General features: G+C 53.1%; 60 protein-coding genes (1 of these 60 running past the window's edge). 43 read left to right on the top strand and 17 right to left on the bottom strand.

What is annotated here, in order from left to right; genetic code table 11:
• Together CLV58_RS08200 and CLV58_RS08195 are read right to left on the bottom strand one after the other, a co-directional pair.
• On the bottom strand, positions 1-437 hold the beginning of the coding sequence (locus tag CLV58_RS08200) for a hypothetical protein (protein WP_106137316.1). It extends 463 nt beyond the left edge of the window; 437 of the gene's 900 nt are visible here — the first part of the coding sequence; its start codon is at positions 435-437; the stop codon falls past the left edge of the window.
• A 132-nt stretch (positions 438-569) separates the two neighbouring features.
• The gene (locus CLV58_RS08195; RefSeq protein ID WP_106137315.1) at positions 570-1,100 is read right to left on the bottom strand and encodes a hypothetical protein; all 531 of its coding nucleotides are present in this window, start codon (positions 1,098-1,100) and stop codon (positions 570-572) included.
• A 240-nt stretch (positions 1,101-1,340) separates the two neighbouring features.
• Between CLV58_RS08195 and moaA the strand changes: the two genes are divergently transcribed.
• Positions 1,341-2,321 carry a GTP 3',8-cyclase MoaA gene (gene moaA, locus CLV58_RS08190; RefSeq protein WP_106137314.1) on the top strand — a complete coding sequence of 327 codons (981 nt, stop codon included), beginning with the start codon at positions 1,341-1,343 and terminating at the stop codon, positions 2,319-2,321.
• Positions 2,322-2,408: 87 nt separating this feature from the next.
• Here moaA and CLV58_RS08185 read toward each other — a convergent pair whose 3' ends face one another.
• The 3 genes from CLV58_RS08185 to CLV58_RS08175 form a co-directional block, all read right to left on the bottom strand.
• A complete protein-coding gene (locus tag CLV58_RS08185) occupies positions 2,409-3,341 on the bottom strand; it encodes an ABC transporter substrate-binding protein (protein WP_106137313.1) in 933 nt (310 codons plus the stop codon).
• A gap of 195 nt (positions 3,342-3,536) precedes the next feature.
• Positions 3,537-4,454, bottom strand: coding sequence for a polysaccharide deacetylase family protein (locus CLV58_RS08180; protein ID WP_245882270.1), 918 nt, complete (start codon positions 4,452-4,454; stop codon positions 3,537-3,539).
• 56 nt (positions 4,455-4,510) lie between these two features.
• Positions 4,511-6,490: an acetoacetate--CoA ligase gene (locus tag CLV58_RS08175; protein WP_106137311.1), complete on the bottom strand. Its 1,980-nt coding sequence runs from the start codon at positions 6,488-6,490 to the stop codon at positions 4,511-4,513.
• A gap of 261 nt (positions 6,491-6,751) precedes the next feature.
• Between CLV58_RS08175 and CLV58_RS08170 the strand changes: the two genes are divergently transcribed.
• The 3 genes from CLV58_RS08170 (at position 6,752) to CLV58_RS08160 (ending at position 10,200) form a co-directional block, all read left to right on the top strand.
• Positions 6,752-8,512 carry a pseudouridine synthase gene (locus tag CLV58_RS08170; protein ID WP_106137310.1) on the top strand — a complete coding sequence of 587 codons (1,761 nt, stop codon included), beginning with the start codon at positions 6,752-6,754 and terminating at the stop codon, positions 8,510-8,512.
• Between the two features lie 96 nt (positions 8,513-8,608).
• On the top strand, positions 8,609-9,253 hold the full coding sequence (locus CLV58_RS08165; RefSeq protein ID WP_106137309.1) for a deoxyribose-phosphate aldolase: 645 nt from the start codon (positions 8,609-8,611) through the stop codon (positions 9,251-9,253).
• A 173-nt stretch (positions 9,254-9,426) separates the two neighbouring features.
• On the top strand, positions 9,427-10,200 hold the full coding sequence (locus CLV58_RS08160; protein ID WP_106137536.1) for an NIPSNAP family protein: 774 nt from the start codon (positions 9,427-9,429) through the stop codon (positions 10,198-10,200).
• Positions 10,201-10,355: 155 nt separating this feature from the next.
• Here the strand turns inward: CLV58_RS08160 and CLV58_RS08155 are convergent, their stop codons facing one another.
• Complete coding sequence (locus CLV58_RS08155; RefSeq protein WP_106137308.1) at positions 10,356-12,758, bottom strand: glycoside hydrolase family 3 N-terminal domain-containing protein; 2,403 nt, start codon at positions 12,756-12,758, stop codon at positions 10,356-10,358.
• A gap of 216 nt (positions 12,759-12,974) precedes the next feature.
• Here CLV58_RS08155 and CLV58_RS08150 point away from each other — a divergent pair, with 216 nt between their 5' ends.
• From CLV58_RS08150 to CLV58_RS08135, 4 genes are all read left to right on the top strand, one after another.
• Positions 12,975-14,429 (top strand): energy transducer TonB, encoded by a 1,455-nt coding sequence (locus tag CLV58_RS08150; RefSeq protein ID WP_106137307.1) that lies wholly within the window; start codon positions 12,975-12,977, stop codon positions 14,427-14,429.
• Between the two features lie 81 nt (positions 14,430-14,510).
• Positions 14,511-15,962 carry a TonB family protein gene (locus CLV58_RS08145; RefSeq protein WP_170108669.1) on the top strand — a complete coding sequence of 484 codons (1,452 nt, stop codon included), beginning with the start codon at positions 14,511-14,513 and terminating at the stop codon, positions 15,960-15,962.
• A gap of 236 nt (positions 15,963-16,198) precedes the next feature.
• Positions 16,199-17,287, top strand: coding sequence for a glycine cleavage system aminomethyltransferase GcvT (gene gcvT, locus CLV58_RS08140; protein ID WP_106137305.1), 1,089 nt, complete (start codon positions 16,199-16,201; stop codon positions 17,285-17,287).
• A gap of 215 nt (positions 17,288-17,502) precedes the next feature.
• Positions 17,503-18,213, top strand: coding sequence for a 2-phosphosulfolactate phosphatase (locus CLV58_RS08135; RefSeq protein WP_106137304.1), 711 nt, complete (start codon positions 17,503-17,505; stop codon positions 18,211-18,213).
• A 93-nt stretch (positions 18,214-18,306) separates the two neighbouring features.
• Here CLV58_RS08135 and CLV58_RS08130 read toward each other — a convergent pair whose 3' ends face one another.
• The 3 genes from CLV58_RS08130 to CLV58_RS08120 form a co-directional block, all read right to left on the bottom strand.
• Positions 18,307-19,638, bottom strand: a complete 1,332-nt coding sequence (locus CLV58_RS08130) for a TolC family protein (protein WP_106137303.1) — start codon at positions 19,636-19,638, stop codon at positions 18,307-18,309.
• Positions 19,639-19,731: 93 nt separating this feature from the next.
• Positions 19,732-21,312: a DHA2 family efflux MFS transporter permease subunit gene (locus CLV58_RS08125; RefSeq protein ID WP_106137302.1), complete on the bottom strand. Its 1,581-nt coding sequence runs from the start codon at positions 21,310-21,312 to the stop codon at positions 19,732-19,734.
• Between the two features lie 131 nt (positions 21,313-21,443).
• A complete protein-coding gene (locus tag CLV58_RS08120; protein WP_106137301.1) occupies positions 21,444-22,550 on the bottom strand; it encodes an HlyD family secretion protein in 1,107 nt (368 codons plus the stop codon).
• Positions 22,551-22,729: 179 nt separating this feature from the next.
• On the opposite strand from CLV58_RS08120, the gene CLV58_RS08115 reads away from it, so the two are divergent.
• From CLV58_RS08115 to CLV58_RS28620, 3 genes are all read left to right on the top strand, one after another.
• On the top strand, positions 22,730-23,209 hold the full coding sequence (locus CLV58_RS08115) for a MarR family winged helix-turn-helix transcriptional regulator (RefSeq protein ID WP_245882269.1): 480 nt from the start codon (positions 22,730-22,732) through the stop codon (positions 23,207-23,209).
• A gap of 60 nt (positions 23,210-23,269) precedes the next feature.
• Positions 23,270-24,625, top strand: a complete 1,356-nt coding sequence (locus tag CLV58_RS08110; RefSeq protein ID WP_106137534.1) for an NAD-dependent succinate-semialdehyde dehydrogenase — start codon at positions 23,270-23,272, stop codon at positions 24,623-24,625.
• Between the two features lie 143 nt (positions 24,626-24,768).
• Complete coding sequence (locus CLV58_RS28620) at positions 24,769-25,374, top strand: class I SAM-dependent methyltransferase (RefSeq protein ID WP_211300830.1); 606 nt, start codon at positions 24,769-24,771, stop codon at positions 25,372-25,374.
• Positions 25,375-25,471: 97 nt separating this feature from the next.
• Here CLV58_RS28620 and CLV58_RS08100 read toward each other — a convergent pair whose 3' ends face one another.
• Positions 25,472-26,920, bottom strand: a complete 1,449-nt coding sequence (locus tag CLV58_RS08100) for a Gfo/Idh/MocA family protein (protein ID WP_106137300.1) — start codon at positions 26,918-26,920, stop codon at positions 25,472-25,474.
• Positions 26,921-27,034: 114 nt separating this feature from the next.
• A complete protein-coding gene (locus CLV58_RS08095) occupies positions 27,035-27,331 on the bottom strand; it encodes an SCP2 sterol-binding domain-containing protein (RefSeq protein WP_106137299.1) in 297 nt (98 codons plus the stop codon).
• Between the two features lie 190 nt (positions 27,332-27,521).
• On the opposite strand from CLV58_RS08095, the gene CLV58_RS08090 reads away from it, so the two are divergent.
• Entirely contained in the window at positions 27,522-27,974 is a 453-nt protein-coding gene (locus CLV58_RS08090) for a hypothetical protein (RefSeq protein WP_106137298.1), read from the top strand.
• A gap of 47 nt (positions 27,975-28,021) precedes the next feature.
• Here the strand turns inward: CLV58_RS08090 and CLV58_RS08085 are convergent, their stop codons facing one another.
• Both CLV58_RS08085 and CLV58_RS08080 read right to left on the bottom strand, forming a co-directional pair.
• On the bottom strand, positions 28,022-28,369 hold the full coding sequence (locus CLV58_RS08085) for a HigA family addiction module antitoxin (protein WP_106137297.1): 348 nt from the start codon (positions 28,367-28,369) through the stop codon (positions 28,022-28,024).
• Positions 28,369-28,668: a type II toxin-antitoxin system RelE/ParE family toxin gene (locus CLV58_RS08080; RefSeq protein WP_106137296.1), complete on the bottom strand. Its 300-nt coding sequence runs from the start codon at positions 28,666-28,668 to the stop codon at positions 28,369-28,371. Before CLV58_RS08080 ends, CLV58_RS08085 begins: the two co-directional genes overlap by 1 nt.
• A 223-nt stretch (positions 28,669-28,891) precedes the next feature.
• On the opposite strand from CLV58_RS08080, the gene CLV58_RS08075 reads away from it, so the two are divergent.
• From CLV58_RS08075 to CLV58_RS08055, 5 genes are all read left to right on the top strand, one after another.
• Positions 28,892-31,807 (top strand): M16 family metallopeptidase, encoded by a 2,916-nt coding sequence (locus CLV58_RS08075; protein WP_106137295.1) that lies wholly within the window; start codon positions 28,892-28,894, stop codon positions 31,805-31,807.
• A 121-nt stretch (positions 31,808-31,928) separates the two neighbouring features.
• A complete protein-coding gene (locus CLV58_RS08070; RefSeq protein ID WP_245882268.1) occupies positions 31,929-32,501 on the top strand; it encodes a hypothetical protein in 573 nt (190 codons plus the stop codon).
• A gap of 135 nt (positions 32,502-32,636) precedes the next feature.
• Positions 32,637-34,226 carry a Na+/H+ antiporter gene (locus tag CLV58_RS08065; protein WP_106137294.1) on the top strand — a complete coding sequence of 530 codons (1,590 nt, stop codon included), beginning with the start codon at positions 32,637-32,639 and terminating at the stop codon, positions 34,224-34,226.
• Positions 34,227-34,402: 176 nt separating this feature from the next.
• Positions 34,403-35,449, top strand: a complete 1,047-nt coding sequence (locus tag CLV58_RS08060) for an aminopeptidase (protein WP_106137293.1) — start codon at positions 34,403-34,405, stop codon at positions 35,447-35,449.
• A gap of 25 nt (positions 35,450-35,474) precedes the next feature.
• A complete protein-coding gene (locus tag CLV58_RS08055; RefSeq protein ID WP_106137292.1) occupies positions 35,475-36,263 on the top strand; it encodes a DUF3108 domain-containing protein in 789 nt (262 codons plus the stop codon).
• Positions 36,264-36,622: 359 nt separating this feature from the next.
• Here CLV58_RS08055 and CLV58_RS08050 read toward each other — a convergent pair whose 3' ends face one another.
• Both CLV58_RS08050 and CLV58_RS08045 read right to left on the bottom strand, forming a co-directional pair.
• Positions 36,623-39,433, bottom strand: coding sequence for a M14 family metallopeptidase (locus CLV58_RS08050; RefSeq protein WP_106137291.1), 2,811 nt, complete (start codon positions 39,431-39,433; stop codon positions 36,623-36,625).
• Positions 39,434-41,066: 1,633 nt separating this feature from the next.
• On the bottom strand, positions 41,067-41,303 hold the full coding sequence (locus tag CLV58_RS08045) for a hypothetical protein (RefSeq protein ID WP_146141393.1): 237 nt from the start codon (positions 41,301-41,303) through the stop codon (positions 41,067-41,069).
• A 28-nt stretch (positions 41,304-41,331) separates the two neighbouring features.
• Here CLV58_RS08045 and CLV58_RS08040 point away from each other — a divergent pair, with 28 nt between their 5' ends.
• On the top strand, positions 41,332-41,823 hold the full coding sequence (locus CLV58_RS08040; RefSeq protein ID WP_106137289.1) for a hypothetical protein: 492 nt from the start codon (positions 41,332-41,334) through the stop codon (positions 41,821-41,823).
• Here the strand turns inward: CLV58_RS08040 and CLV58_RS08035 are convergent.
• Positions 41,786-43,111 carry a site-specific integrase gene (locus tag CLV58_RS08035; RefSeq protein WP_146141392.1) on the bottom strand — a complete coding sequence of 442 codons (1,326 nt, stop codon included), beginning with the start codon at positions 43,109-43,111 and terminating at the stop codon, positions 41,786-41,788. The two genes, CLV58_RS08040 and CLV58_RS08035, sit on opposite strands and share 38 nt — an antisense overlap.
• Positions 43,112-43,114: 3 nt before the next feature.
• Complete coding sequence (locus CLV58_RS08030; RefSeq protein ID WP_211300829.1) at positions 43,115-43,810, bottom strand: S24 family peptidase; 696 nt, start codon at positions 43,808-43,810, stop codon at positions 43,115-43,117.
• A 154-nt stretch (positions 43,811-43,964) separates the two neighbouring features.
• Between CLV58_RS08030 and CLV58_RS08025 the strand changes: the two genes are divergently transcribed.
• The 25 genes from CLV58_RS08025 (at position 43,965) to CLV58_RS07915 (ending at position 55,857) form a co-directional block, all read left to right on the top strand.
• Complete coding sequence (locus CLV58_RS08025; protein WP_106137286.1) at positions 43,965-44,228, top strand: hypothetical protein; 264 nt, start codon at positions 43,965-43,967, stop codon at positions 44,226-44,228.
• Positions 44,229-44,248: 20 nt separating this feature from the next.
• On the top strand, positions 44,249-44,554 hold the full coding sequence (locus CLV58_RS08020) for a MerR family transcriptional regulator (RefSeq protein ID WP_106137285.1): 306 nt from the start codon (positions 44,249-44,251) through the stop codon (positions 44,552-44,554).
• Positions 44,555-44,575: 21 nt separating this feature from the next.
• Positions 44,576-44,812: a hypothetical protein gene (locus CLV58_RS08015; RefSeq protein WP_106137284.1), complete on the top strand. Its 237-nt coding sequence runs from the start codon at positions 44,576-44,578 to the stop codon at positions 44,810-44,812.
• Between the two features lie 167 nt (positions 44,813-44,979).
• Positions 44,980-45,261, top strand: a complete 282-nt coding sequence (locus tag CLV58_RS27980; protein WP_146141390.1) for a hypothetical protein — start codon at positions 44,980-44,982, stop codon at positions 45,259-45,261.
• Positions 45,258-45,545, top strand: a complete 288-nt coding sequence (locus CLV58_RS08010; protein WP_106137283.1) for a hypothetical protein — start codon at positions 45,258-45,260, stop codon at positions 45,543-45,545. Before CLV58_RS27980 ends, CLV58_RS08010 begins: the two co-directional genes overlap by 4 nt.
• 27 nt (positions 45,546-45,572) lie before the next feature.
• Positions 45,573-45,953, top strand: coding sequence for a hypothetical protein (locus CLV58_RS08005; RefSeq protein WP_106137282.1), 381 nt, complete (start codon positions 45,573-45,575; stop codon positions 45,951-45,953).
• Positions 45,940-46,278 carry a hypothetical protein gene (locus CLV58_RS08000; RefSeq protein WP_106137281.1) on the top strand — a complete coding sequence of 113 codons (339 nt, stop codon included), beginning with the start codon at positions 45,940-45,942 and terminating at the stop codon, positions 46,276-46,278. The genes CLV58_RS08005 and CLV58_RS08000 overlap by 14 nt, the downstream gene beginning before the upstream one ends.
• 13 nt (positions 46,279-46,291) lie before the next feature.
• Entirely contained in the window at positions 46,292-46,981 is a 690-nt protein-coding gene (locus CLV58_RS28615; RefSeq protein WP_211300828.1) for a pentapeptide repeat-containing protein, read from the top strand.
• Positions 46,974-47,237 carry a hypothetical protein gene (locus CLV58_RS07990; protein ID WP_106137280.1) on the top strand — a complete coding sequence of 88 codons (264 nt, stop codon included), beginning with the start codon at positions 46,974-46,976 and terminating at the stop codon, positions 47,235-47,237. The genes CLV58_RS28615 and CLV58_RS07990 overlap by 8 nt, the downstream gene beginning before the upstream one ends.
• Positions 47,237-47,710 (top strand): hypothetical protein, encoded by a 474-nt coding sequence (locus tag CLV58_RS07985; protein ID WP_106137279.1) that lies wholly within the window; start codon positions 47,237-47,239, stop codon positions 47,708-47,710. Before CLV58_RS07990 ends, CLV58_RS07985 begins: the two co-directional genes overlap by 1 nt.
• A gap of 6 nt (positions 47,711-47,716) precedes the next feature.
• Positions 47,717-48,175 (top strand): hypothetical protein, encoded by a 459-nt coding sequence (locus tag CLV58_RS07980; protein WP_106137278.1) that lies wholly within the window; start codon positions 47,717-47,719, stop codon positions 48,173-48,175.
• 233 nt (positions 48,176-48,408) lie between these two features.
• Positions 48,409-48,639 (top strand): hypothetical protein, encoded by a 231-nt coding sequence (locus CLV58_RS27975; RefSeq protein WP_146141389.1) that lies wholly within the window; start codon positions 48,409-48,411, stop codon positions 48,637-48,639.
• Between the two features lie 17 nt (positions 48,640-48,656).
• Positions 48,657-48,821, top strand: a complete 165-nt coding sequence (locus tag CLV58_RS28305) for a hypothetical protein (RefSeq protein WP_170108668.1) — start codon at positions 48,657-48,659, stop codon at positions 48,819-48,821.
• A 4-nt stretch (positions 48,822-48,825) separates the two neighbouring features.
• Positions 48,826-49,140, top strand: a complete 315-nt coding sequence (locus tag CLV58_RS07975; protein WP_106137277.1) for a hypothetical protein — start codon at positions 48,826-48,828, stop codon at positions 49,138-49,140.
• 1 nt (position 49,141) lies between these two features.
• Positions 49,142-49,744, top strand: coding sequence for a PDDEXK family nuclease (locus tag CLV58_RS07970; RefSeq protein ID WP_106137276.1), 603 nt, complete (start codon positions 49,142-49,144; stop codon positions 49,742-49,744).
• A gap of 47 nt (positions 49,745-49,791) precedes the next feature.
• The gene (locus CLV58_RS07965) at positions 49,792-50,634 is read left to right on the top strand and encodes a helix-turn-helix domain-containing protein (protein ID WP_170108667.1); all 843 of its coding nucleotides are present in this window, start codon (positions 49,792-49,794) and stop codon (positions 50,632-50,634) included.
• Positions 50,519-51,448 carry a P-loop NTPase family protein gene (locus CLV58_RS07960; protein WP_170108666.1) on the top strand — a complete coding sequence of 310 codons (930 nt, stop codon included), beginning with the start codon at positions 50,519-50,521 and terminating at the stop codon, positions 51,446-51,448. Before CLV58_RS07965 ends, CLV58_RS07960 begins: the two co-directional genes overlap by 116 nt.
• Positions 51,449-51,760: 312 nt before the next feature.
• Complete coding sequence (locus tag CLV58_RS07950) at positions 51,761-52,462, top strand: nucleoside triphosphate pyrophosphohydrolase family protein (protein WP_106137272.1); 702 nt, start codon at positions 51,761-51,763, stop codon at positions 52,460-52,462.
• Position 52,463: 1 nt separating this feature from the next.
• A complete protein-coding gene (locus CLV58_RS07945; RefSeq protein WP_106137271.1) occupies positions 52,464-53,666 on the top strand; it encodes a hypothetical protein in 1,203 nt (400 codons plus the stop codon).
• A 40-nt stretch (positions 53,667-53,706) separates the two neighbouring features.
• The gene (locus CLV58_RS07940; RefSeq protein WP_106137270.1) at positions 53,707-53,907 is read left to right on the top strand and encodes a hypothetical protein; all 201 of its coding nucleotides are present in this window, start codon (positions 53,707-53,709) and stop codon (positions 53,905-53,907) included.
• Between the two features lie 11 nt (positions 53,908-53,918).
• A complete protein-coding gene (locus CLV58_RS07935) occupies positions 53,919-54,317 on the top strand; it encodes a hypothetical protein (protein ID WP_106137269.1) in 399 nt (132 codons plus the stop codon).
• 36 nt (positions 54,318-54,353) lie between these two features.
• Positions 54,354-54,704, top strand: a complete 351-nt coding sequence (locus CLV58_RS07930; RefSeq protein ID WP_106137268.1) for a hypothetical protein — start codon at positions 54,354-54,356, stop codon at positions 54,702-54,704.
• 3 nt (positions 54,705-54,707) lie between these two features.
• Complete coding sequence (locus CLV58_RS07925; RefSeq protein WP_146141388.1) at positions 54,708-55,085, top strand: RusA family crossover junction endodeoxyribonuclease; 378 nt, start codon at positions 54,708-54,710, stop codon at positions 55,083-55,085.
• Positions 55,082-55,420: a LytTR family transcriptional regulator DNA-binding domain-containing protein gene (locus tag CLV58_RS07920; protein WP_106137266.1), complete on the top strand. Its 339-nt coding sequence runs from the start codon at positions 55,082-55,084 to the stop codon at positions 55,418-55,420. Before CLV58_RS07925 ends, CLV58_RS07920 begins: the two co-directional genes overlap by 4 nt.
• Positions 55,417-55,857, top strand: coding sequence for a hypothetical protein (locus tag CLV58_RS07915; protein ID WP_106137265.1), 441 nt, complete (start codon positions 55,417-55,419; stop codon positions 55,855-55,857). The genes CLV58_RS07920 and CLV58_RS07915 overlap by 4 nt, the downstream gene beginning before the upstream one ends.
• The last annotated feature ends 89 nt before the right edge of the window (positions 55,858-55,946 follow it).

Genomic DNA, 55,946 nt, shown 5'->3' with positions numbered 1-55,946 from the left:
ATCGACATCGGCTGAAAATCAGGAACGTAATTGCCCATTGGCAGTGAGCCACCGACGATCGCATGGACTGAAAATCCACCCCGCTGAAACGCATTCACTTTGAGCCATGCCGACAAATCCTGTACACCGCGTTGGCCCAATAGGTTACCGGCGCTGGTACTCGTCCAGACGTAGGGCAGGCTCAGAATAACATTAACACGTTTCGAAATACCAATGGCCGGCATCACCATTACGCTCTGCGTGGTGTGCGTTCCGATGTTCAGGTTCTCGCGCTTGAGCGAGTTTTCCCAGTATTGACTCCAGGTCGAGTGGCCGTATAAACCCGCCACGCAGACCGCATTTTTATTCATGTAGATAGCATCGTGCGGCATCTGCGCCTGGCATATAGCAGGCAGCAACAGAGCCGCACACACCATCATTTTTAGATGTGTACGCATGCTTGATATGCTGAATTGAATGAATGATAGCAACACGGTTCAGCTGAGCAAACCGCTGTCGCAGAAGATGCTGCACAACCAGATGCCTATATATTGGCGGCATCAGCTACGGTGCAGAAACCAGAAAATCATTCAGCACTCAGGAGGGGGTGAATGGACCGGCAAGGTCCGGAGTGGAAATACAAATACCGCGTCGGCAATGCGTATTGCTGGTACACGTAGCGCCGGTAGAAACTGGAACAGCTGCCGGGGTGTCGGCGAGTATTCCTTGAGGAGAAACTTGAGAAAATTGTGCGTTTTTTGTTCTGAGTCAGCCGAGTTAGTCAGGTGATCCTTGAGAAATGACAGCAGATCACTTTTCCAGAACGAACGGCTTTCGGTCTCCAGTCCAGTGATGTGTAGCGTATTGCCCTGTACGTTCAGGCTGACAACGCTGTAATAGTGACCACGGTGTGTGAAGCCATCTGAGGCCGCCTGCTTAATGTCGATCTGATCGTCCAGCGGAATATCAAACTCGACCATACTATCGACCGACCGGTACACACGCAGTCGTTCCGATAGATCATGCTCAGCCTGGTACCACGTATTGATGCTCACCAGCACGTAAGCCAGTGCATGGCAGAGCAGCAAAACACAGAGACCAACTGAGACCGTTTTTTTCACGTGTGACTAGCTAATTCTCCAAAAATAATAATAGTATCCCATCAAATACGTCTATTAGCCAACTTATTTTTCAACAACTACGCGTCGTTTCGGCTACCTGTCCCCGTCAGTAGAATTACGCATGTGTTGAGCGCAATGCTTCCGTTCACCCATTAACTTCACGATCTTTGGCTACGGCCGAATGGCAGGCGATCGAAACCTGTAATCAAATTCCGTGTTTTGCTGTTACATCGATAGCCTATGATCTTCGATAACCACAATCGTCCCATTACCTACCTGCGTCTGGCCGTAACCGATCGTTGTAACCTTCGGTGCTTCTACTGCATGCCCGAAGCTGGTATCCGTTACATGCCTAAGCAACAACTGCTGACGTATGAGGAAATGGAACGGCTGGTCACGATACTGGCCCGTCTGGGCGTATCGAAAGTGCGGATCACCGGTGGCGAACCCTTCGTACGGTCCGAACTGATGTCGTTCATGCATCGGCTGGCAGCGGTGGATGGTATTAGCGATTTGTCGATTACGACGAATGGCGTGCTGACGGCTCCGCACGTGGCCGACATGGCCGCATTAGGGGTTAAGTCAGTCAATCTAAGCCTTGATACACTGGATCGGGAGCGGTTTCGGCAGATCACCCGGCGCGACGAATTACCGGCAGTACTCCGCACGCTCGATGCCTTGCTGGCAGCTGGTATCGAGACCAAGATCAACGCGGTGGTCATGGAAGGGCAGAATACGCAGGACATTGTGCCCCTGACTGAACTGACCCGCGACCGTCCCGTCGATGTTCGGTTCATCGAAGAGATGCCGTTCAACGGTGAAGGAAGCCATTATCCGGTACTTCACTGGACGCACCGCCGGATCGTCCAGGAAATTCAATCGTTCTATCCCAACCTGACCAAGATACCCGACCCGCGCTATTCAACCTCGGCGAATTACCGTATTCCGGGGCATCAGGGTACGGTCGGTATCATCGCTGCGTTCAGCCGGACCTTCTGCGGCACCTGCAACCGCATCCGTATGACAGCACAGGGTACGCTGAAGACCTGTTTGTACGACGACGGGGTGCTCGACGTGCGCGAACTGATGCGTTCGGGTGCAACCGATACGGGACTGGAAGCGGCTTTCCTGCGCGCCTTTGCCCATCGCCCCGCCAACGGTTTCGAAGCCGAGAGCCATCGCTCGACCGTTACCGAATCCATGGCAACGATAGGAGGATAAGCCGAGTTTTCGGTCTACGGTATTTAGTTCACGGTTTGTAGCACAGGGCGGTTGACACCGTAAACTGAATGCCGTAAACCGAGAACCTTACAGATAGTCATTCGTGTACAGGCGCGACACATCGTACTGCTGGATTAGATCACCATCGGGGTGATTGAGCAGGTGATTACGAATCAGCCAGTTGACAAACGTATTCCAGATGTCACGGCGCATTACCCCCCATTGCCCTTCAGCATCGAGGTAATAACCTGATGCCACCTGCTGACTTTTTTCCAGAAAATCCAGACTGGTTAATGACGGGTGGGCGGCTGTGTCGAACAGGATTCGGGCCGCTTCGTCGGGGTCACGAACGGCAAACGCGAAGCCCTCGGCGGTAGCGCTCAGGAACCGGCGCAGGGCATCTGCATTTTCGGTGGCCCAGTCGCTGTGCGCAGCTAACACAGGACTGTAACCATACGGAATTTCGTAATCTTCGAGCAGAAACTGGTTCAGCTGAATATCCCGCTGTTCGGCTTCAACACCTTCCCAGGGCAGAAAAATCCAGGTCGCGTCGGCTTCGTTTGTTAACAGCGCATGCCAGATGTCGAGCCGGGCGGGCTTGTGTGACACGAACTGCCCCCGCCCCCCATCGTTGATAATTAACTGCCGGATGATTTCATCTTCGTACCGAGCATTATAGGATGCATAGACTTTCCCGTCCAGCCGACTCGGTCGGTCGAGGCCGCTTTGTTTCAACGTCACAATAGCACTGGCGTCCCGCGCTAACACGGCTGCGACCGCAAGCATCGGTACGTTGTTCGTCTGAAAACTGATGATACTTTCGGAGGGCGCAATCGCCAAGTCAGCTTCGCCCGCAGCAACTCGCCGGGCGGGTGTCAGCTTGTAATCGTCAGCGTCAGGCGAAATAAGCTCGACCTGTAAGTCAGCTTTTTCGTAGTTACCGTTAGCCAGCGCGACGTAAAAACCGGTGTGGTTGGTATTGGGAGTCCAGTCGAGGGCAAGGCGAATCCGGGTGGGCATAGTGGTCCTGTTTATACCACTATGTAACCACTGTCGACCGGCAAGGTTTGCATCAACTGGCACGCAAAGACCTGTCCATGACTACCCATCATTATACGTTGACAGACCTATACTGCACCAAAAAGAAACCGCTCCGGTGCACTGACAGCAGTCAGCCTGAACCGGAGCGGGTAACGATAAGGCGTTTTCGGGAGACTATTTTCCGTCGAAACTCTCTGTCATATTGCGGTACAGCGTTTTCGCACTCCACTGTCCGCCGGCGATAATCCGACGGATCGTCAGCAGCGGATACTGTTCGTCGCGACCACTCGCCAGCGTGAACGCACCCACGTAACCGCGCTTCTGAATTTCGGGCAGCGCCTGCTTGTTCCACAGACCGAACGGAAAGGCAAAATACCGAACCGGCTTACCCGTAATAGCTTCTAGCTTTTCCCGTGGCTCGTCCAGCTGCGTTTTCCACTGCTCGGGTGTCGTCAGTTTCTTTACGTTCTGGTGATCCCAGGTATGCGCGCCGATGGTATGGCCCCGATCAGACAGGTCTTTGATCTGCGCTTTATCCATGTAATGCTGCTTGCCGCGCCGACCGATGGCCACCGTCATGATGTAGAACGATGCCTTGAACTTGTGCTTGTCCAGAATCGGTAGCGCCGTCGTGTACTGATCCAGATCGCCATCGTCGAATGTCAGCAGTACCGGTTTCGACGGCAACGCAGCGCCCGTTGTCATGTACGCATACAACTGATCGGGCAGGATGGGATGATACCCGCTATCGGCCAGCATCTGCATCTGATCGGTGAACGCCTGTGTCGGGATAATGTAATCGCGGGCGCTTTTCGAATCGCTGGCTTTCCAGTCGCGAATCTGGTGGTAGCAGAGAACGGGCACCTGTGGCCGGCTCAGGATCGTAGCGGCATCGGCCACTTTACCCGCCGGAATTTTAGTTGGATCGGGCGCAGAAGCCGTGTTTTCACCTTCCGACGCCGAAACTGCGGTCGTCGTATCGGTGGTTTCTGACGCAGCTGATCCTTTCGAGCCGCAGTTGGACAACCCACTGACCATCAACCCGGAAAGGGCCGCAGTGAGGACAAACGAAGTTAATTGACGCGTAAGCATGATATCGTAGTATGCCCCAAACTTACTGAAATTTGACGAACCGTTCCCGCATTACTTCACGAGCGAACATCCAGGGCGAAATCGACAAACTGATCGAGCGACGCCGGATTGCGCAGCGTGTCTTTACTTGCGGCCAATGAGCTATCCATCCCCGACAGAATTTTCTTTACTGGTGTTTCCAGCTTTTTCCCACTGATTGTGTAGGGCACTTCGCTAATCGCGTAAACCGCATCGGGTACGTGACGCGGACTGAACTGGGTTCGTAGTGTTTTTCGGATGGTATCGATCAGGGTGTCGGTCAGTTCAGCGCCCTTCTTCAGCACGACGAACAGCGGCATAAAATAACGGCCACCCGGCTGCTCCAGTCCGATCACCAGACTGTCGGCAATGTCGGGCAGACTTTCGACGGCGCTGTAGATTTCACTGGTACCGATACGCACGCCATCGCGGTTAAGCGTCGCGTCTGAACGACCGTAGATAACAACGCCGTTGCGGGGGGTAATCCGGATAAAGTCGCCGTGTCGCCACAGACCGGGATACTCCGTAAAGTAGCTGTTTCGGTAGCGTTCGTTGTCGGTATCGTTCCAGAAATAAATGGGCATCGACGGCATGGGCTGACGCATAACCATTTCCCCCAGTTCGTCCTGTACCGACCGCCCCTGCTCATCGATCGCATCGACACTACAGCCCAGCAAGCGGGACTGAATTTCGCCTTCGTAAACGGGCAGCAGCGGATTGCCGCCGACGAAACCGCTACAAACGTCGGTTCCTCCGCTGAACGAGATTAGCCAGACCTGACTTTTCACCGACTGGTATATCCACTGAAATCCTTCCGGCGGTAACGGCGAGCCGGTCGAGCCGATACTGCGCAGTTGCGTCAGCCGGACCGTATCCATGGGTTTCAGTCCCGCCCGCATGCAGGCCAGATAGTAAGCCGCTCCGCCACCAAAGTGATTGATCCGGGCGTCGTCGGCCAGTTTCCAGAGCGTATTCAGGTCCGGATAGCCGGCTGCGCCGTCGTATACGACCAGCGTGGCCCCGACCAGCAACGAGCCAAGGGCAAAATTCCACATCATCCAGCCGGTTGTCGAATACCAGAAGTAGCGTTCGCCGACGTGTACGTCCTGATGCAGCGCCAGTGCTTTCAGGTGTTCGAGCAGGCAACCGCCGACGCTGTGCGTAATCGCTTTCGGCTTACCCGTCGTTCCCGACGAATACAGTACCCAGATGGGATCGTTGAACGGAATAGGCTCGAACGTCAGCCCGTCGGGGGCCGGTGTCTTCAGTACATCCGCCCACAGCACACTGCGCTCCAGTCGACTGGTAGCGTCGAGGTACGGCACCCATACCAAGCGTTGTACAGTTGGCAATCCTGTCCGCAGCGAACGCATGGCGTCGGTTTTATCGACCGGCTTACCGTTGTAGGTATATCCATCGGCGGCAATCAGAATTTTCGGTTCGATCTGTTGAAAGCGGTCGATGATACTGGCCGTACCGAAGTCGGGCGAGCAGCTCGACCACACCCCACCCACGGCGTTTGTAGCCAGAAACGAAACAACTGCTTCCAACCCGTTGGGCAACACCGCCACGACTCTATCGCCCAGCCCAACCCCCTGTTGCCGCAGCCAGGCAGCCATACCCGCCACCTGCGATTCAAGCGACGCCCATGAGACCGTCTGTAATCGGTGCCGCTCCGACGCTACCAGCAAAGCGGGACGCTGGTTGGTTTTGTGCCGGAAAATATGCTCGGCGTAATTCACCGTAGCCCCGTCGAACCACCGTACCCCGATCATGTCGTCGTCACTGGGTCGGTAGATCACCTGACTGTATTCCGTGGGGCTGTGGACGCCAAAAAACTGGTAGATACTTTCCCAGAAATCTTCCAGATCGGTAACTGACCAGTCCCAGAGGTCATTATAATCGCGGAGGTACAGGCCTTTCTTGACAAAGAGCCAGTTGATGTACTGTTGCAGAATCGATTGCTCGGCAGTGCGCCGGTCGGGGGTGTATAAGCGTTCAGGCGTGGGGGAAGCCATAACTGAGCGAACGGATTAATGTAGCGTACTGGCTTAACGATAATCGCCCGGATTCTTATACTTACGGATTGTTTTTTCCGGAAAATGCGTTGTCAGTCAGGTCGCTACAGCCGTGCTGTTCAGAAAAGGTGTACCTTTGCGGCCCGTTTATAATTAGTTTAAGGTTTTCGGTTTAACGTTAAACGTTCAGAAACTTAATATAAGGTTGACTTTCAGACCGTTAAACATTCTTTCTAACAGTACGACTTACTGTATTTTTCCATGAATCAGGATTCAGACTCGAACGACCGCTTTGACGGTCCCAAGTTCGATGGCCCGCGCCGGGATGGTCAGCGGCCCACACGTTCAACCGATCGTCGGGATGACGATAATCGGCCACGTTTCAACCGGGACAGTAATGCCCGTGACAATAGCACTGACCGGCCCCGTTTCAATCGCGACAGCGATTCCCGGAGTGGAGACTCCCGGAGTGGCAGCTCCCGTTTCGGCCGGGACAACCGTAACAACGATTCCCGTTCTGACCGTCGTAGCGACGATACTCGTCCTCGTTTTAACCGCGATAACGAGCGCCCACGGAGTGGCGACTCCCGGAATGGCGATTCCCGCCCAGAACGGCGCAGCGATGACAGCCGGCCACGTTTTAACCGGGATAACGACAGAACAAACGAACGCCCACGGAGTGGCGACTCGCGCTTCAACCGTCGTGACGACGGACAGGCTGGCGACCGGCCCCGCTTCAATCGTGACAGTAATTCCCGGAGTAGCGACTCCCGGAGCGGTAACCCGCGTTTCAACCGCGATGACCGCAATAGCGACCGGTTCCAGCGTGATGGTTTCCGGAAGGATAGCGATTCCCGGACTGGTGATTCACGTTTCAATCGTAATGACAACGACCGGCCTCGCTTTAACCGGGATACGAACGAACGTAGCGGAAGTTCGGACCGGCCCCGGAGCTTTAGCCGGGATGATCGGAACAACGACCGGCCCCAGCGCAGTGGCGACTCCCGGAGTGGCGACTCCCGGAGTGGCGACTCGCGCTTCAATCGGGATGAAGCGAAGCCCCGCTTTTCACGCGGCAATGACCGCAGTAATGACCGGCGCGGTGGCCGCAATCAGGACAGCGACGAACGGTTCACCAGTAAGCAACGCAAGGAGTCAGGGGAACGGCGTACGGGGCAATACGACAAGGCACCCGATTACGAACGCGAAACCGCGCGCCTGACCCGCCCCTACGATAAACGCGATCCACGAAACAGCCGGATGAAAGCGTCGGATAAAACCGAGTCGTCGGAGCCAAAGCAGCCCAGCGAACCGGGTGTGATGCGTCTGAATCGCTACATCGCCAACGCTGGTGTGTGCTCACGCCGGGAAGCGGACGAACTCATCGAGCGGGGTGATATTTCGGTGAACGGCAAGGTCGTTGTCGAAATGGGCTACAAGGTGAAGCCGGGCGACACGGTGAAGCACGGCACGAAAGTGCTCAACCCGGAGAAGTTCATCTACGTGCTGCTCAACAAGCCGAAAGACTTTATCACCACGACGGAAGATCCTGAGGAGCGCCGGACGGTAATGGAGCTGGTAGCCGACGCGGGTCCGTTCCGCATCTACCCAGTTGGCCGACTCGACCGCAACACGACGGGGCTGCTGCTGCTGACCAACGATGGTGAACTGGCCGACAAGCTGACCCACCCCTCGAACAACATCCGCAAAATCTATCAGGTCGAACTCGACAAGCCGATTACGGAAGAGCATTTCGAGACGCTGCGCAAAGGCATCACGCTGGAAGATGGTCCCATCAAGCCGGACGCGTTGAGCATCGTCACGCCGGACGCGTACGTGGTCGGTATCGAAATCCATTCGGGTCGCAACCGCATCGTCCGCCGGATGTTCGAGCACCTCGGCTACGAAGTCACCAAGCTCGACCGTACCACTTATGCCGGTCTGACCAAGAAAGAACTGCCCCGTGGCAAATGGCGCTTCCTCGAACCGAAGGAAGTCGTCAAGCTGAAATATTTTAACTAGTGATTGAATGACGGAGTGACAGAATGATTGAATGGAAAACTGCTTGCGCCAGCCTATTCAATCATTCTGTCACTCCGTCATTCAGCATTATACCCCATGAACCATCTTTTTCCCTACATCGAACGGACGCTGGTTCAGCCGGACGTTAGCATCAACGAGCAGTACGCCGTCCTGGACGAGGTGACGCAGTTGGGGCTGGCGGGGCTGACCGTGGCCCCGTTCTGGGTGAAGAAGATGCGTCGGGAATTGGGTGATACGCACCCAGCCGTGTTATCAGCGGTTGTCGGCTTTCCGTATGGCTATCAGCGTACCGAAGTCAAACAGCTCGAACTGGAGTTGGCCCTGAACGACGGTGCGACAGAAGTGGAGATCGTGCTGAATACGTCGGCCTTGCTATCGCCGACATCAGTATGGCTGAAGATCGAACTGGTTAAACTGGTGGCTGTGGCCCACGCGCAGGAACGACTGCTGACGGTTATTCTGGATACCGACCTCCTCGACACGGAACAGACCGAACGTATGATTCGGCTGGCCACCGACGCAGGCACCGATTTTATCAAAAACGGTACGGGTATTACGGGTAAAGCATTCAGTATCGAACAGGCTCGTTGGTTTCGGCAGACCGTCCCCCGGTCGGTAGGCGTAAAAATCATTGCCGATGGCGCTTCCGAAACCGATCTCGACAGCCTTGTGCAAGCCGGCGTCGATCGGCTTACACTGAGCAATCGTATCAGTTTGTAACCGATACCTCTGTGACTGAAACGCTAGTCGTTAGACTGTCTGCCAGCACCAGAAATTTTACAGAAAAGGTCTAGTAGTCAACAGGATTTTTCGGATTGGCCTGCCTTTATCGGGTGAACAGAGCGCACAAGTGCATGCTGTTCACCTTTTTTTGTACCATCTTTTTCCATCCAATGACTCTTCGTTACTTCCGTCTTGCTATCTGGCTTCTGGTCCTGGCAGGTACCGTTCAGGCCATCGCATCGGCCCCCAAGCGCGAATTTTACCAGCTCAAAATCTACCACGTCCGCGACGCCAACCAGAAAAGTCGGCTGGAGACGTATCTGCAAAAAGCGTACTTACCGGCCCTCCACCGGGCGGGTATCAGGCAGGTGGGCGTATTTGTGCCCAACACCGGTGCCGACTCCTTGCTCTACGTCCTGACGCCGTTCAAATCGGCTGATCAGTTTTCGGCCCTGTCGGAAACGCTGATGAAGGACAAGCAGTACAATACGGATGCAGCTGAGTATATCAACGCCCCTTTCGATCAGCCCTACTACAGCCGGTTCGAATCGGTGCTGATGCAGGCCTTTGCGACCATGCCGACGCTGATCACGCCGGACCTGACGGGCAACCGTGCCGACCGGGTGTACGAGTTGCGTAGCTACGAAGCGGCTACCGAGAAACTGCACGAAGCCAAGGTAGCCCAGTTCAACAACGGTGAGCTGGACATCTTCAAACGGCTGGGGTTCAACACGGTGTTCTGCGGACAGGTGCAGGCCGGCGGCAAGATGCCGAATATGTATTACATGACGTCGTTCACCGACAAGGCCGACCGCGATGCACACTGGAAAGCATTCGGTGCCGACCCTGCCTGGAAAACACTGAATTCACTGCCTGAGTACGCCCACAATTTCATGCGTGCCGACACGTATCTGCTGCACCCAACGGCCTATTCAGATTATTGATAAGCAGCGGATCGACTACATTGTCCGCGACAGTATCAGCTCTGTTGATTTTTGACTTTCCATACCCCCCAGCCCCCTGAAGGGGGAGCGGTTCACTTGCGGAACGCTCCCCCTTCAGGGGGCTGGGGGGTATGGGCAATCGATCAATACAAGCGTTACGGCTTTACGGCTATCGTTCGGGAAATCGTAACGTCTTTGGTAGCCCGTATGTCGTCGGAAGACGCGCCGACCATAAGGGCAAACTCACCTTTTTCCATCAGCCATTTCTGGTCGGGACTGAACAGTTTCAGGTCGTCGGCATGGAGGACAAACGTGACGGTTTTCTGTTCACCCGCTTTCAGAGGTACCCGTTCGAACGCCTTCAACTGCTTCACTGGCCCAACTACTGAGCTAACCTTATCGGTCACGTATAGCTGAACGACTTCGTCGCCGTCGCGGCTTCCCGTATTCTTCACGGCTACGGTTACCGTAACGGCCACATCATCGGCCCGCTCCGAGACGGTCACATTCATATTGCTGTAGGCAAACTGCGCGTAGCTCAGCCCGTATCCGAATGGATACAGCGGCTTGGTATCCATCTCGACATAATCGTGCCGGGCCGGCACTTTGTAGTTGTAGTAGACAGGTAGTTGGCCAACAGACTTCGGGATCGAAATGGGTAAGCGACCGGCCGGATTGTAATCCCCGAACAGCACGTCGGCAATGGCATTGCCCCCCTCCTGCCCCGGATACCAGGCCGTAACGATAGCTGGTACGTGCGTAGCGGGCCAGTTCAGATTCAAGGGACGTCCTTCGATCATTACCAGCACAACGGGCTTACCGGTCTGCCTAACTGCTTTCAACAGATCGAGTTGTTTTCCCAGCAGATCCAGGCTGGTCCGGTCGAAGCCTTCCCCGCTTTCCATGTCGCTGACGACGCCTTCCCCCGCTTTAACCGTCGCAGCCCCGGTGCTCTGGTATTCGGTCTTGAAATCGCGCGCACTGGAACCCCCTAATACGACGACAGCCACATCGGCCTGTTGCGCAGCTTTCACCGCTTCGGCGATGTTGGCAGTCGTCGTGTCGCGGATGGCGCAGCCTTTGACGTACGTAACCTCAGCCTGATTGCCCAGTTTGTTTTTGATACCCTGCAATACTGTCACCACGTTGCCATCGGCCTGCGGGGCGGTGTAATCGCCAAGCTGGTTGTACACGTTGTCGGCATTGGGGCCGATAACGGCGATGCGCTTGGTCTGCCGGTTCAGGGGCAACAGATTGTTCTCGTTTTTCAATAGTACGACCGACTCCTGCGCCACCCGACGCGCCAGGCTAATATGTTCCGCCGTCCGCACGTTCGCAGCCGCTTTTCCGGGTGAAACGTAGGGCTTTTCAAACAGGCCGAGCTGGAATTTCTGGCGCAGCACATGACTTACAGCCGTATCCAGCACCGCCTGCGTTACCAGTCCCTTCTTCACCGCATCGAGCAGCGACTTCCCGAAGCCGTAGCCACTCAAATCGGCATCCAGCCCGGCATTGATTGCCATAGCTGCCGCTTCCGTCGCGTTGGCGGCTGTCCGGTGGTTGCTATGCAGACCTGAGATGCTACCCAGATCAGACACTGAAAAGCCCCGGAAGCCCCATTGGTTGCGTAAAATAGTCTTCAACAGCAAGGAATTTGCCGTACAGGGTACCCCGTCAATCGAGTTGTAGGCTGTCATGATCGAGCGGGCACCGGCTTTCACCGCAGCCCGGAACGGCGGCAAATACACCTGATACAGCTCCCGCATACCAGTCGCAACGCTGCCACCATTATGCCCACCTTCGGGTACACCGTAAGCCGCAAAGTGCTTCAGCGTCGAGATAATGTTGACGTCACTGTTGATTTGGTCGCCCTGAAAACCTGTTACCATAGCGACACCCATCCGGCTGTTCAGCACCGGGTCTTCGCCGTAAGTTTCTTCCACGCGTGACCAGCGCGGCTCACGGGCCAGATCGAGTACAGGCCCGTAGCCATCATGTGCCCCCTGCAACCGGACTTCCTTTGCAATGCTGGCAGCCATCTGCTTGACAAGGGCCGGATTCCAGGTGCTCCCCTGCCCCAGCGCGGTTGGAAATACGGTGGTACCGATAGCCATATGGCCGTGTGGACACTCTTCCGACAGCAGCATCGGAATACCCAGCCGTGTGTTCTCGATAACATACTTCTGCAATGCATTGGTAGCCTCGGCGGCCAATGTAGGGTTCAGGCCGTTGGTCAGTGTTTTTTGTGTCCAGGGATCGGCACGGAGCGTCGCCCAGAGCATACCGATGTGCTGCGTTTGTACTGCCTGTTTAAACTTCTCGCTGGCTGATACGCTGTTTCCCTGCCGTTGATACATTTCCCAGCCCAGCAGCGTCGATAATTGCCCGACTTTTTCATCGACGGTCATACGGCCCAGCAGGTCACGCACGCGTTTGTCGACCGGGGCCGCTGCGTTTTTGTAAAGTGGAGTAGTTACTTTCTGCGCGTGGGCTGCCGACAGAAGCAACGATAAACCGGCCGTTAACGCCAGCGATCGTGAAGCGGACAATACATTCATTCCGAATGATACGCACAAAATCGATTGGGCCAACACAGTCAGCAGCAAAGCGGCCGTATATTTTAATATTTTTTACAAATAGTACTTATGAAAAAACGCTCGACCGATTAGTCAATTGTCGCCGACAATTCATCATTCGTTTACCTACTTTGCTTGGCTCCAGTAGACGAAGCGCCTTATCTTGGTCTCTGTACTTGCCCGCTTAGCAACCACCCCATGAAATCAGTTTACAGCCTTCTTTTCTGTTTTCTTTCGCTTACCAGTTTTGCGCAGCAACCCGTTTATCAGGATTTTGACGTCGACAGCACAGCTACCCCACGGGGCGGCATGGACTACCTGACCCTGTTCCTGCAAACCAATCTGCGAAAACCGGTAAAGGCGGAAGCCGAAGGAATAAGCCGACGTGTATTCGTAACGGGTATCGTTGAGCCGGATGGGCGCATTTCAGAAGTGAGTTTACTAAAATCGCTCCGGCCCGATCTCGACCGGGAAGCCCTGCGCGTATTTCGCCTGTTCAACGCCTGGAAGCCAGCCAGGAAAGGAGGTGTCGCTGTGCGGCAGGTGGTTAAAATTCCGGTTGTCTTTGCCGCTAACTTGCCTTTTCGCTATGTGGATGGTAAACGAACCGATTACTACGGACCAGATCTGAAACTAACGAGCGATTCGGTAGCCGCACAGTACAGGCAGGTGATGCCCATCGATAGCCTGGGTATGCCAACCGGCTCAATGATTACTTACCAGAAAAACCGGAGTGGCTGGAAAGAAGTCAGTCGGCTATCGCTCGTGCGTCGAAAGAATGTCGGCACTGCATCGGGCAAGCCTACGTATCAGATCGGCTACCAGAATGATGATAAGCAGTGGGCTAATCAGTCTGTGTCGTACGAGTTAACCGACGATGGCATGTTAGTCCGTAAGACGCGGCACGGCGAAACGTATCAGACGAGCTATCCGACCCGATACTATGATAACGGCATGGTGGCCGAAACGAGTCGCGAAGAAACGGGCCGTATGCTGACGACATCCTGGTACCCAAATGGACAGATTCAGCAAATCCGCTTCGACGCCGGGCAGTTCGGGTCAACCTATAAATTCGAGCGTGTCCAAAGCTATTGGGCACCGGATGGCAAGCAGCAGGTCGTTGACGGGAACGGTGATGTGGTTTTCGAATCCGAGCGTCCCTCCTACGCCGATCCGTCCAAACAAACGCGCTATACCGAGCAGGGAAGCTATCTGGACGGGAAGCCGCAAGGTGTATGGTCGGGACGCTATGCCGACGGTTCGTTCAGCTACGAAGAAACGTACGATCGGGGAAAGCTACAAACCGGCACATCGCGCAAAGCCAATCATCCTGATCTTACCTACGCAGCCAATGAGCAACTCCCGGAATTCCCCGGCGGAGCGGGTGGCCTTGGCCAATTCCTGGGCGAGAATCTTGCCTACCCCGCTGATGCGCAACGGAGCCGTCAACAAGGTAAGGTGTTAGTCAGCTTTACCGTTTGTACGGACGGTAGCCTGTGTGACTACGACGTCATTCAGCATGTCTCCCCATCAATTGATAGCGAAGCCCTGCGCGTCGTGAAAAAGATGAGCGGCAAGTGGAAGCCCGGCATACAGCGGGGAGAGCCGGTGCGGGTACGGTTCAGTGTACCCATCAACTTTGCACTTTACTAAATGACGGCTGACATTCCGTTAAGAAAAGGTGGCAGCTGCCTTATACATCTACAGCCACAACTATCCTCGATCAACCACTTTATGAAATCGGTCTTTCTCCTTTCCCTCCTCCTGTTATCCATCGCCGGATTTAGTCAGCAACCTGTTTACAAGGAATTTGAAGTCGATAGCGCAGCCATACCGAGGGGTGGCGTCGATTATATAACCCGGTTTTTAGCCGCTAATTTGCGTAAGCCCATTAAAGCCGCATCGGAAGGTGTGGGCGGACGCGTGCTGGTTCAGGGCGTCGTTGAACCGGACGGACGCATCACCGACGTTACGCTGCTCCGCTCGCTTCGCCCGGATCTGGATCAGGAAGCCCTGCGTGTATTTCGATTATTCAATGCCTGGAAACCAGCGAAAAAAGACGGGATTGCTGTACGGCAGCAGGTGATGTACCCCGTTGTGTTTACCCGCAATGAGCCCTTCCCTTACGTGGCCGGGAATCGAATCACATACTATGCCGCCGATCAGAAGCTAACAACTAATTCTACGGTTGCCAAATACCGGCAGTTGATGCCCGTCGATAGCACGGGCATTCCGAACGGCGATCTGGTCATATACGAACGGGGCCGAAAAAACTGGCAGGAGATGACCCGAATTCCGCTTGTGCAGCGAAAAATTTCGCAAGCGGGTCCAGACACTCAATCCGTTACCTGGACAGGGTACAAAAACGCCGACGGTCTTTGGTTTGACTATGTGTACAGTGTCAATAATAACGGAATATTGGTCGGTAAGACGGCCTACCTCGATGGTAGACCTGCCAGTACCCCGTTACACTATTACGATAACGGTGTTCTGATAGAGACAGACTATGTAGCGGATGGGCGCACTTTTTTATCATCCTGGTATCCGAATGGACAGATTCGTCAGGTTCGTTTTCAGGAAGAGAACCCATCAGGCAAAGGGCATACTGAGCAACTGATCAACTATTGGGAGCCCAACGGTAAGCAGTCGGTCATCGACGGGAATGGAAAAGTAATTCTTACCGAGATAGACCGCTCACGCATCGACTCAACGAAGCAGGTTCGTTACATAGAGCAGGGTGAGTATGTGCAGGGGAAAAGACAGGGACTCTGGACGGGTCAGTATGATGATAATTCGTACACCTACGAAGAAATCTACGACAAAGGCGTATTACAATCAGGCAAGTCGCAACGGGACGGGAAAGCACCGGTAACGTATACGGAGCGCGAACAGCAACCAGAGTTTCAAGGCGGCATGCAGGGGCTTGGCCAGTTTTTAGCTAACAACCTGCGCTATCCCAGCGACGCGCAGAAGAAAGGACAGCAGGGGCGGGTTTTCGTTAGCTTCGTCGTGTGTACGGATGGTACATTGTGCGATTATGAGGTAACAAAAGGCGTGTCTCCTTCCGTCGACCGGGAAGCCCTGCGCGTTGTCAAAGCCATGAGCGGCAAATGGAAGCCCGGCGTACAACGGGGTGAACGGGTCCGCGTGAAATATAATCTGCCTATCAATTTCACGCTGGAATAGTCTTGAACTGTGATTCTTGTGATTGAGATGATCGCGCTGATTTGAAAATCATAGCCCATCAAAGTAATCACAAGAATCACAGTTCTGACAATCTTGACTTGTGATTCGTCTGATCGGCTGTGATTCCAAAAAATCAAGGCAATCAGACGAATCAAATCAATCATAGTTCAAGACAATCACAGTTCAGGACAATCACAGGCTGATGTTCGTACCTTTGCGGGATAACCTCAGTGCTCATGTCGCTCAAGCAAGTTCCCCTTCATTCGATTCATCAACAGGCCGGTGCGAAGATCGTACCGTTTGCGGGCTTCGAGATGCCCGTTCGCTATTCATCCGATCTGGACGAACACAATACCGTCCGTAACGCCGTCGGGGTGTTCGACGTGTCGCACATGGGCGAGTTTATGCTCAAAGGCGAGCACGCTATCGGCCTGATCAACAAGGTATCGGCCAACGACGCCCATGCCCTGTACGACGGTAAAGTGCAGTACAGCTACCTGCCCAACGGCAAAGGTGGTATCGTCGACGATCTGCTGGTGTACCGCATCAACGAACACGAGTACATGCTGGTCGTCAATGCATCGAACATCGACAAAGACTGGAACTGGATCAGTCAGTACAATACGGACGGGGCCGTGGAGATGATCAACATTTCCGACGAAATGAGCCTGTTTGCCGTACAGGGTCCATTGGCCGCAAAAGCGATGCAGTCGCTGACGGAGGAGAACCTCGACGCCATTGGGTACTACACTTTCGTCAAAACCAATTTTGCCGGTTGTGCCAACGTAATCGTGTCGGCAACGGGCTACACGGGGGCGGGCGGTTTTGAGATTTACGTCTCGAACCATCAGGCCGAAGCTGTCTGGAACGCAATTATGGAAGCCGGTGCGCCCTACGGAATCAAACCAATTGGCCTGGGTGCGCGGGATACACTACGGCTGGAAATGGGCTACAACCTATACGGCAACGACATCACCGACGAAACTTCACCCATCGAAGCGGGCCTGGGCTGGGTAACGAAGTTTACGCACGACTTTATCGACGCCGATGTGCTGAAGCAGCAGAAAGAGCAGGGCGTTCCCCGCAAACTTGCCGGTTTTACCATGATCGACCGGGGGATTCCGCGCGGCCACTACGAAATCGCCGACGCCGATGGCAACACCATTGGTGAAGTCACGTCGGGCACGCAATCACCGACGCTGGGTAAAGGCATCGGATTGGGCTACGTTCCGACCGCGCTGAGCAAACCCGGCAGCACCATCTATATTAAAGTCCGCGACAAACTGCTACAGGCCGAAGTCGTTAAACTTCCTTTCGTACGCTAACTGTCTTGAACTGTGATTTATTTGATTGAGATGATTGCCTTGATTTTTTGGAATCACAGCCGATCATCTCAATCACATGAATCATAGTTCAGACAATCTTGAACTATGATTACACTGATTACAGGATTCCCATGATTCACAAAGAAAAATCATAGCCTATCAGTACAATCAAATAAATCACAGTTCAGGACAAGTTCAGGATACATATACCCATTATGAAACAAATCGACGTCTGTTTAACGCCTGACCTGCTCGACCTGCACCGGATGGAAAATACCATCGTGGTTGTAGCTGACGTATTTCGGGCGACGAGCTGCATGGTTACGGCTTTCGCCTATGGCGTACGAAGCATCGTACCGGTAGCCACCATCGAAGAATGTCAGCGGTATCAGGAGCGTGGTTTTCTGGCCGCAGCTGAACGCAACGCCCGCAAGGTCGAAGGCTTTGAACTCGACAATTCGCCGTTTACCTATATGGACGAGCGTATTCGGGGGGTCGACGTGGCAATGACCACCACCAATGGCACACTGGCCATCACCAAATCGCGGTCGGCGGTGAAAGTACTGGTTGGGTCGTTCCTGAATCTGGAAGCCATTGCCAGCTACCTACGCACCGAACCGTACGACGTACTCGTTCTATGCGCCGGCTGGAAAGGTCGGGTCAATCTGGAAGATACACTCTTCGCCGGGGCATTGGTCGAACGACTCAAAACCAGTTACGCCTTAGCCGAAGACAGCGCTATCATGGCGGGTCGGCTTTACGAGCAGGGCAAAGACAATCTGATTGGGTACATGGCCAACGCGTCGCACATCCGGCGGCTGCAAAAGCTGGGTATTCAGAAAGACATCACCTACTGTCTGCAACACGACCTCTACGACGTTATTCCGGTACTGCGCGGTACGTCGCTGGTAGCGATGGAGCCGTAGTTTACAGTCAATGACTAACTCCTAAATCCCCTGAAGGGGACTTTGCTCGCTTATGAACAAAGTCCCCTTCAGGGGATTTAGGGGTTATTTATACTACAGCGATTCACCAAGCAGGCGCTTCAATTCGAGCTGATTCAATAGCAGTTGGTATTGGAACGTCAGGCGGCCGAGTTCGGCTTCTTCGACGCCGGTTTCCGCACTTTGCAACTCAACGTTCGTGATCACACCATTGCGCAACCGGGCGTTGGCGATGTTGAGCGCCTGCCGGGCTTGCAGAACCTGCGTTTCAAGGTTGGCCAGCCGGGATTGATTACTGCGAATGTCAGCGTTCAACTGAGCGATACTCTGGCGCAGTTGCGCGTTAGCCGTCTCGACCGCGTAGCGGCTGGCATTTAAATTCAGCTGTGCCGCCTGATTCTGTAACTGATACCGCTTACCCGCATATAAGGGAATCGTCAGGGCTACCCCGGCGGCTACATTCGATCGTAGCTGTTCGACGTTGAGCGGATACCCGTTTTTATACCCGGCCGTACCGCTGAAGCCGAAGTTTGGCATCCCCGCTTTGTTCGTCACCAGCACATCCGTCTCGGCAGCTTTTACCCGGTCCTGCGCCAGCAAGACATCTTTGTTGCCAGCAGCGGCCACTTGCAGTTGCCCGTTCACGTCGAACAGCGAAACGGCGGCAGTCGTCATACCCAGTTTAAACTGTTGAGCCGCCAGGTTCAGATCCGGGTTCGTATTTCCGGTCAGGAAAGTCAGCTGTGCCACCTGCCGTTCGAGTTGATTTTGCAGTTCAATCTTACGGTTTGTCGACGCCTTTACCCGAACCTCCTGCGTCAGCACGTCATAGGGTAACGCATCACCATTCTGTAGCCGCTGCGACAGCAGCCGCACGTTGGCACCCGCCGTTCTGATAACCGAATCCTGCACAACGATAGCCTGTTGCAGATAGCCGATACCGTAGTACGCGGCCGCCACCTGATAGCCAATCGTTTGCTGGGTTATCTCGAAGTTCCGGCGCAGAAGCTGAACGTTATCGGCAGCCTGCTGGATTGAAGCCGTGGTCCGGCCAAAGTCGTAGATCGTCTGCCCGATCGACACGTTGCCGTTGATGTTATTGTTCGGGGCCAGTTTCAGCACCGCTTCCGTCCCATTGATCGGGAAAGTTACGCTCGGTACAGGTGTGATATAAGTATATGACCCGTTCAGGTTGACCTGTGGCCGCATCGCTGTACGCGCAATATCGACCCGCACCTCACCGGCCTGAATCAGTTGCTGTTGCTGTTTCAGCACCGGGTAATTCGTATTGGCCTGCTGAATCAGCACCCGCAGGTCGTTGGGCACGGTCAGGTCGGCGGGCTGCGTCTGCGCCTGTACAAAACCGGCCGTCAATAGGGAAAGAATGGTAAGTATGGTGGCTTTCATCGGAAATCGGTTTACAGTATTCGGTTTGCGGTATTCGGTTTATAGCGGCTGTCGCGCAACGGACAACTGTAAACCGAATACCGTAAACTGAACCTAGTGCGCTGCATCGGCGACGGCTTTCGCGGTGGCCGCGTCCATTTTGCGGTTTTTGATAAAGAATAGCAGAGGAAACGAGACAACGAAGAACAATCCTGCCAGCTTGAACGTATCGAGGTACGCCAGCATCAGCGACTGTTTCTGGATAATCAGGTCGAGGTTACGGTAAGCACCCGTCACAGCGTCCAGCGCGTTGATGCCTTTCGAAGCCAGTCCCTGCGTCAGCGCGTTGATACGCTCCGTAAACAGGGGATTCTCCGGCGATGTGTTGACAATCAGGTCACCCCGGTGAACGGCGGCCCGTTGCGTCACGTAGGTGTTTGTGATCGCTACGCCGAAGGCACCACCAAGTTGCCGCATCATGTTCGTGATGGCGATACCTGTTGGTAACTCCGCTACAGCCAGCGTCGATACCGACGTATTAATCAGCGGTACATTGACCAGGGCCAGTCCTACCCCCCGAATCAGCAGTGCCTTCAGAAAATCAGGGTCCTGCGTTTCAGCATTGTAGGTCGACATCAGAAAACAGAAGGTGGCGAACACAACGTAACCAGCCATGACGACGTATCGGGGTGAGACGCCCTTACTCAGAATCTTCCCAACCATCGGGAAGCAGAAGGCAGCGATGGCGCCCCCCGGAATCAGCAGCATACCGGTTTTCGTAGCCGTAAAACCCAAAACACGTTGTACGAACAATGGGTATAACAAGACTGACGTAAACAGCCCGTAGCCGACGACAAACAGCAGAATAGCTCCGATGGCCAGGTTCGTGTTTTTCAGAACCCGCAGGTCAAGTACGGGCGACTTCGTTCCGTAGAGTTGCCACCAGATAAACAACGGAATGGCGACAACGGCAGCCACCGTCAGGTAAATAATGGCCTGATCGTCGAACCAGTCGTCGGCTTCTCCCCGCTCCAGCACGTATTGCAGTGCCCCGACCCCAACGGCCAGCAGGATGATGCCCAGGTAGTCGATCTTGATCTGCTTCCGGTCGATGTCTATTTCGTCTTCTTTCTTCTCGACGTAGGTGATGCTCAGGAATACCGCCAGAATACCTACCGGAATGTTGATGAAGAACATCCAGCTCCAGTGGAAATTGTCGATGATGATCCCCCCCAGCGTAGGGCCGAAGGTTGGGCCGAGTACGATACCCAGTCCAAACAAGGCCGATGCCGTGGCGCGCTGCGACGGTGGAAACGCATCGAACATGATTCCCTGTGAGGTCGACAGCAGCGCCCCGCCCCCAACGCCCTGCATAAACCGGAAGAACACCAGCGTCCACAGATCCGTCGCGATACCACAACCGTACGACGCCAGCGTAAACAGGATAATCGACGCGATGTAGTAGTTCTTCCGGCCAAAGTATTTCTGCAAAAAGCCCGTCATCGGGATGACGATCACGTTGGCGATACCATACGAGGTAACAACCCACGATACGTCTTCGATGGTAGCACCCAGGTTCCCGGCAATATCGTTCAAACCGACGTTCACGATCGACGTGTCAATCAGTTCCATGATGGCCGCCGAGACCGCCGTAATCACGACGACCCAGCGACCAAATCCAGATTGTTGTGCCATTTTCTTTAGAGTTGTAGAGTTGGATGGTTGTAGAGTTAAATAGTTCTGAGGTTACGGAGTTGAACTAGATGCGTCAGTCCCTGCGGGGAACCGCAACTCTATAACTATCCAACTTTACAACCCTACAACTCCTAGTTAGCCACGCGAACTTCAGCGTCGACACTCAGACCAGCGCGTAGTTTGCTTTTGTATTTTTCCGGGTTCAGAATTTCGATCCGTACCGGCACGCGCTGTGTAATCTTGACGAAGTTACCCGATGAGTTATCGGGTGGCAGCAGTGCTGAGCGAGCACCCGTGGCATCGGCCAGCGACATGACGCGCCCCTCAACAGTCAGTTCAGGGTATGCGTCGACTTTGATGTCTACCGGCTGACCAACCTGCATTTTCTCCAGCTGTGTTTCCTTGAAGTTGGCAATCACCCAGAATACCGAGTCATCGACAATTGTGAACAGCGTCTGTCCGGGTTGTACGTACTGCCCGACGATCACATTTTTCCGGCCAATTTTGCCACTAATGGGCGCTGTCAGTCGGGCATAGCTAACTTTGAGTTTGGCCGCTTCAATAGCAGCCTGTTTCACTTTGAGCACGGCCTGAATCTTCTCGATATTGGCTTGTGCGCGGGCGATACCAGCCGACGCAATGCCCTGCGACGTGCGGGCCAGGCCAACCTGTGCTTCATTGGCCTGATACTGCTTCGACTGCACGTCGACCGTATTTCGCGAGTCTTCCAGCTGTTTCTGCGTCAGCGACTGCGCCTGATACAGGTTCTGATCACGCTTCAGGTCAGCCTGCGCCTTATCGCGCCGTACGGCCTGAACAGCTGCATTTGACTGAGCTACGCGTAGGTTCTGGGCTACGTTGGTGACGTTTGCCTGCGCATTTTGCAGATCCGCGCGGGCAGTGGCCAGATCAGCCAGCGATTGCTGATAGTCGGCCTGCACCTGCGCCAGCGCGACATCGTATTCCTGCGGATCGATCGTGACCAGCGGCTGCCCTTTCGTAACGGTGGCATAGTCGCTGACGTTGACAGCCTGCACATAACCCGCCACGCGAGCCAGTACCGGCGCGGTGTTTCCTTCGATCTGCGCGTTGTCGGTCGACTCAAACTGCTGGCTATGCCGATAGGCCTTGTAGCCAAAATAACCGCCGATTATCAATACGGCGGCAATAATGATGCGCGGTAAATACGTTTTTACTGCACTCTTCTCTTCAACTTGAGGGTATGTATCCGTTGCCATGTTGGTCCGGTTTACTCGGTTACGTTTTTACGAATGGATAACCTTTTAAGTAGTCAACCTGTTTGACTAAGGTGCTGCAAATGTATGACAGGAACGGATAAAGTCAATCAGGTTGACTATATTTGTACAAATAAAAGTCTGCGAATGGTTCTCTGTTCGGAGTAAGATTTAGTTAAATCGTGGAAAAAGCTAAAATTGACTTTGATTTCGCCGAGTTGCGCGCCATCCGGCAACGAGCCGTTGGCCGGCTATTCTGGCAACTAAAACGGTACATCGATAATCTGATGGAACCGCAGCTGAACAGCCTGGGCTATACCGATTTCAAGATGAGCTACATGATGGTCATCTCGAATGTCGAGGAACAGGGTACTACCAATAATGAGCTGGCCAAACGCGCAAACGTGACCAAGCAGATGATGAGCAAAATGGTCAGTCTGCTGGAAAAGGAGCGTTATATTTATATAACCAAGAATCCTGATGATTCCCGTTCCAGTGTTATTTTTCTGGACGAGCGGGGTAAAGAGTTACTGGTCGACATTCGGCAGGGCATCGATCAGGTTCGGGTCAAACTCGACGGTATCGTCGGGCACGATCGTATGGAAGCGTTTATCAACACGATGGTCGAACTGGTAACGGCCCTGGGTCGGGAAGAACAGTAGCGCTTTGTGGCTGGTTTTCTGAGCAACGAACCGTTCTATACGACTCCAAACCTCGGTCTCATGTTTACCTCCATCAATCCATATAATCAGCAAAAGCTGAAAACGTACCGCGTCGATAGTGCGGCTCAACTCGAACGCAAGCTTACCCGCGCCGACAGGGCCTTCGCCGACTGGTCGACACTTTCCCTCTCCGATCGAACCCAACACCTGCGTAACGTGGGTAAGTACATGCTGGCGAACAAGCAGGCGCTTGGCGAGTTGATTACGGCCGAGATGGGTAAGACCGTAAAAGAGGCTGTCTCCGAAGTCGAGAAATGTGCGACTACCTGTACGTTTTACGCCGACAATGCCGAGGCTTTTCTGGCCGATCAGCTCATTGAATCCGACGCCCGGCGCAGTCTGATCTGTTACCAGCCGCTGGGTCCGGTCCTGGCCATTATGCCGTGGAATTTTCCGTTCTGGCAGGCTATGCGCTTCTCTATTCCAGGTCTGATTGCGGGTAACGTCGGTCTGCTTAAGCATGCCGGCAACGTGATGGGTTGTGCGCAGGCAATCGAGACGATTTTCCGTGAGAGCGGACTGCCCGACGGTGTATTTCAAAACCTGCTTATCGAAACTGACACGGTCAAAGACGTCCTGACCGACTGGCGCGTCAAGGCTGTAACGCTGACAGGCAGTGAGAAAGCGGGCGCGTCGGTAGCGCAGATTGCCGGCAGTCAGATTAAAAAATCGGTGCTCGAATTGGGCGGTTCCGACGCGCTGATTGTGCTGGCCGACGCGGATCTGGACAAGGCTGCCGAAACGGCCGTGAAGTCGCGGATGCAGAACGCCGGGCAAAGTTGCATCGCGGCTAAGCGATTCATTGTCGAGAAGTCGGTCAAAAAAGCCTTCACCGAACGGGTGCTTCACCACATCGAAGCTATCAAGCAGGGCGACCCGACCAACGACAACACCACGATGGGACCAATGGCCCGGCTCGACCTGGCCGATGCCATCGTGAAACAAGCGCACGACACGCTAGCCAAAGGCGCGAAACTACTGACCGATAAAATCGACGCGAACGGTTGCAACGTCCAACCGATGCTGCTCGACAATGTAAAGCCCGGTATGGCCGCATTCGACGACGAAACGTTTGGCCCGCTGGCCGTCATCATCACGGCAAAAGATGAATCCGACGCTATCCGTCTGGCGAATCAGTCGCGTTACGGCCTGGGTTCGGCGCTGTGGACACAGGATAGTGACAAGGCAAATCGACTGGCCCGTCAGATTCAGGCGGGATCGGTGTTCGTCAACGGATTAATGCGATCAGACGCGCGGGTACCCTTCGGCGGTATCAAACTATCGGGCTTCGGACGCGAACTGTCCGACCTGGGCATGAAGGAATTTGTCAACGCCAAGACAATCTGGATAGAATAACCAGCTGTCAGTCTGCTTGATAGCCAGCGTTCGGATATGTTTATCCGAACGCTTTTTTGTTTCCCGTTCACGAAGTTTTGGGTCGCATGAAGACTATCACGAAGATTAAAAAGTTATTAAAACAATTAGCTTTTTACGCACGGATGGCGACATACCACGACTACGTTATCAAAGACGGACAATTTGTTGGGCAGTTTGACGAGATGTACAGACAGTTCGACCAACCCTGGATGCAGGATCAACAGCCGAACCCTTACGCCCGGCAGGCCGGCATTTTCCACATCAAAAAGTTTGGTATCAAATCAGTGCTGGAATGTGGCAGCGGTCTGGGCTACTATTCGCAGGATATTCATCGACAAACAGGTATCGTACCACAAGGAATCGAGACTTCGTCTACCGCCGTCGACAAAGCCCGTACGCTGTTTCCGCACCTGACCTTTGCCGTCGACGATGTGATGAACATCGCCAATTATCCGGATCACGACGCTATTCTGTTCGCTGAACTAACCTGGTACGTACTACCCCAACTCGACGATCTGTTTGCTATCATGGCAGAGCGATTCGCGGGCAAATACTTTATCAACAACCTGGTGTTCTACAAAGGCACGCAGCAATACGGCACCGACTATTTTACCAGTCTGCGCGAGTTTATCGACTACGTACCGTTCGAGTTAATCGGCAGTTGCGAAGCCACCACCTCCTCCGACAGCACAATCGAAACGTCCACGATATTCCGCATTACGGCGTGATGGTTTACGGTTTACAGTTTTCGGTTTTCGGCACACGAATCATGGGCAATTTGGCGGTGAATCGTAAACTGAAAACCGAATACCGTATACCGCTCTGCTACAGACTATACCCTCCGTTGTACTCCCGGCGGACGAACCGGTTGGCGTAGTCGTAGTTCGTAATTTTCATGGCTGGGCCATCCCAGAGCAATTTCTTGCGGCCGGTGAATTTGCCGTTTTCGCGGGCCATGTAGGAGCGCGTTGCCAGGTTCCCCATCAGCACCGTCTCGGTCAATGGGCCGGCCTGCTCGAATGGCGACGACGTATACGCGCCATAGCCTTGTTTACAGGCCTTCACCCACTGCTGCTGGTGCCCGTCGGTTTTACCGTCGACCAGGGGGGCTTTAGGCGCAGGCAGCGTCTTATCCGACAGCAACAGTTTCGGATCGTTACCAAACAGCCCACCCGTCAGCATGCCTTTCGTGCCGATAAACAGCATACCGCCGTCTTCCGAACGAAACAGATCGTCGTAGGCTACTCCTTCCGGCAGCGGGGGCCGGATTCCCCCGTCGAACCACGAGAATTTGATCTCTTTTACTTTCTTATCGTTCGACGGAAACGTCAGGTGAATAGCCGCCGACGGTGGGCAGGAGTCATCGAAGAAGGCTTCCTTAAAGAAATCGGCGTATACCGACCCGACACTGCATTCGACCGAGGTGGGGTAATTGAGTTTCAGCGCCCGGAACGGCACGTCCATAAAGTGGCAACCCATATCGCCCAGGGCACCCGTACCGAAGTCCCAGTAGCCACGCCACCGGAACGGCATGTATGCTTCGTGATACGGACGCGTGGGCGCTGTGCCGAGCCACAATGGCCAGTTGACGCCAGCCGGAATCGGCTGCGATTCACCCTTGTCCTTCGGCGACTGCACACCCGAGGGCCAGACGGGGCGGTTGGTCCAGCATTGGATGGTATGCACGTGACCGATAATACCGTCCTGAATAGCCGTTTCGATGATCCGCGTAGCGTCGCCCGAGCTTCCCTGATTTCCCATCTGCGTCACGACCTTGTATTTGCGAGCCGCTTCCGTCAGCATTCGGGCTTCGTAAATGTCGTGGGTTAGTGGCTTTTCGACGTACACGTGCTTACCCAGTTGCATCGCTGCCATCGCAATGGGCGCGTGCATATGGTCGGGCGTACTGACGATTACCGCGTCAAAGGTCTTGCCGGCTTTATCGAAGAGTTCACGGTAATCCTGAAAATAAGGCGCGTTGCTGAACTTGGCGCGGTATTTTTTGGCTTGCCGGTCGTCGACATCACAGAGGGCGACGAAATTATCGGACCCGCTGTTGTACGCTTGCTGAATGTTGAAGTCGGCCTTCCCGCCACAACCGACAGCCGCAATATTCAGCTTGTCGGACGGGGCGATGACGCGGGAACCATCGGCTCTGGTACCGCCTAACACGTGACGGGGTACGATGGAAAAACTACTGGTCGCAGCAACGGCTGTCGCCAGCAAACTGTCTTTTAGAAACGAACGACGCGATTTTTTCGAAAACGGGGTCATGGGTACGACGAATTAGTGAATCGACGGCCTGCGTGGGGTCCGGCAGCTACGCAAGCTAGCGCATCTGCCGGACAAAGTCATGCTAAAGCACAAATCGATCTACTAACAAGTCAATTAGCCCATTATCTGACCCATCTTCATAGCGATACCCATATCGCCTTTTACTTTCAGTTTGCCCGACATAACGGCCATCATTGGGTTCAGGTCGCCCGTTCCCAGTTTCACCAGGTTATCAACGCTGACCTGTAGCTCACAGTCGGCGGGTTTATCGTCGTTCGATACGGTAACGGGCGATTGGTTGCCGTCGATATAGACTACGCCCTGATCGGTTACAATTTTAGCAGTTGCCTCGAACGGCGTTGCGTTGGCCGCTTTGCGCCGGACCTGCTCAGTAATCTCCTGAATCGTCATTGTGGGAGGGAGTTCGATTTTAGTGGTTGACAGAGAAACCCCGACGCGAAAATAAGGTTTTCCCTATCGGCCCGATGCCCATACTGGCGCAATCGTTCGTATATCGACGGTATGGCAATTTTCGTTAGCAGCCGCATAGCGTAGCCCACTCGACACCGCCATATCTGCCACAAAATCGGTACGTTTGTGTATGCGTTCTCAATTTTTGACTCTTCTCTGTGTTCTTACGTTTATCAGTTGTGGCATTGGCCTATTCGATGCGGTCGTTTCACTATCCAATACGCAAACGGTAGCCGAAACGACAGCCATTACCCGGAAGCCCCTGCCCGAAGACCGGAAGAAAAAGGAGAAGTCCTACTTTGAAGACCGCGCATCGGGCGACGTTCCCCTGCCCAGCGACCCGGAACTCATTCAACCGTTGGCCATCGCCCAGCTGCTGTATTCCGGCATCACCCTGATCGGAGCGATTCTGATGTTCCGTCTCCGCCGGATTGGTTTCTGGGTGTACGTAGCCGGTGTCGCTATCGGTCTGATTCTACCCGTTATCCTCGCTGGCTTCGGCGCGCTCAACGTCTCATTCGGCGTCTTCTTCAGCCTGCTCTTCGTCTACCTATACTGGCAGAATATTGGAGAGATGCGGTAGGTACGCTATTCAATCCGTCGAAACGTTGCCGCAGCAAAGCCCCCTACTTACGCGGCCACCGCTTTGAGCAGTTCCCTCTGCCTAGACTCTGGCACGTTAAGCTTGGTCATTTCCTGTTTAGCTTTCTGGTAAGCAAGATCCCGGTTGAAATTGCGCTGTGCATTCAACCAGAAAGAAGCATCTATTTCCAACACGGCTTCCAGTTTCAGCGCCATTGCAACCGAAACACTTTTTTTGCCCCGGATCAACTCCGAGATGAACGTGGCGCTTACGCCCGTTTGGTTAGCCAACTGCTTCTGCGTCATCTGACGGGTTTCTAACTCGTCGGTAAGCAGTTCGCCCGGATGCGTGGGATGCGCAGCGAAAATCTCCTCTCCTTTGCGATTGAGTATCATCAGTGGTAATCGGTTAGCTGTTCGATCAATAGTATCTGAATCTCCCCTTCATCGTCAATCGACAAGATGATGCGATACTGCATGTTGACACGTACGGCATATTTGCCTTCCAGGTCCCGTTTGAGTGGATGAAAGTTCAGTGATTTGTTCTGCCGCAGTATAGCCAGACTATCTGCCGCATCTAGTTTACGGATCGTCTTCTGATAAGCCTTGAGCACCGCTTCACTGAAAGGCTGTTTACCTTGGTAATCACCGACAAACCAATCTTCTAATTGTTGGGTGGCAAAGCGGATAGTCATAGTACCGCAAACCTAACAATAAACCTGTATGGTTTATTGTTAGGTTTGCGACAAACTTTAGTCCCCCCCCCCCCCTTGTCTGCAAATCGCTACCAGCGGGTTAGCGAGTAGGCCAGTATCTGACCCGCGCAGCAGAACGTGACTCGCTACCGCTTGTGTAACTCCGTGTCGACGGCACGGTATTTCTACGTATTTTGTGAACTTAATCAACCCAATCGTATCCATGTCCCTAAGCTTTTGCACCCGTTTGACGGCTGCGTGGCTATTGTCGGCGGGGGTGGCCTTTTCGCAGGCTAAACTCGTTGAGAAAGTCACCCGTCAGGGAAATGAATTACTTATTCCGTACGAGAAGTACGTACTGCCTAACGGGCTGACGCTCATCGTACACGAAGATCATTCCGACCCCATCGTTCACGTCGACGTTACCTACCACGTCGGGTCAGCGCGGGAAGAGATCGGCAAATCCGGCTTTGCGCACTTCTTCGAGCACATGATGTTCCAGGGCTCCGACCACGTAGCCGACGACGAGCACTTCAAAATCGTAACCGAGTCGGGTGGCACGCTCAATGGTACGACTAACCGCGACCGGACCAATTACTTCGAAACGCTACCCAGCAATCAGCTCGAGCGCGCGATGTGGCTCGAAGCCGACCGGATGGGTTTCCTGCTCGACGCCGTAACCCAGAAGAAATTTGAGATTCAGCGGGCAACCGTAAAAAATGAGCGCGGCCAGAACTACGACAACCGACCCTACGGTCTGTCGAGTGAGTACGTCGCCAAGACGCTGTACCCCTACGGTCACCCCTACTCGTGGCTGACGATCGGCTACATCGAAGACCTCAACCGGGTTAACGTCAACGATCTGAAAAACTTTTTTCTGCGTTGGTACGGCCCCAACAATGCCGTCCTGACAGTTGGTGGCGACGTAACGCCGAAGCAGGTGCTAACGCTCGCAGAGAAATACTTTGGCTCGATCCCACGCGGTCCTGAAGTAACCAAGACGCAGGTGCCGTCGCCGATGCTCGACAAGGATCGTTACGTCTCGTACGAAGACAACGTCCGGTTCCCGATGCTTCAGATCGTTTACCCGACGGTTCCCAACTTCGACGCCGACGAGGCCCCCCTCGACGCACTAGCCGAAATTCTGGGTGGCGGCAAAAGCTCGCTGTTCTACAAAAACCTGGTTAAGACACAACAGGCCGTACAAGCCAACGCAGGGCATCCGGCGACGGAACTATCCGGGCAGATGACGTTGACCATTCTGCCGTACCCCGGCAAGAAGCTCGACAGCACTGAGGCACTGGTACGGCAGACACTAGCCGAGTTTGAAAAGCGGGGCGTTACCGACGACGACATTGCGCAGTTCCGGGCTACCCGCGAAGCACAGCTGATCGACGGTTTGTCGAGCGTATCGGGTAAGGTGTCGCAACTGGCACAGTACCAGACGTTTTTGGGCAATCCCAACTACCTGCCGCAGGAATTGAAGCGGTATACCAGCGTTACGAAGGCCGACGTCATGCGCGTGTACGACAAGTACATTCGGGGCAAACACGCGGTCATTCTGACGGTCTATCCGAAAGGCAAACCCGAAATCGTCTCGAAGCCGGACAACTACACCGTATCGACAGCCGATTACAAAGCGCCTGACTATGGGTACAGTGCGTTGAAATACGTTAAAGCGAGCGATTCGTTCGACCGTAGCAAGAAACCCGGCCCCGGCCCGAACCCGGCCCTGAAAGTACCGCCATTCTGGACCGACCGACTCGCCAACGGCGTCAAGGTAATCGGCACACGCAACAGCGAAGTACCGACCGTAACAATGCTGATGACGATCAAAGGTGGTCACCTGCTGGCAGCCAAAGATCCGTCGAAAGCAGGGATTGCCCAGTTAACGGCCAACCTGATGAACGAAGCGACGCAGCATTACACCAACGAGCAGCTGAATGCCAAGCTTGAAAAGCTGGGTAGCAGCGTGTACATCGGGGCCAGCACCGAAGAAATCAACATTTCGGTTGAATCGATGGTGAAGAATCTCGATTCGACGCTGGCGCTGGTGGAAGAAAAGCTGTTGCACCCCAAGTTCGCGCAGGAAGATTTCGACCGGCTGAAAAAACAGCAGCTCGAACTGATCGGCAACCAGAGTACGCAACCGGTCGTGATTGCCAACAAAGCCTACAACAAACTGCTGTACGGCAACGGCAACATTCGTTCGATCCCGACCAGCGGTACGACCAAAACGGTCGAGTCGATCACGCTCGACGACGTGAAAGCGTTTTACAACGCCTACGTGTCGCCATCGGTAGCCAATCTGGTTGTTGTGGGCGATCTGGAGCAGAAAGACGTGATGCCGAAGCTGGCGTTCCTGACCAAGTGGCAGGCCAAACCCGTCAATCTGCCCAAGGAAGCAGCCGCCAAGAAAATCGACAAGACCCGTATCTATCTGATCGACAAGGATCAGGCAGCTCAGTCAGAAATCCGCATCGGCTACCTGACCAACATGCCGTACGACGCAACCGGTGATTACTACCGCGCCGGACTAGCCAACTACATGCTGGGTGGTGCGTTCAACAGCCGCATCAACATGAACCTGCGCGAAGACAAAGGCTACACCTATGGAGCCCAGTCGCGTTTTTCAAGCACGCATACGCCGGGCCCCTTCACGGCACAGGCGGGTGTGAAGGCAGCAACGACGGATAGCTCGGTGGTTGAATTCATTAAGGAAATCACCAACTACGGCAAGTCGGGCATCACCGATCAGGAATTGGCGTTTGTGAAAAGTTCGCTGGGCCAAAGCGATGCGCTGCGTTACGAAACACCCCTCCAGAAAGCGTACTTCCTGAACCGCATCATCGACTACAACCTGCCCCGCAATTTCGTAGAGCAGCAGAGCGATATTCTGAAGAAGATCACCAAGGCCGAAGTCGATGCGATTGCTAAAAAACAGTTGCCTGTCGATAAGATGATCATCACTGTCGTTGGCAACAAGAAGCAGATCGAACCGGGTCTGAAACGGTTGGGCTACGAAGTTATTGAGCTCGACAAAGAAGGTGAGCCGATGAGTGCGTCGGCTGCTTCATCGGGACAATCGACACAGCCACCGGCAAGCGCCGGCGGTTCGTCGGGCAATCCGAAAAAGTAACGATCACTATGTACCGCTAGTGGTTAAGGGGAAGCAGGCTCGGTCTGCTTCCCTTTTTTCATACCCCTGTAATCGAACTTCCCTACTGATTGCGGATTATACCTGGATACAAACTCACGTTATGCACATGATACCCAACGGAAAAACAATTCTGACAAAAGCATTGGCTATCAGCGCGCTTGCAGACACAGTTGGCCTGCTGACCCGTTGTTTGGGTCAGAAAAACATAGTCCGTTTACCGCTCGTCTTATCGTTGCTTATTAGTAGTGTATTCGTTAGTACTCATCCGGCACTGGCGCAGGAAAAGACAAGCGCCTTTTTCATGGTTGGTGACTACGCGTCGCCCGATTGGGAAAAGCTATCATTCTCCAAAACAAAAGCCGGTCTGGTACTGACTTATGCGTACAGGCAACGCGAAGACGGCGTTCGGTTACAGCCCGTCGGCAGCAAATCGGAAGCGGGGCAACGGGTTCTACAGGTTAGCATGCCGGGCATACGTCAGCTGTACACGATCCGTCGGGACAGAGCCGGTGAACGGTTGATTATGACCAGTCAGGACGGGCGTTACCGAAAGCTGTTCAAACTCGGCTACGAAGGGCCTGTCAACGGCGTCGGCTCATACTGCACCACTTGCGCAAACGAACCCGCCGACGCATTCAGACTGGTCGACGCTTATTTCGCGTCAACTCGATAAGGGGTTGGCCTGACGACGCAACAGCCGAGAACAGCCATGAATCGTTGCCGCTCGATCAATCGTCAATCAGTCTGAAGACATCCTTGATTCGTTGCCGTCTCCTACTATTTTTACTCGTCGGTCACGTAACGAACTATGCACGAATCTCTCCTACTCTCCCTGGCGCTGCTGCTGGCGGTCACGCTGTTTGTGATGCTGGGGCAGCGATTACGCATCTCAACCCCTATATTTCTGGTCATCAGCGGCCTGGTACTGAGCCTGATTCCGGGTATTCCCCAGATCAGTGTCGACCCGGAACTGATTTTTCTGCTGTTCTTACCGCCTTTACTGTACGAAGCGGCCTGGTACATGCCGTGGAAGGAACTCTGGCGCTGGCGACGCATCATCCTGGTCATGGCCTTTGGCCTGGTACTGTTCACGGCAACGGCCGTTGCCTATGTGTCGTCCATGCTGATTCCGGGCTTTACGCTGGCGCTGGGCTTTTTGCTGGGTGGTATAATTTCGCCCCCCGACGCGGTAGCCGCTGAATCGGTCCTGCAAAGCGTATCGGCCCCAAAGCGGGTGATGAGTCTGCTGCGGGGTGAAAGCCTGATCAATGACGCGTCGAGCCTTGTTGTCTTCCGGTTTGCGCTGGCGGCCGTACTGTCGGGCACGTTCACATTCCATAAAGCAGCCGTCGGTTTCGTCAGCGTTACGTTGCTCGGCGTGGGAGTCGGACTAGTCGTAGCGGGTATCTTTTATCTGATTCACCGCTTCCTGCCTACCACCACACGCATCAGTATCCTGCTGACGTTTATCGCGCCATACATGATGTATCTGGGTGCCGAAGAAGTGGGTGGGTCCGGGGTGATGGCCGTCGTCAGCGGTGGGTTGTTTTTATCGTATCATAACAACGAGATTCTGAACCACACCGCCCGCTTGCAGGGCAGTGGTATGTGGGCCACAATCGTCTTCGCCCTGAACGGGCTGGTCTTCATCCTGATCGGTCTCGAACTACCCGTAATAATCCGGGCGCTGGGTGAATACTCCCCGGCCGAAGCCGTTTATTACGCGCTGGTTATTACGGGCCTGTTGATTATCGTCCGCATGGTTGTTGCACTTGGCGCGTCGGCGTTTACCCATTTTATCGGACGTTATATTACCGTTGCCGAGCGTAATCCGGGCTGGCGTGGGCCTATCGTACTGGGCTGGGCCGGCATGCGGGGCGTTGTATCGCTGGCGTCAGCCTTGTCCATACCGCTAACCCTGTCGGACGGTAGCCCGTTTCCACATCGCAATCTGATTCTGTTCATCACCTTCGTTGTCATTCTGATTACGCTGGTCGTTCAGGGATTGACCCTACCGATGGTCATACGCATGGTTGGTTACAAGGAGGCTGACGGGAGTCTGTCTGATAAAGAACAGGAAGTTGCCGTCCGGACACGCCTGCTAACCGCTGTTCTGAATCATCTTGACACGAAATACGCGGGCGAAACCAGTGAGCTACTTAACAACTTACGAACAAAAATCACCAACGAACTCCGTCTGGTTCAATCACCGACGCTCGCCGACCTACACGCACAGCAGCTTCAGCATGCCGCTATCCTGAGCGATATTAGTCAGGTCAAACGGCAGGAGTTACGTCGACTGCGCGACGAAGAAGATTTCGATGACGAGGTACTTCGAAAAGCCGAAGCCCGCATCGATCTGACCGAGGAAGTCAACGACCATCCCATCCGGGACTGATTTTTTGAAGGTTTCCAAACACAGCGGTACAGAGTATACACAGAGCAAACAGAGAAAGACGTCTGTGCTCCGTGGTCTCCGTGTATACTCCGCATCTCTGTGTTTAAACCCCTTTTTCCGGCGGTTACTGATCCGTAGCTTGCGCGTAAAAAATTCGCATTTTGTCGTGTCAATACATGCTTAAAAAAATTGGTTTAGGCATCCTGGGGCTGCTTATCGTGTTGGGTATATGGCAGCGTGACCTTATCAGCTATGGCTGGATGCAGGGAAAAGGGCAACTGCACATTATCTGGAACACGCAGCCCATCAGCGACCTGCTCGCTAATCCGACGTACCCCGACTCGCTAAAACAGAAGATACTGCTCATTCAGGAGATAAAACGCTTCACGGTCGACTCGCTCGGCCTTGACCCATCGGACAGCTACGGAACGTTTTACGATCAGCACGGCAAACCGATTTTATGGGTCGTTACGGCCTCGCAACCCTACGCGCTGGTAGCCAAAACCTGGACGTTTCCGTTATTGGGCACCTTCTCGTACAAGGGCTTTTTTGAGAAAGACCGTGCTGATACGCTCGTCGCTCAATTGAAACGCGATACGCTCGACACGCGTATCGGCGAAGTATCGGCCTGGTCGACGCTAGGTTTTCTGAACGACCCGATTCTATCCAGCATGCTCGACCGACCGGTAGGCGATCTGGCCGAATTGATCATCCACGAGCTTACGCACGGCACGCTGTTTGTCAAGAACAATTTAGAGTACAATGAGAACCTGGCCGACTTTGTCGGTGAATACGGTGCACTACGATTTCTGGCTATGAAATACGGAAAAACGTCTGTTGCCTATCGTGATTATCTGGCCCGGAAAGACTTCTACGGCCGCTATGACGAGCATGTATTACGCGGAGCCCGCCTACTCGACAGTTTGTACCGGACCTTTAAACCGCAGACGCCCATTTCGGTCAAAGATTCGTTGAAAGCGCAAACCATCGATCAGATTGTAACCAGTTCGGATACCTTGACCGATGAACGTGTTGAGCGACAAGCGCGTTTAGTAAAAAAACGCCCGGCAAACAAACTAAGTCGCCCTAATAATGCGTACTTTATTGGGTATCTTACTTACCGGAAACAGCAGAATCGCTTTCGGCAAGAGTTCGAAAACAAGTTCGGCAGCGATTTCAACCAGTATTTAACTTACTTAAAGAAAACCTATCCGTCGCTTTGATGTCCTGACCGGACACCCGAGTTCTATGAAGAAACTACTTATTGGTCTTGGCTTCGTTGCGGTGCTGGGCACCGGCTTTTCGTTCGTGAATGCGTATCGGCGCGTCGTGAACAACAGCTTCGGGCCGGGCGAACACCTCGAATACCGCGTTCACTATGGGTTTCTAAACGCTGCCGAAGCGACCGTCGACGTAAGCCCTACGCTGTATAAAGTCAACGAACGACCCTGCTACCGGGTCAACGTCGATGGCCGGACTGTTGGCGCGTTCGACCTGGTTACGCGCATCCGCGATACCTGGCGTTCCTACATCGATACATCGGCCATTCTGCCGCAGAAGTTCTACACCAACCTTCAGGAAAATGATTACCGGAAGGAAGAAAACATAACCTTCAACCACGCGACCAATACGGTGAAGGCGGAGGAACGCACCGAGCGAGACGTCTTTCACGTACCCGATAACGTGCACGATCTGATCAGTGGCTATTACTTTCTGCGCACGATCGATTTTACTCACATCGCCAACGGGCAGGTCTTGGAAGTACCGGCCTTTTACGATGATATGGTGTACAACATGAAAGTGCGCTACCGGGGTCGGCAGGTGTTAAAAACCAAACAGGGCAAGATCAACGTAATCCGGCTCCATCCCGTTTTGCCGTCCAACAAGCTTTTTAAGGAAGAAGAATCGATTCGCATCTTCGTCTCCGACGATGTAAATAAAATCCCGGTTAAAGTTGAAGTCGATCTGTGGGTCGGCTCAATGGTCATGGACCTCCGCCAGAACAGTGGTCTGAAGCAGGATCTGAAGTATTTTTAAACAGCGTTTGCCGGTTTTGCTCCCAACCGACACGTCGGACCGCCCCTCTCCCAAAACAGGAGAGGGGCTTTTTTATGCAGCCGATCTATCAGCAACAGTTATTCTATCTAATCGAATATAAACCTGATTCGGATGTGTATAGAAAATGGCTATTACCCGAATACATATCGGTCAAGTCTAAGAATTTATCAACCAACCGCTTTTACGTCTTTTCACAAACGCAAGTGTAAGTCAGCACAAATTGAATCTTAACAGCCGACCTCAATAAGCCAATAACGAATGTTTACAAAAAACCCCTCTCCTATTTTGGGAGAGGGGCGGTCGGCCACTGCCGTAAGGGTACAGTGAAATCGAGCAACTTACTCCGACAAGCCGTACAACTGGTTGAACAGAAGTTTAAACGTACCGTGTGCCTGTGCCCGGAAGGTGATCTCAGGCCCAAACGCGTATAGCCTACCGGCCCCGACGGGTGCCATAAATGCCGTGACGCCGTCGCGAAGATAGGCCTGTCCCCACGCCCAGCCGCTGCGGAGTGGTTTATCGTTCGGGAACCACATCAACGGCTTGACCAACCCTTTCGCGATGGCTTCGGGGGCCAGTTTGAACACCGGGCTCGAATCGAAATAAACGTCGGTCAGCGTTGGCATACCCCAGGTAGCCTGTTGGGTCGAGTCAAGGGTGACGCGCAGAATACTACCGGGAATAAAGTACTTCTCATTGTTGAGCGGTCGCTCCTGCCCGTTCGGCCCCATGTCGACCAGTGCGTTGCGTACCGGCAGACCCAGATGATAGGCCAGGTTTGTGCTCGTACCAATTGTCACGACCTGACCACCTGCTTCCATAAACTGCTTCAGTTGCGGTACCGACTTATCCGCCGTGATACGGCCAAGCCATGGGCGGTAGTCAGCCGGAATCTCTTCCGGTTTCGGCCCACGTGCAGCCGCTCCGCCGTATTCATTTTCGCCCCGCACATTACCGACCGCCGGAATAGCCCGGGTCACAAACACGATTACGTCATACTTCTTTTTCAGGTTACCCGCGTCAATGTCCTGCGCATAGACCAGTTGGGCCGGGTAATGGTACTGTTCCATCAGCCAGCGCACCCAGCCCGATGCCATCGATCCACCGTAGGTATCCCACAAACCGATGCGCATTGACGTTACCTTTTTCGCGTTACCCGGCCGCTTGCCCGTACCCGTTACGGTCATACCCGATGCGTCGAGAATTGATTTCGCTTTTGCCGATGCTGGTACGTAGAATGAACCCGCAGCAGCCTTACCGGCAGCCGTTGGCATGCGGTATACGTCGACACCCGCTTTCAACAGATCGTTGACAGCGATAAACGAATTGTTGATCTGACTATTCAGGACATACCCTGCGCCGGACCCGCTCATTTTGCTCGTCGGTGTTTGCAATTCACCGTACGGCAGTTTCTTGAACGGGCCATCGAAGGCCGTAAGCAGCCGGTCGAAGTCGACGTTCATCTGGTAGGCAAGTGTCCAGCCGGCGGCATCGTAAGGTCGAATTGGCGGGCCACCGGGATATTGAAAGTCGTTGGGGTGATCCTGCGGCTCGAACATATCCAGAATATGGGGCCGGAAAGCCTGATCGAGTTTGACAATGTACGACCCCGCCGGATACGTTTTGCCGGCTACGCTAAAATCAGCGGTTGCCTGCTGCACCTGAATTCCCGTTTTGATCAACGCATTGACAAACTTTACCGCCGTAGGCCAGTCCGTTTGGTTGGATGGTATGATGTATCCACGCGGGTCCCGCAACGACGAGTCTTTTAACACCGCCGTAAAGTATTTGACGGGCACCCCTTCCCCACGCGGAGCCTGATCGGAAACAGCCGTCGTACTGCCCGGCGTGGCGACGCCGACCGTAGTTGTACTGCTGGCGGGTGTTGCGCTGGCCAATGGCGTTTTCTTCTGATCGGCCTGATACAGTTCGTTGATCGACTCAACCCGCTTCGGCGACAGCGTCCAGTAATCCTGACTGCCCCGCTCAATCGAGTTCTTACCCATGCGGTAGATGTTGTACAGCAGTTGGTCGTGCTGACGGGCTGCGTAGTCGAGCACGGCATAGTTGAGCGATACCGAGTAATCGATCGACTGGCGGAATTTCCAGCGCTGGGGCGTCACCGGGTTCGGTGTATTTCCGTTCGGAATCAGCCGTGACGGAATCAGGGGAATGTTCTCCGGTGTCGGGCCACCGACGATTTCCGTCAGCAGGCCGATCATGTTGTGAAAGTGCGTCGTCGTACGCAGCCCGCCGTTGTACCAGGTTGAGAATACAGAACCGTTGAGCCGGGTGTAACCGGGCTTGTTCTCGGCGTTTAGTCGGTTGTACATGGCCGCCCCCACCGCGTCGATTCCCGTGATCATAAGCGGATCGAAGACGTAGTTGAACGGATCACGGTACGGAGGACCAGCCAACACCGATCCAGCCGGTCCACGCTGGTGGTGGTTGTACATGATCTGCGGAATCCAGTCGACGAATAGTTGTCGGCCAATATTCTGCGATTCCTTCAGGTTCATGATGTAGAAATCGCGGTTATTATCGTGACCGGCGTATTTCTCATACAGGCGAGGCAGGTTATCCAGCGACCGTTTCTCCGGCGTTGGGTTGCGCATGTACCAGTTCGACACCAGTTCCTGCCCATCGGGATTAGCGTGCGTCATCAGGATAACGACATTGTCGAGAATCCGCATTGTCTCGGGGTCGGTGCGGCTGACAAGCTGATAGGCCGTTTCGATCAGTTGATGCGTACCTACGGTTTCGGTGGCATGCAGCCCCCCGTCGATCCATACGACCGCTTTTCCCTCCTCGGCCATTGCCCGCGCTTGTTCCTCGGAAAGCCCCTCGGCCCTGGCCAGCTTAGTCGAGATTTCCTGGTACCGTGCCAGCTTTTTGTGGTTTTCGGGCGACGTAACGATCATCATAAATTGATCGCGTCCTTCTTCAGTCTTACCAATCACGGTCAGCTTGGTACGGGGTGACGCAGCCAGCTTTTTAAAATACGCTTCGGTCTGGGTAAAGGTCGCGAGTTGGTAGTCGTCGCCGATGTTGAAGCCGAAGTGTTCTTTCGGCGTCGGTACCGTTTGCGCCGATGCCGTCACGCGCAGCAGTAATGCTGCACTTAACGCAAGTAAAGTAGTACGGAACATAGAGTTAGTTTAGGCGAAAAAAGCCGCTGATGAACCAACTCACAATAACGCCATTTCCTACGGCTTACCTGTTTATTTACCATAGGAAATTTGGCCGAATGCCGCTTTTTAATGCGCGAAAGCCTGATATAGCTTAAACTGCTGCGGGGGTGTCTAGGTACAGCAATCACGTAGCCAGCTTGGGCCGTGGATCTCCGCTCTGTGGAATACGATTAGCGCACAATGTTCGTCGTTGCTGAGCGAACCGCACCAGCCACCGTAGTGAAATTGCCAACCCAATCGTAGCGGTAGTAGCGAAGCAAGTTGCAGTGAAACAATACGGTTGGCCTGTATAGAAGCGGACGACAGAGTAAAACGGGGCGTCGACGATTTTTTTCACGCAAATTATCAATCATCTACCGCACATTCGCCGATCGGCCAATCAACAGTTAGTGTCTATATAATCCAATTATATTCATATTTTTCACGTATAACAACGGGCTGTGATTGGTGGCGCGAAGGCTGGCTCCGCTGGTGGTGCCTGTGCAGTGCAATTGAGCTAACACCCCAGAATGTACTCAATGCCACATCGGCTATAACAGAGTATTAATGGCCGCAGCCAATTGCTTTCGATTAATGTACAAATCGGTAACCGCTACCACTTGGAAAGCCATGCACTACACTTCCCTATAGTTACTACTTAACAAAAATCATAAAAACTAAATTAGCTAATTAACACAAAGTTTACACTTTCCAAAGTAGCCCTCCCATTGGCTATCCGGTTCAGTCTGGCACAGAATGTACTAGTCAATGCCAAAGCACTGTCCGATGTTTATTTTATCAGCTATTGGTTTTCCTTTTCCACCCAAGTGGCAAACCATTTACTAATCAGATATATAGCGAATATAGCTTCGACCATTCTATACCTGATAATGTCTCACCACTACAAGTTCCTAAAAAGATAACGCTTAATATGGCCTCATTAACCGTCAGCAAAGTTGATCGAACTAACGGGACTGACTAACAATAACGGTTTCTACTGTAGCGAAAACCAAATACGGCATACTGTCAACTTGTTGTTCTAACAAGACAAGCCTTATACTGTCTCCATTATACAGCCTTATTCACGTCACTTTTTGAAAATCAATTCGATAGCTCCCAGAAAATTTTCATCTAGACCAATTTTAGTTACCAATCATTAACTATTATATGCCATATATTTAATGTAAAAAAATAATCGTAACTACTTATTTTTGCGTACCGGCCCTTCTTTAAAAGAAAATATTTATAAACTCTAGTCAAAACAGTTAATTATTTACACTTGTTGCCACATAATCTTCTGTAATTTATTACAGAATGTACTAATAGTATGTAAAGATTATGCATGTATAAATTGCTTAGTGATTGGTGAGTAACATTTATAAATTGAACTAAGTTAAAACCCTATATACTTCATCGCCTTGTAGTGGCAGCGTATTTGCTACTCTATGGCATCTACCGTACACTATGACGTATTGTTAACAAAGTCCGACAACTGCAATTAGTGCGTACTGTCCTTACCAGATTGCACTATTTTCTGTATAAGACTAGAACTTTTTCTACTCATATACAGATAGCCAACACGATCATCCATTGACATACGGGTCACCTGCCCCTACTGCCCCTGCCTTTTATCGGCCAGCATAGCCACTGCCGACGCCAGCAAACACAGCGCGCCCGCCTGAGCCAGCCCCGATGCGCTGCCGTTGGCGATGCTAACAAACTGATTCAACTGACTGCCGTAGTAGCCCGCCCCGATCAGGTCCGGCACAAACAAACTGACGACTGCCAGTACGATCAGCGCAACGCCCACGCCAGCGAACCCTACCGCATAGCTACGCATCTGTATCATCTAATCAATTATCTAAATCAACATCACCATGCAAGACCAACTCGTCACCCCCGAACTTTCACGCCAGCGCCTGCTCGCCATCGCCGACCACCTCGATAAACCGCAGGCGGAATTAATGAACAATGTATTCGACTTCACTTCCGTAATAGAAACGCACGGCTGTGGTACACTAGGCTGCGCACTCGGCGAGTACCCCGTAATTTTTCCTGACCACTTTGAGGTAAAGAAACACAATGGAAGCCTACATATTGTGGCAAAAGGAAGCGACACTTCTATTTGGTCTGTAAATAGAAAGTTCCTTGGCATACCTGATTCAGCAGAAGACCTTCTATTCTGTCCGAATCCAGATAGACAAGCCGAATATGATGGAGAAGATATGGATGAGGACATCTCCGATTTCGTTTATCTTTTCAATGAAGGCGTAAAAGGATTACCTGGCTATGCCACCAAGGAACAAGTAGCTGCCAATATCCGGCGCTACGTCATGGCGTTCCTGCCGGAGCAGGAGCAGGCGGTGTAGCCCAGGCCGACAGTATCTGCTGGTGCTTGTACGTGTCTGTGATGTGAACGTAGGCCATCGTCGATTCAATCGAACGGTGGCCCATCACCTCTTTCAATACCTGCACCGGAACGCCACGCAGTAGCGAGTTACAGGCAAAGCTGTGGCGGGCGACATGGGACGAGAGCACGCTGTACTTGGCTACCTGTTCACGTTCGGGCCGTCCCTTACGGTAGATGACCCGCTCGACAACCGAGTTGATACCCGCCTGCTGACCGATCTTTTTTATCCTTAGATTGTAAGCCGTGTTATTTAGCTGGTGCCCCCAGTCACCCCACGGCCTGCCGCCGCACCGTTCCAGTAAGTCGATCGCATAGGGAGACAGGGCTATGTTGACCATCTCCTTTGTCTTCTGCTGCTGCATGTCGATATACTGAAACGTTTCGTTGCCCATCTTGCCCGACCGCAAATGAACGGCCGCGTCGAAGCGGGCCAGATCGCTTACCCGCAGGCCGGTGTAGCAGGCAAAGCCATAGCAGATAGCCGTATCCCTGGCCCACTTCTGGGCGTATGGGTACGAGAGTATCTGCTCGATCTCTTCCTCGGTGCTCCAGTAGCGTGTCGATCGAAGCCGACTCGACGGCCAGTCGTCGATGTCCACCGGCAGGGTGTAGCCTTTCCTGGCTCCGTAGCGAAACAGTGACGCCAGCTTATTGACGTACATAACCACCGATGAATCGGCCAGTCCGTGGTCGTCGGACAGGTAGTTCATCCAGTCATTGATAAAACTAAGGTCGACCATCTCGGGCACCACATCGGGCGCGAACGACAGCAGATGATCCACCGGAGGGCGAAACATATCCAGGGTGCTCTTCGCCAGGCGCGATCGGTACTCGTGAATGTACTGTTCATGGAGCGCACGAACCGGCGAGACGGCGGGCGGCAGTATCGGCTCAACCACTGGTCGAACTAACTGGGTAGCCGTAAGCAGTGTGCCGTCTTTCGCAGCCTGACTAATCAGGTTACAGTACCCCTCAACCTCCGCTTTCCCGGGCATCGAATGGGTCAGCGCCAGCGGGTCGTAGGTCTGATGAATCAATGACTCGATTTTGGCAATGATCTGATTGCGGACAATGGCGTTGGCCGCCCGCGTCCTGATGCGCTGACGGCCCGCGTCCCACTCGTCTGGCAGGGCTTTCTGGTGGGTCGAGAATCGCACCCGGTTGCCCTGCCAGATCAGCACGAACTGAATCATCCGACGCCCGGCCTTGTCGGGCTGATCGGAACGTAGATAAGCCGTTAATTCCACAATCTACACGCTACGTTCTAACGAACCCACCACCTTCGCCACGTACTTAATCTCGTCTTTCAGCAGATGAACCGTACCGTAACGCCCGTTTGTCGAGTTGAGCACCAGCTCGCTGCTCTCGTCGCTCGACGTTTCGGCCAGACGCATCTCGTCGGGCGTCAGGATCGCGTAGATACCCCGGTCCAGATGGTCCCACTCCTTCTCGCCGATCGACTTTGCCAGCACCACCGAGCGGGCAGGCAGGGCAGGTAGCATGTTCGATCCAACCACTTCGAGCGCCACGTACTGATCGGGTTCCTGGGCTGGCTTACCCTGAAAGGCAGACTTCGCCACCGGATAGCGGGGCATGGCGTGCAGCGACACGGACGGGTTGTTGACAAAGTCCGGCATCTTTCCTGCCGGTACATAGGGTACGGTAAACACTTCCTCTGAACGCCGGACAACCTCAAAGGGCAACCCCTCGATCCTGGAAATTAGGCTCGTCAGTGCCACGTCCAGCTTGTCGGCAATATTCAGCAACGTTTCGAGCTGCGGGTTCCCCGTTGCCAGTAGCGATGAGAACCCCTGAGTGGTTCGGTAGCCTAATAATCGGGCAGCTTCGGTGAGACTCATGCGCTTTTCAGCCAGAATCTGCCGCATCACCCGCTCAAAATTGGTTATGGGTCGATCTGTTGACTCCGCTTTCATAGTTACTGCCATTAATTTCTACTTTTAAGTTGATTAATTTCTACTTATTAGCGTACTTTGGAGTATAAATGTAGTGTGTTATACGTGTAAGCACAGTGCAAAGGTAGTACAAAAGAGTACAAAAGAGTACGTAATTATACCTGTTTTGTTTTAATGTGTATTAACCATGAGCCAGGGAGAAGAACCAAACCAGAACACTGAACGCTTTCGGCGATCGTATTTCGCCCACGTTCGCCACCACAAACGCATCATTCGCCGGGCATGGATCGCCACGTTTCGGCCCGACATCGACGCCGAGGCCAACGATAACCCCGACGCCTGGAAGGATCGACTGACGGGTCGAACGCCGGTTCGGGAGTCGGAGGTAAAGTGGATCGAAGGCTTTGACCCACTAACATGGGAGACTACTCAAACCACGCAGGCCGCATGAGTAATTCCACTTACCCGCCTATGGTCATACTCGCTGGCGACCAACTGCGGGAACTGATCGCCAGCGAGGTGACGGCGGCCACCGCTCCGCTGATCGCCCAGCTCGAAGCCGTCGAACGAAAGCTGGCTACCCCCCGCCTGCGTTACAACACCCAAGAGGTGGCGGCTATGTACGGAATACGGGCACGCAGCGTTCGCGACTGGATACGCAACGGGCGGATCGACAAGAATGGGACGACCCACTTTTTAAAGGCCAGTGAACTGACCCACGGCAGGTATAGTATCAGCCTGGAATCGGTTCACACCTTCCTTTCCTTCTTTGAATAACTACCAAACCTACGAGAACCAATGAATCCAATCGCCAACGACGCCAAGTTTCTCTCCGACGCCACTGCCGAAGCCAAAGCACTGTTTGCTGCCGACGCCATCATCTGTATCCCCGTTTATAAAAACGACGATGGCATTGATATGACCGCCCCCATCCTCTTCGACGGCATCAACCAGGCGAGTGTTACCAAAATACTGCAAGCATCGCTCAAACAGGGGCGCAGTTGCCGACTTTGTTCTACCGAATCTAATCAATAGTATACACCAACACACCTAATTATGCTACGCTTTATCCTGTCTATCATCATTGTTATCACACTCGGAATGTTGGTACTCACCATGTTCCCAAAGGCGTCGATCCTTTGTTGTCTACTCGCCTTCGGTGTCGTCTCCGGCATCATTCGTTTCCTTAACGCAGACCAGCCATGAAGCTAACAGACTTACCAACTCCACTATTGTCGACCATAGAACGTTATGCGTCATCAGACGAGTGGGATAAACCATACTTGTTCGGAGATGCTTTGGTAAAGTTTGACGAAAACACGGCCAAGTTTACATTGCAATGCCCTGGTGGAAAAAAATACGAAGCCTTAACTCTACCAAAAGCTAAAGCAATTGCAGAAGCGCATTCACTACTTGGATGGGATTTAGAGTACTGTCAACTGGAAGTATACCTATCAACAAATTATCCTTGGCTATTTCCATGAAAGCCAGCGAAGCAATACCTAATCAGGAGTACTGGTTCGTCTTCTACGGGATGCGGCGGCGGGCGTTCTTTCAGGGGCCGTTGCTGCGGGGGCAGGAGACGGACATCAGTAAACCCAAGTCGTTCACCTTCTACTCCGAAGAGGATGGCAAGTACTACAAGATTGCCGCGAGCCACCCGGTAGCCGACACCGAGGTCGGTGGGCTGGAACTCTGGAGTGTCTACTGTCTGGAGCAGCACCACTCTGCCCAGTTCACGATCAGTGCAATGACAGAAACAACTTAATCAATTACCTAATCAATTCTATAAACCATGAACACCAAACCATTTAGTGTACAAGCGTACAATGAAGACGTTGCCATGCTCGGCGACTACCATGTCGAAACCAAGTCCGGCAAGCTGGCTACCCTCTTTACCGTGACAGGTGGCGGAGCCTTTCCGGTGGTAGGAAAGATTGCGGGCAGCGACAACGTCATCGTCTGGGGGCCGGACGGCCTCTACTCGGGGGCCAGCACGGAAGATACCAACCTGATCCTGGTCGAGAACCCACCCAAATCGCTGGGTTTTATCAACGTGAACGCGGGCGCTCCGCTCTTCAAGACGCGGAACGAAGCTGACCTGGCCGCTGCTGACGACCGGATTTCCTGCGTGGAAGTCTTTGCGCTACCCACCCATACCAATGTGCCAGCCTAACCACGGAGCAGGAACATCAGCCAGCCAGCTACTGCTGGTGTTCCCCTCCAGCATGGACGAGCGCGACATTATCCGGCTGGCTGAATGGTACGAATCCAGGTGCGGCGTCGACTTCGATGATGCGCTGGCAGTCGTCAGCCAAGGTGGCGATCATCCCTCGAACTACAGCATCGGTGAGCAGTACTACGTAGTCGAGCACCACCCGGTCACTGGTTGGCAGTGGATAACCCAGGTGCGAAAAGCCGACGAAGACCCTGACGATGACCGCACCCCTGACTGGGACGAGCGCGAGCAGGGGCTATGGGAGAAACAGAATTTTTGCTAATCAATTTTATACTATGAAGACCATCCAAATCAAACACCGCTACACAGGTGACGTATTGTTCGAGCATTCTGCCGAAGACAATAATCTTATTTTAACAATTCGTGAGGGCATTCGACAGAATGCCAACCTGCGCGGTGCCAACCTGAGCGGTGCCAACCTGAGCGGTGCCAACCTGAGCGGTGCCAACCTGAGCGGTGCCGACCTGAGCGATGCCGACCTGAGCGGTGCCGACCTGAGCGGTGCCAACCTGAGCGGTGCCGACCTGAGCGATGCCGACCTGAGCGGTGCCGACCTGAGCGGTGCCGACCTGAGCGATGCCGACCTGCGCGGTGCCGACCTGAGCGATGCCGACCTGAGCGGTGCCGACCTGAGAACCATTAAGCACGACCTATTCGCCGTATTGCTGTACGCCATACATGAAGTGCCGGGCCTTTTGTCAGCACTTAAAGAAGGTCGGGTCAACGGGTCGGTGTACAGTGGTGATTGTGCCTGTTTGGTTGGTACGCTGTGTAACGTTCGTCAGGTTTCAATCGAAACGGTTAAGCTATCCGGTATGCCGGTTGACTCATCGTCACCCATTGAACGCTGGTTTCTTGCGATCAAGCCGGGCGAGACACCAGATAATTCGCCAATTGTCAAACTTACCGTTGAGTGGATAGATGAGTTTATCCGGCTAACAGGTGTCACTCCCGCCCATGAATAAGCATGGCATCCAGGCGGGGGATACTCTCTACTACTCCAACCTGCACCACCAGCACATTACGCCACGGCAGTGGCGCATCGTCGTCGATCAGGTTGGCGATCAGTTCATCTTCTACCGATTCTCGACTGATACCCGCCCCTGCCGCGATCCGTGGCGCAAGTTCAACCTGACCTACAAGGAGTTTTGCAACTCGGTCCTGCGGCCCAACCTCGATCAGATCATTGTCAACCCATTACCCAGTCAAGTTCTATTCTAATGAAAAGCCCACACATCGGACACTTCTTTGCCCTGCTCGACGCCAACGGTGAGACGATCACCTACGTTCACATGGCAAATATCGGTATCATTCACGAGTCGGTTGACTTCGCCGAGTACAACGGGGTCAAACACCATAACGTATTCTCGCTCGATGGCAGGATACTGGCTTCGACACCAACCACCTTGCCCAAGCCAAAAGGATGGATCGAGGGGGTGATGTTCTTCGATCCGAACCAGTCGAGTCTGGCCGATGAGTTGGACCTGCCCGAACCATCGCTCGATGAGTGCGCCCCCTACAAAATCTGGATCAACCCGTCGATGCTGTGCAGCTACGTCATGCCTGAACAACGCCCGGTACTGGTTCAGAACAAACCCTACTGGCGGCTCATCCTGGAAGCAGGGGACCGGGAGATGGGCATCTACTTCACTGAGCATCCGTTCACTCCTGTATCTGTAGTACACAACAATTAATCATCTATGAAAACTGTCGATCAGATTCTGAGCGAGTGTCTGTCCAGCCATTCGTGGCAGGTACTTAATAACCAGCACGAGTCAGACATGCGTGGTGAAGTTGAAGCCGCCATGCGGGCGTACTACAATCAGCACATGGCCCCTATCCCACCGATTGACCTGTTCGATGTTACGAACGGGCAGTGGCAAACGGCATGGAATCTGGCGTTGGGCAACTACGTGAAAGGGCAGGTAGACCAAGAGCAGTCAAAGCTGGACTGCGATATGCCCTTCGGGAAGAAGGGTACACGGAGGGTAAAACTAAAGCTCGCCGAGTACGAGATGCACGTTTACGAAAACGGGTTTATAGATTGCTTCACGGAACATAAAGACGAATATAGCGGCGATTCGATGTATGATTCGGTTCCATTCGATGCGGGAAGTGTGGTCCACTACCTGAGATCGCTCGGACTAAAAGCATTCTAAAAATTTTAACTTCGATTTCTATTTATAAGTAGAAACTATTCTACCTTTAAGTTGTATATTTGGATACGCAACTGGCAATTGCGGAGTACATACAGGAGAGGAAGAAAGACAGGAGTTCAGGTATCGACCATACATGATCCCCCTGTAGTGTGTGTTAGCTGTCGGCCTCTCCGCAGCTTTCGTCCGCCAGACGACACACACTACAGGGGGATTCTTTTTGTCCCATCCAAGCCATGAATCAATTCATCTGTGTCACCCACGCCAATGAAGAAAGCGAAGGGCCAGTCTATATTAACCCTGGTCAGGTCGTTTACTTCCGCGCTTCGGTCGAGTATCCCGGTGGCTCCGTTATCAGAACGACAAGCAATCAATTGTTCGTGGTCAAAGAAAATCCCGAACTAATACAGACTCTGATCTCAGGCATGAAACGATCAGAGTCATCAGAGAAGACTACCCCTTTCTAATCAAAACTCTTACTCAAATGGAGCCAATCAAATGGACCGATGCGGAACGGCACTTCTTTCGCAACATCAGCGAAAATACCGCCCGCCAGATATGGAAGTCACATACGGGTCGCAACATCAGCAAGCGACACTCAGCGATTACGTGGTGCGTCGGCATGGGATACCTCACCATGAAAGCCTAACGCGATGATCGGTACACACTACAATACCAACGGCGTTTCTGGTGAGCAGAAAGCTGCCGCCACTGCACGATCCCAGTCGCAGGCAGAGAAAGTACTCCAGCTATTCGCTGACAACCCCAGCGTCAAGCGGGCGACGCCATCGCAGATTTACAACGGCATGGTCAAGCACCAGCTCATCACCCATCACGTACCCATCACCTCGATTCGCCGGGCCATCTCCGATCTGGTGAAGGGCGGTATGATGGTCAAGCTACCAGAGACAAAGCCGGGGCCGATGAAGCAACCCGAACATTTCTACTCACTCAAACAGGCCGCGTAGTATGGACATCTCAGAGAAAGACCTTGAAGATATGATCTTTGAGGCAGCACAAACAGTAGAGGGCCAGTCCGCTCTTAGAGACAGGGGCTTTCCAATAATAGGGAAAGTGCTTCGACAAGTAACCCTTTCTGATTATGGACGCGCTGACCTGCTTTCTATATCATGTAACAGGTTAAATATTAACGGTACACGAGGAGATCGGTACGTTACAATTAGAATTTACGAATTAAAGAAAGGCGAAATAGGACTCAGTACTCTTGGTCAAGTAGATAGATACAAAACTGCGGTAAGACATTTCGCAAATTCAATTCCTGAGTTAAAAGGAGTACACGTAGATATTTATGTCGTGCTGGTTGGAAGCAGCATAGAAAAGGGTAGTGACTTTTTGTACTCAGTAAATTCACGAAGCGACCTATATCTCTGTGAATATTCTTTTGGCATTGACGGGTTAAGGTTTACAACTTACGGAGAAGGTTGGGACTTCTGGCACAAAAAAAACGCAGCACATCCAACCATAAAGCTAACCACTTCTTTTTACAGGGACATGGTCAGGCTTTCTAAGTGGGGCAACGAGAGCGATATGTTTCAACTTGACAGTGAGTAAAACATATGGATCGTGAACCTACTCCGAACTACTTCGCCACCATCCCTATGGCGATATTAACAAACCGAAGTATCAGCCCGATGGCACGAATACTATACGGTGTGATCGTTTCACTCTGCAACACAGAGGGGTACTGCTGGGCAAGCAACAAATACTTCGCTGATCTTTTTTTGACAAAGAAGGATACCGTCTCAGCGTGGATAGGGGAGTTATCTACTGCCAATTATATCCGCGTTGAACTTCGAAAAGAAGAAGGATTTAAGCGTCACATACACCTATCGGATATTTTACCTATAGGGCTTAAAGGTGGTGAGCTATCGGATAAAAACCCTATAGGTACTGGCAAAAAACCGGATACCCTACCGGAGAAAAACCCTATAGCTATCGGAGAAAAACCCGACCATAATAATATAAGTAATAATAAAGCTGATAATAAAACTGATAGTGCTAGTGCTGTCGCACCAGCGAGCGACGCGCAACAGCCAACACCTGTTGTCAAAGAAGAAAAAAAAGAAATCCCCACTCCCCCTACCCCCTCTCCCGCCGAGCCGGAGAAAGACTTGCGACAACACTGTCTGGACTATTACCACAAACAGCCGGATAAGTATACCCCAGAGATGTACGCAGCCTTTATCAATTACTGGTCAGCTCCTATTCAAAACAGCAGCAAAAAATCAGAGATTGGAAAACCAAGATGGAAGACAGAAAAAACGTGGGACTTGGCCGGTCGATTAGCATCCTGGTTCAGTCGAGAAAAACCTAGCCAGCAATCCAATGGGAAACAATTTAACAACAGTCGCCGAGCTGGCCCTATCGTTGCCACACTCGCAAACAAGCCAGCCAGTGAGCAGCCTGGTACAGTATCAAGGTTTAATCAGCGGGTATCCTAGTCCCGGCTGGCCTGAATTAACCGACGACGAGATACGCGAGGCCATCGAAGCGGCACTTCCCCATGTACTGAAGACCGCTCAGAAAGAAAAGCACTACCGACTGGAGCGGGAGAAGCAAGCGTTGAAAGAAGCACAACTCAGTCACGTTCCTGAATCGCCAGAAGAGTTCTTTGTCGAGGTGCAGATCAGGGGCCGCTCACTCGCCAAGCGTGATGGGTGGCGCAAACCATTCGAACTGGACACCTGGCGCTGGCCGTACTACAAACTGCTCTCGCTCTACTTCATGGGCGACGAACGATTCGAGACGGAAGGTCCGGCGCTGCTGGGTTACGAAGATGGTTCATTCTCGCTGAGTAAAGGGCTGCTGCTGGCAGGTGGCGTGGGCGTCGGCAAGTCAGATATGATGCGACTCTTCGCCCGTAACCCCTGGTCACCGTTTCAGTTTGTCTCCTGCATTGATCTGGCCGTGGAGTATTCCGACAAAGAGAAGGGCGGCTCGAAGGTGATCGACCAGCACGTTGGGCCACGGCACACCGAGAAGCGTAGCTTCTACTACGGCCACGATTACATCGGCACCTGCTTCGATGACTTTGGGGCGGAGGGAGAAACCAGCTACATGGGCAACCGGGTCAACCTGATGGAGCTGATTCTGCAAGGGCGCTACCGAAACTGCCGGGGTCCGTGGACGCACATCACCACCAACGCCAGTGAAGCCGACATCAAAACCAACTATGACCACCGCGTCTACGACCGGATGATTCAGATGTTCAACTTCATCGAGTACCCTGCCGACACCCCCAGTCTTCGTTGTTAATTATCTAATCAATTTTATTAATCAATTTTATGAAAAGAATCCTAGTTGCTTCACTTGGCCTTGTGTTGTTCCAGTCGTGTGGAGGCCCGGTGCGAAAAAGAGAAGGCGAAGACATCGTCGATGTAAACGCTACAGAGATTAACAAGGTAAATAGTAGCATCCATTACACACGCGACCCACGCACTAACCTATGCTTCGCTGTACTAAACAATGAGGCTGACGGATTTCGCAATGTGTTCTCAATCGCCTGTGTGCCGTGCGACAGCCTAACCAAGATGCGAAGTGTAATCATCCTAAATAAGTAGCAATCCCATGCAACAATCGACAATGCAGATGGTGACCGAGTTTCACCAAACCTTTGATCCGCAGGCGATCCGCGATACGCCGGGGATGTGTGACCGCAAAACGTTTGATTTTCGTATTCGCTTTCTGACAGAAGAGTGTAGCGAATTGAATGATGCGCTGGAATGCGTTGATCGAATTGAGATTCTGGATGGGATAGGCGATATACGCTACGTCCAATACGGACTTGCACTCAATCTTGGTCTACAGAATGCTGTTGAGCAAAGTTCACTAAAACTAACCGAGCATGGTTTCATGGTAAGTACCTGCTTGGAACAGCTATACAATTCATTCGAGGCAATGGTATCGCCCTACAAAGCTGGCGATATAACTACACTGACTACGGTACTACTCGATTCTATCTACTGGCTTGATGAACTGGAGCGGGCGATGTCGGTGATCGTTTTCTTCGACGTGCCAACAGTTATGCCTGCCGTGATCGCAGAGATTCACCGGTCGAACATGACCAAGTGCTGCGCCAGTGAACAGGAAGCGATCATCTCCTGCAACCAACTCTACATGGATGGCACCGAATGCTATCATGTAGAGTGCAATGGCAAGTGGGTCGTGCGTCGTAAGTCTGACGATAAGATTCAGAAGCCATACGGATACGAGAAGCCGAACCTGGCTGCGGTACTGGAGTCGTTTGTAGCCACCACTTACCCACGCTGATATGACAACGAGCTTAACGTCACAGGTTCGCATCGGGCAGAAAGAACTGCTCGCTGCACTGCGGGTTGTCAAGTCTGTAACCAAAGACAATCCAACGATTCCGGCCTACGCCTATGCGCTGATTAAAGCATACCCTTCGGGTGCTATGACGATCATGGGCGGAACCGATACCCGAAGACTGACGATCCGTATGGCCGGGGCGATGGTCGACATGGAAGAAGATGAGTCGGAACTAGCCTACTGCCCCGAACTAAAGCCCACGCTCGATCTGCTGGCAGCTACGCCTTCTGGTCTGGTCTGGCTGGAAGAAGTTCATAGTACCGAACCGCAGTATGATAGCGTTCAGCTTCGGTTATCCAGTTCGGTTGGCGATGCAAAGCTGGCAGGTATGACGCCCAGCGACTATCCCCGCCTTACGATAACTAAAGGAGAACCTGATACACTGGTGCTCGGCGAAGGTGATGCACTGCTGCTGGCTGCCGCCCTCGAACGGGCGGGTAAATTCTGTTTGACCAGCACCGACATCTACCCCCACCTTGCCGGTGTGTGGATAAAAGCTGCCGATGGTAAGCTATCGCTGGAAGCCTCGGATGTGTATACTGCTACCATCGAAACGCTTGATATTCCCTGGACCTACGGCCCGATCCTGATACCGAGTGATAGTATCGACGGAGTTGTTTCGGTTCTGTCTTCGGTACTGGGTGGAGGTGAGACGGCACAGGCAACGCTCAAACTGCTACCAAGCTGGCTCGGCGTCGATACTAGTGAGCAGGAACTATGGGTCCGACTCTACGACTACAGGCCCGTCGAAATGAGTGCTCTGTTCCCGCTCGCCGATCAGCTCGACGTAACATGGGAGGAAGACCGTGCCGTGCTACTCGGCACGCTCGCCCGCATCACGGCGATGCCTGGCCTGACTATCAAAGGTGGTACACTGGGGACGCACATAGCCACGCTGACCAGCGAACGAATCGACTATGCCGACGAGTCCGGTAGCTACCAGATCGAGCAACCCATCGAGGGATGGGATGGTCCCGAACTCGACTGGATTTGCGGGGTCGACGTGAAGCGATTCATTCCCGTTATCAAACAAACACTTGGCACCAGCGTCGCTATCAGGCTGAGTAGCAGTGGTCGAAGCAAGGCGCTCCTGATCGAAGAGTCTGGTCGCCGGACGCTGCTCATGGCAAACTTTATTCGGTAATAAGTTTCGTTCCTAATCAATTCTCTAAACCAGTACAGCAATGCAAACGGCAATCCCATTTCCAAAAGAGTGTACCAAAATTCCAAACAAACGCCCCGGTGGGCAGCCAGCCCCGAGAAATATCGGAGTAACGATCAAACTTTCCGACCTGCCGATGAAAGACCGGGAACTGGCCGAAGCAGTAGCCGAGGCATTTGCCACGCACGGTTTCTCGCTTATCGAAAAGATTCGCAACCTGTAAGCTACCAAAACATGGAATCACTAGCGCAGTATTTCGCCGTCCGGCCAGCAGATGCCGGTAACACGAAAATGAATACCCTCTTCGGTATCAGCGATGATCGGGCTAACGAGTTCATCGAAGCCATGCAGCAGGCCGATCAGGCGTTCGAGGAACACCTCGACGATCTGGGCCGTGAGCAGTACGCGGCATCGGAGATGATCGCCTTCCTGCTTGCCGCCGTCGACCGGGTCTTCAAGCCGCAGTCACAGGCGGAAGGCTACTACGTGTACTTCGCCCTGGGTAGTCGACTCGAACAGGTCACATCCCAGCAGGTGTCGCTACCGCCCTTTGATTTCAATGAGTGGGTGGCCGAGATGCAGCAGCAACGCGAGCAACGTCCACAATCCAAGCGACCAATCGCAACAGCTTAATCAGTTTTATTTATCAACCAATCAACCACAAGTTTTATGCTTACTCCAGAAACATCCTACGCATCAATCGTAAACCCAACCGTACATGAGTTAAGTAAGGCTAAAATGTCTGACACGCTTGGTATTGACGAGTCAAGATCAGAGGAATTGAATATACTCTCTAAAAAGTATATTAAAGAATATTACGACAGTATCGAGGGCGACAAGGCGGTGATAACCAAGACGCTCGCGGCTTTGCTTGCCGCTGTTGATGAATTTGCTCCGCGCAATAAAAACGAAGAAGTATACGCTCTTTTGCTTATCGGCGATGTTCTCTCAAAGATTCGTCAGCAAGCAGAAAGACGTAGTGGGATTGGTATGTTGGCGGCACTATTAGGCGACGACTAGTCAATGATTACCAAACTCGTCATACCCGGTCGTTGTCCGATGAACAATGGCCGGGATGGCTTGCTTCGTATGCACTGGCGCAAACGAAATAAGCTCCGCGACTACTACCAGCTACTGTTCCGCACGCAGACAACCAATCGACATACGGGTCAGGTACGTATCGAACTGGTGCGTCACAGTACGGGTCAGCCCGCCGATTACGACGGACTCGTTTCATCCGGCAAGTTGCCGTTCGATGCTATGAAGCGAGCGGGGATCATCGTCGACGACAGCCCTGACTACATCGGTCAGCCCAGCTACAGCCAGACCAAAGCGATCAATCATAAGAGTCAGATGACGGTCATCCGTATCATCGACGTAGACCCAACCCACGCGCCATGATAAAACGAGTAACCGGTGCGCTGACAACCAAGCTGGACAAAATACAACACCTCCTAGGCGACGGCAACTACACCCAAATTATCTATACCGACCTGAGTGTCGACATATTCGCCCTCACGGTTCGCGTCTGCGTCGAGCGGCAACCCGCCCTGCTGCGCATCCACAAACGGTACGCTGTCAATCCAAAGTACGTTATTCGCTTCAACCGGATCAGTCGCATTGAAGCCACCGTCACCCTCTCCAATGGACTCGTACTGCCCGTGGCCCGCCGTCGTATCGAGCAGGTACGCCAGCAACTAACCGAATCGTTGACCGCCAAACAGCAAACAAAATGAATATCGACTTTGAAGTATTCAACCAGGCGACGCTCCCCTCACATTCACTGAGCGAAAGCGAGCCCGTCCCGTCGATCAGCATCCGAACCGATGGTGTGATTGCCTTCAACAACGCTGCTGCCACATTGCTTAAACTAGCCAAAGGTACACGGATCGGATTTAACCGGGACAAAAGGCACGGCGACTGGTATTTGAAACTGGAAGACCCGAAGGGATTTCCAGTTCGACAAACGACCACCCAGAAGGATAGAACCAAGCGGTTCAATCTATCGCACCGCGAACTGTGTAGTAGAATACGGGCTGACATAAAACATGATGGACTCATTGTTGTCCCGGTCAGCGAAACATTGACGGCTGATCTGTATCAGCTCGATTCTCGTCAGACAACGTCCCGCCCTGCCAGAAAGCTACCGGCCCGCAACAAAAAGAAGAAGTGATAACTGTACCGACCGCCTAAAGGCGGTGGCTTCACTAAAATTCGGCTAAAGCCGACTAAAGCAATATGGAACTCATAGAATATCAACGG

The organism is Spirosoma oryzae (assembly GCF_003002825.1).
GTDB classification, from domain to species: Bacteria; Bacteroidota; Bacteroidia; order Cytophagales; family Spirosomataceae; genus Spirosoma; species Spirosoma oryzae.
This window is presented reverse-complemented; position numbering and strand designations above follow the sequence as displayed.

What these genes read in the sequence shown, in the direction of transcription:
- CLV58_RS08065 (WP_106137294.1), top strand. Translation starts at nt 32,637, where the DNA reads ATGCACGAATCTCTCCTACTCTCCCTGGCGCTGCTGCTGGCGGTCACG.
- CLV58_RS08100 (WP_106137300.1), bottom strand. Translation starts at nt 26,920, where the DNA reads ATGACCCCGTTTTCGAAAAAATCGCGTCGTTCGTTTCTAAAAGACAGT.
- CLV58_RS07930 (WP_106137268.1), top strand. Translation starts at nt 54,354, where the DNA reads ATGCTTACTCCAGAAACATCCTACGCATCAATCGTAAACCCAACCGTA.
- CLV58_RS08125 (WP_106137302.1), bottom strand. Translation starts at nt 21,312, where the DNA reads ATGGCACAACAATCTGGATTTGGTCGCTGGGTCGTCGTGATTACGGCG.
- CLV58_RS08155 (WP_106137308.1), bottom strand. Translation starts at nt 12,758, where the DNA reads ATGAATGTATTGTCCGCTTCACGATCGCTGGCGTTAACGGCCGGTTTA.
- CLV58_RS07990 (WP_106137280.1), top strand. Translation starts at nt 46,974, where the DNA reads ATGAATAAGCATGGCATCCAGGCGGGGGATACTCTCTACTACTCCAAC.
- CLV58_RS08135 (WP_106137304.1), top strand. Translation starts at nt 17,503, where the DNA reads ATGAAACAAATCGACGTCTGTTTAACGCCTGACCTGCTCGACCTGCAC.
- CLV58_RS08030 (WP_211300829.1), bottom strand. Translation starts at nt 43,810, where the DNA reads ATGGCAGTAACTATGAAAGCGGAGTCAACAGATCGACCCATAACCAAT.
- CLV58_RS08005 (WP_106137282.1), top strand. Translation starts at nt 45,573, where the DNA reads ATGAACACCAAACCATTTAGTGTACAAGCGTACAATGAAGACGTTGCC.
- CLV58_RS08180 (WP_245882270.1), bottom strand. Translation starts at nt 4,454, where the DNA reads ATGCTTACGCGTCAATTAACTTCGTTTGTCCTCACTGCGGCCCTTTCC.
- CLV58_RS08090 (WP_106137298.1), top strand. Translation starts at nt 27,522, where the DNA reads ATGCGTTCTCAATTTTTGACTCTTCTCTGTGTTCTTACGTTTATCAGT.
- CLV58_RS07935 (WP_106137269.1), top strand. Translation starts at nt 53,919, where the DNA reads ATGGAATCACTAGCGCAGTATTTCGCCGTCCGGCCAGCAGATGCCGGT.
- CLV58_RS08075 (WP_106137295.1), top strand. Translation starts at nt 28,892, where the DNA reads ATGTCCCTAAGCTTTTGCACCCGTTTGACGGCTGCGTGGCTATTGTCG.
- CLV58_RS08060 (WP_106137293.1), top strand. Translation starts at nt 34,403, where the DNA reads ATGCTTAAAAAAATTGGTTTAGGCATCCTGGGGCTGCTTATCGTGTTG.
- CLV58_RS07970 (WP_106137276.1), top strand. Translation starts at nt 49,142, where the DNA reads ATGGACATCTCAGAGAAAGACCTTGAAGATATGATCTTTGAGGCAGCA.
- CLV58_RS08025 (WP_106137286.1), top strand. Translation starts at nt 43,965, where the DNA reads ATGAGCCAGGGAGAAGAACCAAACCAGAACACTGAACGCTTTCGGCGA.
- CLV58_RS08110 (WP_106137534.1), top strand. Translation starts at nt 23,270, where the DNA reads ATGTTTACCTCCATCAATCCATATAATCAGCAAAAGCTGAAAACGTAC.
- CLV58_RS08165 (WP_106137309.1), top strand. Translation starts at nt 8,609, where the DNA reads ATGAACCATCTTTTTCCCTACATCGAACGGACGCTGGTTCAGCCGGAC.
- CLV58_RS28620 (WP_211300830.1), top strand. Translation starts at nt 24,769, where the DNA reads ATGGCGACATACCACGACTACGTTATCAAAGACGGACAATTTGTTGGG.
- CLV58_RS08010 (WP_106137283.1), top strand. Translation starts at nt 45,258, where the DNA reads ATGAAAGCCAGCGAAGCAATACCTAATCAGGAGTACTGGTTCGTCTTC.
- moaA (WP_106137314.1), top strand. Translation starts at nt 1,341, where the DNA reads ATGATCTTCGATAACCACAATCGTCCCATTACCTACCTGCGTCTGGCC.
- CLV58_RS08150 (WP_106137307.1), top strand. Translation starts at nt 12,975, where the DNA reads ATGAAATCAGTTTACAGCCTTCTTTTCTGTTTTCTTTCGCTTACCAGT.
- CLV58_RS08085 (WP_106137297.1), bottom strand. Translation starts at nt 28,369, where the DNA reads ATGATACTCAATCGCAAAGGAGAGGAGATTTTCGCTGCGCATCCCACG.
- CLV58_RS27980 (WP_146141390.1), top strand. Translation starts at nt 44,980, where the DNA reads ATGAAGCTAACAGACTTACCAACTCCACTATTGTCGACCATAGAACGT.
- CLV58_RS07920 (WP_106137266.1), top strand. Translation starts at nt 55,082, where the DNA reads ATGATAAAACGAGTAACCGGTGCGCTGACAACCAAGCTGGACAAAATA.
- CLV58_RS08020 (WP_106137285.1), top strand. Translation starts at nt 44,249, where the DNA reads ATGGTCATACTCGCTGGCGACCAACTGCGGGAACTGATCGCCAGCGAG.
- CLV58_RS08170 (WP_106137310.1), top strand. Translation starts at nt 6,752, where the DNA reads ATGAATCAGGATTCAGACTCGAACGACCGCTTTGACGGTCCCAAGTTC.
- CLV58_RS07960 (WP_170108666.1), top strand. Translation starts at nt 50,519, where the DNA reads ATGGGAAACAATTTAACAACAGTCGCCGAGCTGGCCCTATCGTTGCCA.
- CLV58_RS08130 (WP_106137303.1), bottom strand. Translation starts at nt 19,638, where the DNA reads ATGAAAGCCACCATACTTACCATTCTTTCCCTATTGACGGCCGGTTTT.
- CLV58_RS08185 (WP_106137313.1), bottom strand. Translation starts at nt 3,341, where the DNA reads ATGCCCACCCGGATTCGCCTTGCCCTCGACTGGACTCCCAATACCAAC.
- gcvT (WP_106137305.1), top strand. Translation starts at nt 16,199, where the DNA reads ATGTCGCTCAAGCAAGTTCCCCTTCATTCGATTCATCAACAGGCCGGT.
- CLV58_RS07940 (WP_106137270.1), top strand. Translation starts at nt 53,707, where the DNA reads ATGCAAACGGCAATCCCATTTCCAAAAGAGTGTACCAAAATTCCAAAC.
- CLV58_RS08160 (WP_106137536.1), top strand. Translation starts at nt 9,427, where the DNA reads ATGACTCTTCGTTACTTCCGTCTTGCTATCTGGCTTCTGGTCCTGGCA.
- CLV58_RS08145 (WP_170108669.1), top strand. Translation starts at nt 14,511, where the DNA reads ATGAAATCGGTCTTTCTCCTTTCCCTCCTCCTGTTATCCATCGCCGGA.
- CLV58_RS08055 (WP_106137292.1), top strand. Translation starts at nt 35,475, where the DNA reads ATGAAGAAACTACTTATTGGTCTTGGCTTCGTTGCGGTGCTGGGCACC.
- CLV58_RS07965 (WP_170108667.1), top strand. Translation starts at nt 49,792, where the DNA reads ATGGCGATATTAACAAACCGAAGTATCAGCCCGATGGCACGAATACTA.
- CLV58_RS28305 (WP_170108668.1), top strand. Translation starts at nt 48,657, where the DNA reads ATGGAGCCAATCAAATGGACCGATGCGGAACGGCACTTCTTTCGCAAC.
- CLV58_RS08175 (WP_106137311.1), bottom strand. Translation starts at nt 6,490, where the DNA reads ATGGCTTCCCCCACGCCTGAACGCTTATACACCCCCGACCGGCGCACT.
- CLV58_RS07975 (WP_106137277.1), top strand. Translation starts at nt 48,826, where the DNA reads ATGATCGGTACACACTACAATACCAACGGCGTTTCTGGTGAGCAGAAA.
- CLV58_RS08070 (WP_245882268.1), top strand. Translation starts at nt 31,929, where the DNA reads ATGCACATGATACCCAACGGAAAAACAATTCTGACAAAAGCATTGGCT.
- CLV58_RS08095 (WP_106137299.1), bottom strand. Translation starts at nt 27,331, where the DNA reads ATGACGATTCAGGAGATTACTGAGCAGGTCCGGCGCAAAGCGGCCAAC.
- CLV58_RS08050 (WP_106137291.1), bottom strand. Translation starts at nt 39,433, where the DNA reads ATGTTCCGTACTACTTTACTTGCGTTAAGTGCAGCATTACTGCTGCGC.
- CLV58_RS28615 (WP_211300828.1), top strand. Translation starts at nt 46,292, where the DNA reads ATGAAGACCATCCAAATCAAACACCGCTACACAGGTGACGTATTGTTC.
- CLV58_RS07915 (WP_106137265.1), top strand. Translation starts at nt 55,417, where the DNA reads ATGAATATCGACTTTGAAGTATTCAACCAGGCGACGCTCCCCTCACAT.
- CLV58_RS07945 (WP_106137271.1), top strand. Translation starts at nt 52,464, where the DNA reads ATGACAACGAGCTTAACGTCACAGGTTCGCATCGGGCAGAAAGAACTG.
- CLV58_RS08120 (WP_106137301.1), bottom strand. Translation starts at nt 22,550, where the DNA reads ATGGCAACGGATACATACCCTCAAGTTGAAGAGAAGAGTGCAGTAAAA.
- CLV58_RS08080 (WP_106137296.1), bottom strand. Translation starts at nt 28,668, where the DNA reads ATGACTATCCGCTTTGCCACCCAACAATTAGAAGATTGGTTTGTCGGT.
- CLV58_RS27975 (WP_146141389.1), top strand. Translation starts at nt 48,409, where the DNA reads ATGAATCAATTCATCTGTGTCACCCACGCCAATGAAGAAAGCGAAGGG.
- CLV58_RS08015 (WP_106137284.1), top strand. Translation starts at nt 44,576, where the DNA reads ATGAATCCAATCGCCAACGACGCCAAGTTTCTCTCCGACGCCACTGCC.
- CLV58_RS07985 (WP_106137279.1), top strand. Translation starts at nt 47,237, where the DNA reads ATGAAAAGCCCACACATCGGACACTTCTTTGCCCTGCTCGACGCCAAC.
- CLV58_RS08045 (WP_146141393.1), bottom strand. Translation starts at nt 41,303, where the DNA reads ATGATACAGATGCGTAGCTATGCGGTAGGGTTCGCTGGCGTGGGCGTT.
- CLV58_RS08000 (WP_106137281.1), top strand. Translation starts at nt 45,940, where the DNA reads ATGTGCCAGCCTAACCACGGAGCAGGAACATCAGCCAGCCAGCTACTG.
- CLV58_RS07980 (WP_106137278.1), top strand. Translation starts at nt 47,717, where the DNA reads ATGAAAACTGTCGATCAGATTCTGAGCGAGTGTCTGTCCAGCCATTCG.
- CLV58_RS07925 (WP_146141388.1), top strand. Translation starts at nt 54,708, where the DNA reads ATGATTACCAAACTCGTCATACCCGGTCGTTGTCCGATGAACAATGGC.
- CLV58_RS08040 (WP_106137289.1), top strand. Translation starts at nt 41,332, where the DNA reads ATGCAAGACCAACTCGTCACCCCCGAACTTTCACGCCAGCGCCTGCTC.
- CLV58_RS07950 (WP_106137272.1), top strand. Translation starts at nt 51,761, where the DNA reads ATGCAACAATCGACAATGCAGATGGTGACCGAGTTTCACCAAACCTTT.